The organism is Pannonibacter phragmitetus DSM 14782 (genome assembly GCF_000382365.1).
Classification (GTDB): Bacteria; Pseudomonadota; Alphaproteobacteria; order Rhizobiales; family Stappiaceae; genus Pannonibacter; species Pannonibacter phragmitetus.
Genome location: NZ_KB908215.1, coordinates 626,032 through 681,864, shown reverse-complemented (window position 1 = coordinate 681,864; position 55,833 = coordinate 626,032). Strand labels below are relative to the sequence as shown.

At 63.6% G+C, this 55,833-nt stretch carries 53 protein-coding genes (1 of these 53 only partly in view); 20 read left to right on the top strand and 33 right to left on the bottom strand.

The window, feature by feature from the left end:
* From H163_RS0103135 to H163_RS0103125, 3 genes are all read right to left on the bottom strand, one after another.
* Positions 1-517: the 5' portion of an arsenate reductase ArsC gene (locus tag H163_RS0103135; RefSeq protein WP_019963091.1), read on the bottom strand. It extends 11 nt beyond the left edge of the window; 517 of the gene's 528 nt are visible here — the first part of the coding sequence; it begins with the start codon at positions 515-517; its stop codon lies off the left edge, out of view.
* A gap of 10 nt (positions 518-527) precedes the next feature.
* A complete protein-coding gene (locus H163_RS0103130; RefSeq protein ID WP_019963090.1) occupies positions 528-911 on the bottom strand; it encodes an ArsR/SmtB family transcription factor in 384 nt (127 codons plus the stop codon).
* A 142-nt stretch (positions 912-1,053) separates the two neighbouring features.
* A complete protein-coding gene (locus H163_RS0103125; RefSeq protein WP_019963089.1) occupies positions 1,054-2,193 on the bottom strand; it encodes a site-specific DNA-methyltransferase in 1,140 nt (379 codons plus the stop codon).
* Positions 2,194-2,623: 430 nt separating this feature from the next.
* Here H163_RS0103125 and H163_RS0103120 point away from each other — a divergent pair, with 430 nt between their 5' ends.
* The 5 genes from H163_RS0103120 to H163_RS0103100 all read left to right on the top strand — a co-directional run bounded on the left by H163_RS0103120 (position 2,624) and on the right by H163_RS0103100 (position 9,512).
* A complete protein-coding gene (locus H163_RS0103120; RefSeq protein ID WP_051105304.1) occupies positions 2,624-4,138 on the top strand; it encodes an AMP nucleosidase in 1,515 nt (504 codons plus the stop codon).
* Between the two features lie 124 nt (positions 4,139-4,262).
* Positions 4,263-4,919, top strand: a complete 657-nt coding sequence (locus H163_RS0103115) for a ceramidase domain-containing protein (protein ID WP_019963087.1) — start codon at positions 4,263-4,265, stop codon at positions 4,917-4,919.
* Positions 4,920-4,998: 79 nt separating this feature from the next.
* Positions 4,999-7,293, top strand: a complete 2,295-nt coding sequence (locus H163_RS0103110; RefSeq protein WP_026355391.1) for an NADP-dependent malic enzyme — start codon at positions 4,999-5,001, stop codon at positions 7,291-7,293.
* 94 nt (positions 7,294-7,387) lie between these two features.
* Positions 7,388-7,714: a chorismate mutase gene (locus H163_RS22075; protein WP_019963085.1), complete on the top strand. Its 327-nt coding sequence runs from the start codon at positions 7,388-7,390 to the stop codon at positions 7,712-7,714.
* A 370-nt stretch (positions 7,715-8,084) separates the two neighbouring features.
* Complete coding sequence (locus H163_RS0103100) at positions 8,085-9,512, top strand: DEAD/DEAH box helicase (protein ID WP_019963084.1); 1,428 nt, start codon at positions 8,085-8,087, stop codon at positions 9,510-9,512.
* A 208-nt stretch (positions 9,513-9,720) separates the two neighbouring features.
* Here the strand turns inward: H163_RS0103100 and glyS are convergent, their stop codons facing one another.
* Complete coding sequence (gene glyS / locus H163_RS0103095) at positions 9,721-11,799, bottom strand: glycine--tRNA ligase subunit beta (RefSeq protein ID WP_019963083.1); 2,079 nt, start codon at positions 11,797-11,799, stop codon at positions 9,721-9,723.
* Positions 11,800-12,298: 499 nt separating this feature from the next.
* On the opposite strand from glyS, the gene H163_RS0103090 reads away from it, so the two are divergent.
* Complete coding sequence (locus H163_RS0103090; RefSeq protein ID WP_147290392.1) at positions 12,299-13,657, top strand: putative bifunctional diguanylate cyclase/phosphodiesterase; 1,359 nt, start codon at positions 12,299-12,301, stop codon at positions 13,655-13,657.
* Positions 13,658-13,731: 74 nt separating this feature from the next.
* Here H163_RS0103090 and H163_RS0103085 read toward each other — a convergent pair whose 3' ends face one another.
* The 5 genes from H163_RS0103085 to H163_RS0103065 all read right to left on the bottom strand — a co-directional run bounded on the left by H163_RS0103085 (position 13,732) and on the right by H163_RS0103065 (position 18,095).
* Positions 13,732-14,661 (bottom strand): glycine--tRNA ligase subunit alpha, encoded by a 930-nt coding sequence (locus H163_RS0103085; protein WP_174234542.1) that lies wholly within the window; start codon positions 14,659-14,661, stop codon positions 13,732-13,734.
* Between the two features lie 398 nt (positions 14,662-15,059).
* Positions 15,060-15,242, bottom strand: coding sequence for a hypothetical protein (locus H163_RS0103080; RefSeq protein WP_019963080.1), 183 nt, complete (start codon positions 15,240-15,242; stop codon positions 15,060-15,062).
* 96 nt (positions 15,243-15,338) lie between these two features.
* Positions 15,339-16,202 (bottom strand): S49 family peptidase, encoded by an 864-nt coding sequence (locus H163_RS0103075; RefSeq protein WP_019963079.1) that lies wholly within the window; start codon positions 16,200-16,202, stop codon positions 15,339-15,341.
* 51 nt (positions 16,203-16,253) lie between these two features.
* The gene (locus H163_RS22070) at positions 16,254-16,982 is read right to left on the bottom strand and encodes a PilZ domain-containing protein (RefSeq protein ID WP_081625944.1); all 729 of its coding nucleotides are present in this window, start codon (positions 16,980-16,982) and stop codon (positions 16,254-16,256) included.
* Between the two features lie 96 nt (positions 16,983-17,078).
* On the bottom strand, positions 17,079-18,095 hold the full coding sequence (locus H163_RS0103065; RefSeq protein ID WP_019963077.1) for a uracil-DNA glycosylase: 1,017 nt from the start codon (positions 18,093-18,095) through the stop codon (positions 17,079-17,081).
* A gap of 270 nt (positions 18,096-18,365) precedes the next feature.
* Between H163_RS0103065 and H163_RS0103060 the strand changes: the two genes are divergently transcribed.
* Together H163_RS0103060 and H163_RS0103055 are read left to right on the top strand one after the other, a co-directional pair.
* Positions 18,366-20,042 (top strand): electron transfer flavoprotein-ubiquinone oxidoreductase, encoded by a 1,677-nt coding sequence (locus H163_RS0103060; protein WP_019963076.1) that lies wholly within the window; start codon positions 18,366-18,368, stop codon positions 20,040-20,042.
* 658 nt (positions 20,043-20,700) lie between these two features.
* Complete coding sequence (locus H163_RS0103055) at positions 20,701-21,795, top strand: cell wall hydrolase (protein ID WP_208975294.1); 1,095 nt, start codon at positions 20,701-20,703, stop codon at positions 21,793-21,795.
* 44 nt (positions 21,796-21,839) lie between these two features.
* Here the strand turns inward: H163_RS0103055 and nadC are convergent, their stop codons facing one another.
* From nadC to nadA, 3 genes are all read right to left on the bottom strand, one after another.
* Positions 21,840-22,700, bottom strand: coding sequence for a carboxylating nicotinate-nucleotide diphosphorylase (gene nadC, locus H163_RS0103050; RefSeq protein ID WP_019963074.1), 861 nt, complete (start codon positions 22,698-22,700; stop codon positions 21,840-21,842).
* Positions 22,697-24,349, bottom strand: a complete 1,653-nt coding sequence (locus H163_RS0103045; protein WP_019963073.1) for an L-aspartate oxidase — start codon at positions 24,347-24,349, stop codon at positions 22,697-22,699. Before H163_RS0103045 ends, nadC begins: the two co-directional genes overlap by 4 nt.
* Before the next feature lie 143 nt (positions 24,350-24,492).
* Positions 24,493-25,578, bottom strand: a complete 1,086-nt coding sequence (nadA, locus tag H163_RS0103040) for a quinolinate synthase NadA (RefSeq protein WP_019963072.1) — start codon at positions 25,576-25,578, stop codon at positions 24,493-24,495.
* Positions 25,579-25,970: 392 nt separating this feature from the next.
* Between nadA and H163_RS0103035 the strand changes: the two genes are divergently transcribed.
* Complete coding sequence (locus H163_RS0103035) at positions 25,971-27,194, top strand: MFS transporter (RefSeq protein WP_019963071.1); 1,224 nt, start codon at positions 25,971-25,973, stop codon at positions 27,192-27,194.
* Positions 27,195-27,303: 109 nt separating this feature from the next.
* On the opposite strand, the gene H163_RS0103030 is transcribed toward H163_RS0103035, so the two are convergent.
* From H163_RS0103030 to ygfZ, 4 genes are all read right to left on the bottom strand, one after another.
* Entirely contained in the window at positions 27,304-28,284 is a 981-nt protein-coding gene (locus H163_RS0103030) for an NUDIX hydrolase (RefSeq protein WP_019963070.1), read from the bottom strand.
* Between the two features lie 14 nt (positions 28,285-28,298).
* The gene (locus tag H163_RS0103025) at positions 28,299-28,805 is read right to left on the bottom strand and encodes a tyrosine phosphatase family protein (RefSeq protein WP_019963069.1); all 507 of its coding nucleotides are present in this window, start codon (positions 28,803-28,805) and stop codon (positions 28,299-28,301) included.
* Between the two features lie 55 nt (positions 28,806-28,860).
* Positions 28,861-29,517: a YfbR-like 5'-deoxynucleotidase gene (locus H163_RS0103020; RefSeq protein ID WP_019963068.1), complete on the bottom strand. Its 657-nt coding sequence runs from the start codon at positions 29,515-29,517 to the stop codon at positions 28,861-28,863.
* Positions 29,518-29,597: 80 nt separating this feature from the next.
* Entirely contained in the window at positions 29,598-30,506 is a 909-nt protein-coding gene (gene ygfZ, locus H163_RS0103015; RefSeq protein WP_019963067.1) for a CAF17-like 4Fe-4S cluster assembly/insertion protein YgfZ, read from the bottom strand.
* 193 nt (positions 30,507-30,699) lie between these two features.
* Here ygfZ and H163_RS0103010 point away from each other — a divergent pair, with 193 nt between their 5' ends.
* From H163_RS0103010 to H163_RS0102980, 7 genes are all read left to right on the top strand, one after another.
* Complete coding sequence (locus H163_RS0103010; protein ID WP_019963066.1) at positions 30,700-32,040, top strand: dihydroorotase; 1,341 nt, start codon at positions 30,700-30,702, stop codon at positions 32,038-32,040.
* A gap of 258 nt (positions 32,041-32,298) precedes the next feature.
* A complete protein-coding gene (locus H163_RS0103005) occupies positions 32,299-33,648 on the top strand; it encodes a L,D-transpeptidase family protein (RefSeq protein WP_019963065.1) in 1,350 nt (449 codons plus the stop codon).
* 122 nt (positions 33,649-33,770) lie between these two features.
* Positions 33,771-34,274 (top strand): MarR family winged helix-turn-helix transcriptional regulator, encoded by a 504-nt coding sequence (locus H163_RS0103000; RefSeq protein ID WP_244296044.1) that lies wholly within the window; start codon positions 33,771-33,773, stop codon positions 34,272-34,274.
* Positions 34,271-35,056 (top strand): DNA alkylation repair protein, encoded by a 786-nt coding sequence (locus H163_RS0102995; protein WP_019963063.1) that lies wholly within the window; start codon positions 34,271-34,273, stop codon positions 35,054-35,056. Before H163_RS0103000 ends, H163_RS0102995 begins: the two co-directional genes overlap by 4 nt.
* 14 nt (positions 35,057-35,070) lie before the next feature.
* A complete protein-coding gene (locus H163_RS0102990; protein WP_019963062.1) occupies positions 35,071-35,418 on the top strand; it encodes a DUF6616 family protein in 348 nt (115 codons plus the stop codon).
* Between the two features lie 173 nt (positions 35,419-35,591).
* Positions 35,592-36,857, top strand: coding sequence for a BtaA family protein (locus H163_RS0102985; RefSeq protein WP_019963061.1), 1,266 nt, complete (start codon positions 35,592-35,594; stop codon positions 36,855-36,857).
* Positions 36,850-37,515: a class I SAM-dependent methyltransferase gene (locus H163_RS0102980; protein ID WP_019963060.1), complete on the top strand. Its 666-nt coding sequence runs from the start codon at positions 36,850-36,852 to the stop codon at positions 37,513-37,515. Before H163_RS0102985 ends, H163_RS0102980 begins: the two co-directional genes overlap by 8 nt.
* Before the next feature lie 55 nt (positions 37,516-37,570).
* On the opposite strand, the gene H163_RS0102975 is transcribed toward H163_RS0102980, so the two are convergent.
* Entirely contained in the window at positions 37,571-38,293 is a 723-nt protein-coding gene (locus tag H163_RS0102975; RefSeq protein ID WP_019963059.1) for a hypothetical protein, read from the bottom strand.
* 143 nt (positions 38,294-38,436) lie between these two features.
* Here H163_RS0102975 and H163_RS0102970 point away from each other — a divergent pair, with 143 nt between their 5' ends.
* A complete protein-coding gene (locus tag H163_RS0102970) occupies positions 38,437-39,072 on the top strand; it encodes a LysE family translocator (protein WP_019963058.1) in 636 nt (211 codons plus the stop codon).
* A gap of 94 nt (positions 39,073-39,166) precedes the next feature.
* Here the strand turns inward: H163_RS0102970 and H163_RS0102965 are convergent, their stop codons facing one another.
* From H163_RS0102965 to H163_RS0102950, 4 genes are all read right to left on the bottom strand, one after another.
* Positions 39,167-39,439 (bottom strand): hypothetical protein, encoded by a 273-nt coding sequence (locus tag H163_RS0102965; RefSeq protein ID WP_019963057.1) that lies wholly within the window; start codon positions 39,437-39,439, stop codon positions 39,167-39,169.
* Between the two features lie 169 nt (positions 39,440-39,608).
* The gene (locus tag H163_RS0102960; RefSeq protein WP_019963056.1) at positions 39,609-40,031 is read right to left on the bottom strand and encodes a TIGR02301 family protein; all 423 of its coding nucleotides are present in this window, start codon (positions 40,029-40,031) and stop codon (positions 39,609-39,611) included.
* 68 nt (positions 40,032-40,099) lie between these two features.
* Complete coding sequence (locus H163_RS0102955) at positions 40,100-40,525, bottom strand: NUDIX hydrolase (protein ID WP_019963055.1); 426 nt, start codon at positions 40,523-40,525, stop codon at positions 40,100-40,102.
* Positions 40,526-40,543: 18 nt separating this feature from the next.
* Positions 40,544-41,059, bottom strand: a complete 516-nt coding sequence (locus tag H163_RS0102950) for a hypothetical protein (protein ID WP_019963054.1) — start codon at positions 41,057-41,059, stop codon at positions 40,544-40,546.
* Positions 41,060-41,145: 86 nt separating this feature from the next.
* On the opposite strand from H163_RS0102950, the gene H163_RS0102945 reads away from it, so the two are divergent.
* The 3 genes from H163_RS0102945 to H163_RS0102935 all read left to right on the top strand — a co-directional run bounded on the left by H163_RS0102945 (position 41,146) and on the right by H163_RS0102935 (position 44,073).
* Entirely contained in the window at positions 41,146-41,913 is a 768-nt protein-coding gene (locus H163_RS0102945; protein ID WP_026355390.1) for an SOS response-associated peptidase, read from the top strand.
* A gap of 88 nt (positions 41,914-42,001) precedes the next feature.
* Positions 42,002-43,135: a hypothetical protein gene (locus tag H163_RS0102940; RefSeq protein ID WP_019963052.1), complete on the top strand. Its 1,134-nt coding sequence runs from the start codon at positions 42,002-42,004 to the stop codon at positions 43,133-43,135.
* 92 nt (positions 43,136-43,227) lie between these two features.
* Positions 43,228-44,073: a class I SAM-dependent methyltransferase gene (locus H163_RS0102935; protein ID WP_019963051.1), complete on the top strand. Its 846-nt coding sequence runs from the start codon at positions 43,228-43,230 to the stop codon at positions 44,071-44,073.
* A 41-nt stretch (positions 44,074-44,114) separates the two neighbouring features.
* Here H163_RS0102935 and H163_RS0102930 read toward each other — a convergent pair whose 3' ends face one another.
* From H163_RS0102930 to H163_RS0102875, 12 genes are all read right to left on the bottom strand, one after another.
* Positions 44,115-45,353 (bottom strand): class I SAM-dependent RNA methyltransferase, encoded by a 1,239-nt coding sequence (locus H163_RS0102930; RefSeq protein WP_019963050.1) that lies wholly within the window; start codon positions 45,351-45,353, stop codon positions 44,115-44,117.
* A gap of 170 nt (positions 45,354-45,523) precedes the next feature.
* Positions 45,524-46,267, bottom strand: coding sequence for a TlyA family RNA methyltransferase (locus H163_RS0102925; protein ID WP_019963049.1), 744 nt, complete (start codon positions 46,265-46,267; stop codon positions 45,524-45,526).
* Between the two features lie 33 nt (positions 46,268-46,300).
* A complete protein-coding gene (locus tag H163_RS24270; RefSeq protein ID WP_155975120.1) occupies positions 46,301-46,438 on the bottom strand; it encodes a hypothetical protein in 138 nt (45 codons plus the stop codon).
* Between the two features lie 49 nt (positions 46,439-46,487).
* A complete protein-coding gene (locus H163_RS0102915; protein WP_019963047.1) occupies positions 46,488-47,105 on the bottom strand; it encodes an SCO family protein in 618 nt (205 codons plus the stop codon).
* A gap of 8 nt (positions 47,106-47,113) precedes the next feature.
* The gene (locus H163_RS0102910; protein WP_019963046.1) at positions 47,114-47,614 is read right to left on the bottom strand and encodes a copper chaperone PCu(A)C; all 501 of its coding nucleotides are present in this window, start codon (positions 47,612-47,614) and stop codon (positions 47,114-47,116) included.
* 72 nt (positions 47,615-47,686) lie between these two features.
* A complete protein-coding gene (locus tag H163_RS0102905; protein WP_019963045.1) occupies positions 47,687-48,106 on the bottom strand; it encodes a hypothetical protein in 420 nt (139 codons plus the stop codon).
* Between the two features lie 60 nt (positions 48,107-48,166).
* A complete protein-coding gene (locus tag H163_RS0102900) occupies positions 48,167-49,528 on the bottom strand; it encodes an MFS transporter (protein WP_019963044.1) in 1,362 nt (453 codons plus the stop codon).
* Positions 49,529-49,605: 77 nt separating this feature from the next.
* The gene (gene dxs, locus H163_RS0102895; RefSeq protein WP_019963043.1) at positions 49,606-51,480 is read right to left on the bottom strand and encodes a 1-deoxy-D-xylulose-5-phosphate synthase; all 1,875 of its coding nucleotides are present in this window, start codon (positions 51,478-51,480) and stop codon (positions 49,606-49,608) included.
* A gap of 415 nt (positions 51,481-51,895) precedes the next feature.
* On the bottom strand, positions 51,896-53,086 hold the full coding sequence (locus H163_RS0102890; protein ID WP_026355387.1) for a helix-turn-helix transcriptional regulator: 1,191 nt from the start codon (positions 53,084-53,086) through the stop codon (positions 51,896-51,898).
* Between the two features lie 29 nt (positions 53,087-53,115).
* Entirely contained in the window at positions 53,116-53,385 is a 270-nt protein-coding gene (locus tag H163_RS0102885) for an exodeoxyribonuclease VII small subunit (RefSeq protein ID WP_019963041.1), read from the bottom strand.
* Positions 53,386-53,475: 90 nt separating this feature from the next.
* Positions 53,476-54,405, bottom strand: a complete 930-nt coding sequence (locus H163_RS0102880) for a histone deacetylase family protein (RefSeq protein ID WP_026355386.1) — start codon at positions 54,403-54,405, stop codon at positions 53,476-53,478.
* 411 nt (positions 54,406-54,816) lie between these two features.
* Positions 54,817-55,803 (bottom strand): L-threonylcarbamoyladenylate synthase, encoded by a 987-nt coding sequence (locus H163_RS0102875; protein ID WP_019963039.1) that lies wholly within the window; start codon positions 55,801-55,803, stop codon positions 54,817-54,819.
* Positions 55,804-55,833 lie beyond the last annotated feature (30 nt).

Sequence of the window (55,833 nt, the reverse complement as noted above, 5' to 3'; positions counted from 1 at the left end):
TTTCAGCAAGGGTGGTGGCACCTTCAAGGGTGCCGATGTCGGTAAGCTTCTTCTTCAGGGCCATGGCGTCGATGGAGGACAGCGGCAGATTGAGGAAGGCGCTGATGCGGTTCTTGAGATAGCGGGCGGCCTGGCTGAAAGCCTGCTCCTTCTCGAACGCTGCGCCTTCAAAGGCTGCAGGATCCTCGATGCCCCAATGGGCTGTCATCGGCTGGCCGGGCCACACGGGGCAGGCTTCGCCAGCGGCGTTGTCGCAGACTGTGAAGACGAAGTCGAACTGCGGTGCGCCGGGCACGGCGAATTCGTCCCAGCTCTTGGAACGGAACCCTTCTGCCGGATACCCGAGCGCTTCCAGTGTCTTGAGGGCCAGCGGATGAACCGCGCCCTTTGGCTGGCTGCCCGCAGAATAGGCGTGGAACCGGCCGCCGCCTGTCGCGTTCAGAATGCCTTCGGCGAGGATGGACCGGGCGGAATTTCCGGTGCAGAGGAACAGCACATTGTAGGTTTTCTCGGTCATGGCAGGCTCCTTATGGCATCCGGCTGCTGGCTGGTGTGGCACAGGCCGGAGAACAGGTATCCGTGTAGCTTCCGGTCAGCTCGGCGATCAGCGGCTCGCATAGGCTGGCCTTGCCGCCGCAGCAATCCTTCAGGAGGTAGAGCATCATCTGCCTGAGCTGCTCGGGATTCGCGTGGTAGACGATAGAGCGTCCTTGCCGCAGTCCTGTGACAAGCCCTGCTTGCGAAAGAACCGTCAGATGCGCGGAAAGCGTGTTCTGTGGCACGCCGAGGCGCTGGGCGAGGTCACCGGCGGCAATGCCATCAGGTTCTGCCTGCACGAGTGCGCGGAAGGCCTGAAGGCGGGTCGCCTGAGCAAGGGCTGCAAGGGCAGCGATGGTTTCTAGTTCATCCATATATCCAGAATTATGGATATATAAGGAGCGAGTCAATCCCCCTGCGCCGGGCTGGCGCACAAAAAAACACCCCCGGCCTCGGGGAGCCGGGGGTGTTCCGGGAATTCGCGGGGACGCGAATGTCCAGCCCTTCGCCTATGGATCAGGCGAAGAGGCGGGATCTGAGTTCCTTGCGCAGGTCATCCACCGGGTTGAAGCTGCCCCGGTCCTTCAGATGCCAGAAGGTCCAGCCATTGCAGCTTTCCGCGCCCTGAACGAGCGCACCCACCTTGTGGATGGAGCCGGAGTGCTGGCCGCTGACCAGCGAACCGTCAGCGCGCACAATGGCCAGATGCTTGCCCTTCGGGCAGATCAGCTCCGTGCCCGGTTCCAGCAGGCCGGCTTCCAGCAGCGAGCCGAAGGGAATGCGCGGCTCGGCGCGCTTGCCCTTCTGCATGTCGAGGGACACGCCCTCGGCCGGCACGATGGCATTGATGCGGGCAGTGGCTGCATCGATGTAGCTCTGCTCGCGCTCGATGCCGATGAAATTGCGGCCAAGGCGCTTGGCGACGGCGCCGGTGGTGCCGGTGCCGAAGAAGGGGTCAAGCACCACATCGCCCGGACGGGACGAAGCCGTCAGCACCCGGTAGAGCAGGGACTCCGGCTTCTGGGTCGGATGAACCTTCTGCCCGTCCTCATCCTTCAGCCGTTCCGCACCGGTGCACAGCGGCAGGTGCCAGTCAGAGCGCATCTGAAGGTCTTCGTTGAAGGTCTTCAGCGCATCGTAGTTGAATACCGGCTTGGAGGCCTTCGACTTCGACGCCCAGATGATCGTCTCATGGGCATTGGTGAAGCGCTTGCCCCGGAAGTTCGGCATCGGGTTGGACTTGATCCAGACGATGTCGTTCTGGATCCAGAAGCCCAGATCCTGCAGGATCGCGCCGACGCGGAAGATGTTGTGGTAGGAGCCGATGACATAGAGCGAGGCATCGTCCTTCATCACGCGGTGCACGGCCAGCAGCCATGCGCGGGTGAAGGCATCATAGGCCTCGAAGCTCTCGAACTGGTCCCAGTGATCGTCGCAGGCATCCACCTTCGACTGATCGGGACGGTGAAGATCACCGCCGAGCTGAAGATTGTAGGGCGGATCGGCAAACACCAGATCCACCGACTTCGAGGGCAGCTTGCTGAGGGCGGCAACGCAGTCGCCCTTCAGGATCGTGTTCAGCCAGGCCGGAGTGGCGGCATTGTCTTGGGTTTCAAGGGGTGTCACAGAGGACACCCCAGTACGCAGAACTTTCATTGCGACGCAGCACCTCACGCAATTTCGAGGCTCATGGTTACCGGATCTGGTAAATCGCGAGTTAAGGCGCGCTCTAATTTTTCTTTTTGATTTCAATGCTTTCTTTAGGTTTGTGAAACCCGGTCGGCAGGTTAACTTTTGGCCTTGGAAAAACTGGCGGAAATATCGTGCTTTTCCGCAAGGCAGGGCCGGGAAGCGCCCGTCCGCATTAACCATCATCCCGGGCAGCCGGGATGGTCAGAAAGTGGCGCTGGCACCCGATTGTGCGCTGCACGATTCACCATGTTGGTTTTTGTCATCGCCGTGCCATTGAGTTTGGCCAAAAATGCAAAATCATTCGCTGGGTGAAAAATATTTCAAAATTTGACTTCCAAGGCTTGACGAGAACGGGTCTCTGTTAGAGCCTGTCCGGTTAAGAACAATAAGGAGAATGCATTTGAAAGACCGGCCCTACCGAAATCCCCTCACGGATCCCCGCCCGTTCGTGCTGGCGCCCGCTGCGCCGCTGGAACCCTTCACCGATGCGGCCGCTGCCGTCGCCCGGTTGATGGACCTGTTCGAGCGCAACACCGCCTTCATCCGGGACGCGTTCCGCGATCTCGTGGCAGGGACGGCGCCCGAGGGCCGGGTGAGGGCCTATTATCCGCAGATCCGTCTGATCACGGAGAGCCATTCGCGCCTCGACAGCCGCATGCCGTTCGGTTTTGTTTCCGGCCCCGGCATCCATGCCACCACAATCACCCGGCCGGACCTGTTTCAGCAGTATCTGACGGAGCAGGTCTCGCTATTGATCCGCAATCATGGTGTGCCGGTGCATGTGGGGGACAGCACGACGCCGATCCCGCTGCACTTCGCCTTCTATGACGGTACTCACGTCGAAGGTGCTGGGGCCATGCCCGGTGACCGGCCACTGGCGGACATGTTCGATCTGCCGGACCTGACGCTGATGGATGACGCCATCGCCAACGGCACCTATGAGCCGGTGGACGGCATCATGCCGCTGGCGCCTTTCACCGGCCCGCGCATCGACTATTCGCTCCACCGCCTGCAGCACTACACCGCGACGGCGGCTGAGCATTTTCAGAACTACGTGCTTTTCACGAACTACCAGTTCTACATCGACGAATTCTGCCGCATGGCGGAAGTTGCAATTGCCGATCCGGAGAGCGGCTACACTGCCTTCGTCGAGCCCGGCAACCTGCTGACGCTGGCTGGCTCGAAGTCGCCCGCGTCGGGCACGGCGCCGGCCAAGCTGCCGCAGATGCCAGCCTATCACCTGAAGCGGGCGGACAATTCCGGCATCACCATGGTCAACATCGGCGTGGGCCCTTCCAACGCCAAGACCATCACCGACCACATCGCTGTGCTGCGGCCGCATGCCTGGCTGATGCTGGGCCACTGCGCGGGCCTGCGCAACAGCCAGACGCTGGGTGACTATGTGCTTGCCCACGGCTATGTCCGCGATGACCATGTGCTGGATCAGGACCTGCCGCTTTGGGTGCCGATCCCGCCTCTGGCCGAGGTGCAGGTGGCGCTGGAAAGCGCCGTTGCCGAGGTCACCGGTTTCTCCGGCTATGAACTGAAGAAGGTGATGCGCACCGGCACGGTCGCCTCCATCGACAACCGGAACTGGGAACTGTGGGACCAGCGCGGCCTCGTGCAGCGCTTCTCCCAGTCCCGCGCCATCGCGCTGGACATGGAGTCCGCCACCATCGCCGCCAACGGTTTCCGCTTCCGTGTGCCCTACGGCACGCTGCTCTGTGTCTCCGACAAGCCGCTTCATGGCGAGTTGAAGCTGCCGGGCATGGCGACGGATTTCTACAAGCGGCAGGTGGCGCAGCATCTGGAAATCGGCATGCGGGCCATGGAGCAGCTACGCTCCATGCCGCCGGAGCGCCTGCATTCGCGCAAGCTGCGCAGCTTTGCGGAGACGGCTTTCCAGTAAGGTCCGGATCTGACGGCAGGCTGGGGACGCCTGCCGTCTTTGCCTTGTAAAAAAGGGCATGTACTCTTGCCACTGTCCGTCCTGTGTCACATTTGACCTGATGCACAGGCATGGAGGCGAAGACATGAACTGGACGGAACCGCTGAACAATTACTGCGAGCGGCTGGACGCCGGTTTCTGGTCCGAGCCGGTCAATGCCATCACCAATGCCTCTTTCATTCTGGCGGCGCTGGTGGCCTTCCTGATGTGGCGCAAGCGGGCGCCGGGCGACTGGCTGGCTCTGGCGCTGATCCTGATCACACTGGCAACAGGCATCGGCTCCTTCCTGTTCCACACCTTCGCCAACCGCTGGTCGCTGCTGGCGGATGTCATTCCGATTGCCCTTTTCATCCATGTCTATCTCTTCGCGGCGCTGAACCGGTTTCTGGGGCTGCGCTGGTACTGGGCGGCAGGCATAACCGGCCTCTTTTTTGTGGCCTCGCCTTTCGCCGGGCGGCTTTTTGCCCCGCTGGTGGGGTCTTCCGCCGGCTATCTGCCAGCGCTTGCCGCCATCTTCATCGTTGCGGCTCTGGCCTGGCGTTCCAGCGCCCGGCTGGCGAAGGGACTTGCGGCGGCCGGTGTGGTGTTTGCTGCCTCGCTCACCTTCCGCACGCTCGACATGCCGGTGTGTGACAGCCTCGCGCTGGGCACCCATTTCATGTGGCATATCCTCAACGGACTGGTTCTATTCCTGCTTTTGCGGCTTCTTTTGCCTGCAACCGGTGGAGCAGGTGCGAAATAAGGTTGAACCGCGCGCGCGGATGGGCCATGCCTCCTTGAGGGAAAAGGCGGCCAAGACCGCTGTCGAGACGAGAGGCGACATGAGCGACAAGAAACCGGCTGGAAGCGATCTGACCGAATCCGCACTGTTCTTCCACAGCCACCCGCGCCCGGGAAAGCTTGAGATCAAGGCCACCAAGCCTCTCGGTAACCAGCGCGATCTGGCTCTGGCCTACTCCCCCGGCGTTGCCGCTCCCTGCCTTGAAATCGCCCGCGATCCGTCCACGGCTGCGCTCTACACCTCCCGCGCCAATCTTGTGGCCGTGATTTCCAACGGCACCGCCGTGCTGGGCCTCGGCAACATCGGCCCGCTCGCCTCCAAGCCCGTGATGGAAGGCAAGGCGGTTCTGTTCAAGAAATTCGCCGGTATCGACGTCTTCGACATCGAGGTGGACGAACTCGACGTCGACCGGTTCGTCGATGCGGTTGCTGTTCTGGAGCCGACTTTCGGCGGCATCAACCTTGAGGACATCAAGGCGCCGGAGTGCTTCCAGATCGAGGCCAAGCTGCGCGAGCGGATGAACATTCCGGTGTTCCATGACGACCAGCACGGCACGGCGATCATCGTCGGTGCAGCGGTCAAGAATGCGCTGGAACTGGCTGGCAAGCCGATCGATCAGGTGAAGATCGTCGCCTCTGGCGCCGGTGCCGCCGCGCTCGCCTGCCTCAATCTCATCGTCTCCCTTGGCGCAAAGCGCGAAAACATCTGGGTTTCGGACATCGAGGGCGTGGTCTATGAAGGCCGCGAAGCCCTGATGGACCCTTGGAAGGGCATCTTCGCCCAGAAGACGGACAAGCGCACGCTGGGCGAGATCATCGAGGGCGCCGACGTGTTCCTCGGCCTGTCTGCTGCCGGTGTGTTGAAGCCGGAGATGGTCGCCAGGATGGCGCCGAACCCGCTGATCCTGGCGCTCGCCAACCCCAATCCGGAAATCATGCCGGAAGCCGCGCTGGCCGTGCGCGACGACGTGATGATGTGCACCGGCCGTTCGGATTTCCCGAACCAGGTGAACAACGTCCTGTGCTTCCCCTACATTTTCCGCGGCGCGCTGGACGTGGGCGCGACGGCGATCAACGAAGAGATGAAGCATGCGGCGGTGAAGGCCATCGCGGATCTGGCCAAGGAAGAGCCGTCCGACGTTGCGGCCCGTGCCTATGGAGGGGCAACCGAGACCTTCGGGCCGAAGTTCCTGATCCCGTCGCCCTTCGATCAGCGCCTGATCCTGCGCATTGCACCGGCTGTGGCCCGCGCAGCGATGGAGACTGGCGTCGCCACCCGGCCGATTGAAGACTTCGACGCCTATCTCGACACGCTGAACCGCTTCGTCTTCCGCTCCGGCCTCGTGATGAAGCCGATCATTCAGGCAGCGACCCGTGAGCCGAAGCGCATCATCTATGCGGAAGGCGAGGATGAGCGCGTGCTGCGCGCGGCTCAGGTGCTGATCGAGGACAAGGTGGCCGTGCCGGTCCTCGTTGGCCGTCCGGACGTGCTGAAGGCCCGCTGCGAGCGCTTCGGCCTGAAGATCCGCCCCGGCGTCGACTTCGAATTCGTCAACCCGCAAGACGATCCGCGCTACCGCGACTATGTGGACGAATATTTCTCCTGCGTTGGCCGCAAGGGTGTGCCGCATGATGCGGCGCGAACCATCGTGCGCACCAACTCCACCGTCATCTCGGCGCTGGCCGTGCGGCGCGGGGAAGCTGATGCGGTGATCTGCGGCCTCGAAGGGCGCTTCATCCGGCATTTGCGCGACATCCGCCAGATCATCGGCCTCAAGGCCGGCGTGCGGGACCTCTCGGCCCTGTCGCTGCTGATCAACGACCGTGGTGCGATCTTCCTGACCGATACTTTCGTGACCGAAGACCCGGATGCGGAAGAGCTGGCCGAGATGGCACGGCTCGCAGCCGAGGAAATCCGCCGCTTCGGTATCGAGCCCAAGGTGGCTCTGCTGTCGGCCTCCAACTTCGGCTCGCGCGAACTGGCCTCAGCCGACAAGATGCGCAAGGCGCTGGACATCCTCTGGAAGGAATGCCCGGAGCTGGAAGTGGACGGCGACATGCACGGCGATTCGGCCCTGTCCGAGCTGCTGCGCCAGCGCGTCATGCCGGACAGCCGCCTGAAGGGCGAAGCGAACCTGCTGCTCTTCCCGAATCTGGATGCGGCCAATATCGCGCTTAACCTGCTGAAGGTGGCAACGGAGGCCCTGCATGTCGGCCCGATCCTGCTCGGCACGGCCAAGCCCGCGCATATCCTTACCGGCTCGGTGACCTCGCGCGGCGTGGTCAACATGTCGGCTCTGGCCTGCGTCGAGGCGCAGAAGAAGGCGGAAGCCTGAGCCATCCATCCCTTGCGCCTGCCGGAGCCAACCGCACCGGCAGGCGTGACGGCGTTCATCCTCTCCGGCTTGGACAGGCAAAGGGCCTTTTGGAATGAAACCTGCAAAGGACTGCGTCACCAAGGGTGACATCCGGACCGAGATCGACCGGATCGACCAGCTTCTTCTGAAGCTTTTCGCCGAGCGGCAGACCTATGTGCGCCAGATGGCGCAGATCAAGCAGCATCCGGACGAAGCCTTCGATGCAGAGCGGATCGAGACCATGATCGAGCGCCTGCGCGGGCGGGCGGAAGACCTCGGACTGGAAGCCGGTCAGGCCGAAGCCGTCTGGCGTGTGCTGATCGACTGGAATGTCGATTATGAACGCCGCACCATTGCCGCCCGGCTGGGGCTTGCGCCGCAGGGCGCCGTTTTATCTTGACTTTCCGGCTTCATGCGCCGATACAGGCGCCAAGATACGGTTTGGCCGCCGCGTGAGCGGCCTGCGTCCTCTCCACGCGCCTGCCCCTCACATGTTGTTGCGGGGCACCCGCAGATCCTGCGGTCTGGCAGATCCGGCCCTTCCCGAAAGGTGATCCGTGACGGAGACAGACAGGATGCGTGAGCCGTTCCGCGTCGCGCCAGAGGCTGCGATGCCTTTTCCCAGGTTCCCATTTCACGCGGGGTTCTGACGGTCCGGATTGCCATTTGGCCCGTGCCGTAACCGCCACGAAAGGCTGGTCCATCATGGGCCGGTCCACCTTGTGCGCGTGCCCTTTGATGCGGCAGGCGCGACAGTTGAAGGTTTTCATTTGACTCAGTTTGAAGCTCTCGGGCTTTCCCAGTCGATCCTCAAGGCCATCGCCGCTATCGGCTACGACCAGCCGACCCCGATCCAGCGCGAAGCCATCCCGCTCATTCTCGCCGGCAATGACCTGATGGGCCTGGCCCAGACCGGCACCGGCAAGACCGCCGCTTTCGGCCTGCCGCTGGTCGAGCGCATGCTCGCCAACCCCAAGCCGGCTCCGGCCCGCGCCACCCGTGCCCTGATTCTGGCGCCCACCCGCGAACTGGTGAACCAGATCGCGCAGAACCTCATTGGCTTCATCAAGTCGACGCCGCTGCAGGTTGCCACCATCATGGGCGGTGTTTCCATCGGCCCGCAGATCAAGCGCATGTCCCGTGGCTGCGACATTCTCGTCGCCACGCCGGGCCGTCTGCTCGATTTGATCGACCGCAACGCCCTGCGTCTTGACCAGGTGGAATATCTGGTGCTGGACGAAGCCGACCAGATGCTGGATCTCGGCTTCATCCACGCCCTGCGCAAGATCGCCAATCTGGTGCCGAAGAAGCGCCAGACCCTGCTGTTCTCGGCCACGATGCCGAAGCAGATCGAGGAACTGTCCCGCTCCTACCTGACCGATCCGGTCCGCGTGGAAGTGGCTCCGGCTGGCCGCACGGCAGACAAGGTGACCCAGTGCGTTCACTTCGTCTCGAACGGCGACAAGATCAGCCTGCTGATCAACTGCCTGTCCGAGCGCCCCGACGATCTGTCGCTGGTCTTCGCCCGCACCAAGCATGGTGCGGACAAGGTGGTGCGCCGTCTGGAAGCTGCCGGGTTCAAGGCCAATGCCATCCATGGCAACAAGAGCCAGAACCAGCGTGACCGCGCCATCAAGGAACTGAAGTCCGGCGAGACCCGCATTCTCGTGGCCACCGATGTGGCCGCACGCGGCATCGACATTCCGGGCGTCAGCCACGTCTACAATCTCGACCTGCCGGACGTGCCGGAAAGCTACGTGCACCGTATCGGCCGCACCGCCCGTGCAGGCGCCGATGGCGATGCCATCGCCTTCTGCGCACCGGACGAAATCGGCCTGCTGCGTGACATCGAGCGCCTGACCGGCATCCGCATCCCCGTCGCCAGCGGTGAAGCTCCGGCCGAGGGCCGTGCTGCTGCCAAGCGCCCGGCGCGCGGCGGCGGCCAGCAGGGCCGTGGCCAGGGCCAGGGACGCGAACAGGGCCGTGGTGAACAGGGGCGTGGCTACGGTGCCCGTTCCGAAGGCGGCCGTGGCCGTGGTGAAGGCGGCAAGAGCGGTTTCGGCAATGGTCATGGCAAGCCCAATGGCGGCCAGGTCCGCAAGCCCGGCAGTGGCCAGCGCCGCCCGCAGAACGGCGGCCCGGCCCAGATTGCCGCGCAGGTTCAGTCCCGCGGTGACCGCCGCGACGCCCGCCCGTAAGGGTGAGGCTGCTTCCGGTGTGAAAGTTTCAGGGCCCGGCGGGAAACCGCCGGGTCTTTTGTTTGTGCGCCTGCCATGATCAGGGAGGGGGGGGCGCTGCCTTCGGGCTCGCTCAGGCGGCGCGGTGTGAGTGGCCAGCATGTTCTCCAAACAAAAAGCCCGCAGCGGTGGCGTTCCGCTGCGGGCTTTTTGTTTCAGGTGGCTGAACTCAGCCGGCGACCTTGGAGAAGTCGGCGACGAGGCCGGCGATGTCGCGGATTTCGGCGAGGAGCTTCAGGCGGTTGGCACGCAGCTCCGCTTCATCGGCGTTGACGAGGATACCGGCAAAGAACCGGTCGACCGGAGCGCGCAGGGCGGCGAGGGCTTCCATCGCGGCGGCGAAGTCTTCGCCCGAAAGCGCCTCGCTGACCGCAGCGCGGGCCGTGTCGATGGCGCTGGCCAGCGCAATCTCGGCCTCCTCGCGGAAGTGGCTGGCGACCGGGCGGCCGGAAACGGCGGCGCCGTCCTTCTTCTCCTCGGCCTTGAGGATGTTGACCGCACGCTTGTAGCCCGCCAGCAGATTGGCGCCGTCCTCGGTGGCAAGGAATGCGCCCAAGGCCTCGACGCGGCGGACGACCATCAGCAGGTCATCCTGCCCGCCAAGGGCAAAGACCGCATCGATCAGATCATGCCGCGCGCCTTCTTCCTTCAGATGGACCTTCAGGCGGTCGGCGAAGAAGGAGAGAAGGTCTGCCGTGATGGCGGAGGCATCGGCGCCGCGCGCACCGATCTGCGGCGCAGCGATGCCGCCAAGCCGCAGCCGCAGCTTGTTTTCCAGAATGATGCGGATGACGCCAAGGGCCGCACGGCGCAGGGCGAAGGGGTCCTTGGAACCGGTCGGCTTTTCGTCGATGGCCCAGAAGCCGGTGAGCAGATCCAGCTTGTCGGCCAGCGCAACGGCGATGGCAACCGCATCGGCTGGCACACGGTCGGACGGGCCTTGCGGGCGGTAATGGTCCTCGATGGCCGTGGCAACGGCGGCGCTTTCGCCCTGGTGGGTGGCGTAGTAGCGGCCCATCAGGCCCTGCAACTCGGGGAACTCGCCAACCATGCCGGAGACGAGATCGGCTTTGGCGAGGCGCGCAGCGCGGCGGGCCTCGTCAGCATCAGCGCCGCATGAGGGGGCCAGTTCTGCGGCCAGCGCCTCAAGGCGCTTCACGCGCTCGCCCTGCGAGCCCAGCTTCTCGTGGAAGACGATGCTGTCCAGCTTCGGCAGGTTGTCTTCCAGCCGGGTCTTGAGGTCCGTTTCCCAGAAGAAGCGCGCATCGGACAGGCGGGCGCGGATCACCTTCTCGTTGCCGGCGATGATCGTCTTGCCGCCATCGGCCGCAATCAGGTTCGAGGTCAGCACGAAGCGGTTGGCAAGGCGCCCCGTTGCCGGATTGCGCAGCACGAAGCACTTCTGGTTGGCGCGGATGGTCAGGCGGATGCACTCGTCCGGGATCGACAGGAATGCCTCGTCGAAGGAGCCTGTCAGCACCACCGGCCATTCCACCAGTCCGGCGACTTCCTCCAGCAGGCCTTCGTCTTCCACCAGTTCCAGCCCAAGCGCCATAGCCTGATCGCGTGCATCATGCACGATCACGTCCTTGCGCCGGTCGGCATCGAGGATGACCTTCTGCTTTTCCAGCTTGGTCATGTAGTCGTCGAAGCGGCGGACGGTGAAAGTGTCGTTGCCATGGAAGCGGTGGCCGCGCGTCGTGTTGCCTGCGGTGATGCCGTCAATGTCGAAGGCGATCACTTCCGGCTCTTCCGTTTCCGGGCCGAAGGTGGCGACGATGGACTTCAGCGGGCGCACCCAGCGCAGGGTGCCGGAGCCCCAGCGCATGGATTTGGGCCAGGGGAAGTTGCGGATGATGCCGGGCATCACGTCCGCAATGATTTCCTCTGCCGGGCGGCCCGGCTTTTCGATGACGGCGATGTAGAATTCGCCCTTCTTCGGGTCGCTCTGGATCGTGGCTTCCTCGATGGAGGAGAGGCCTGCGCCGCGCAGGAAACCTTCCAGCGCCTGAGCCGGGGAGCCGACGCGCGGGCCCTTGCGCTCTTCGCGGGTGGCCTTAGAGGCAACAGGCAGGCCGGCGATATGCAGGGCAAGGCGGCGGGGCGTGGCAAAGGCCTTTGCGCCCTCATAGGTCAGACCGGCTTCCACCAGCGCATTGGTGACCAGCGACTTGAGGTCATCTGCAGCACGGCGCTGCATGCGGGCAGGGATTTCCTCGCTGAACAGTTCAAGCAGGAGATCGGGCATGGGTCTGAACCTTCGATAGAAAACATCGGGGCAGGGCGCGGGCTTGCGCTTGCACACTGCAGCGCGTGTGCCTACCAAGCCCGGCCAAAAATGTCACCCCCAACCTTGTAGAGGAGCCCGGGAAATGGCGCTTTTTCAGCCTTAGCTGCATATGTCATCCTGCCAGCTTGCCGGATATATTTACAGGTTTAAGAGAACTGTTTCATGCTTTCTCAATGGGCTTCAAGAGATAATTGGCAAGGTGTAGATTGGAGCTGGCCCGGACGTGGCAAAAATATCAGTAAGAAATAGAATAGAGAATTTTATATTTTTGATTGTCAGAAATAAATTCTGCTTACCTGTAATTGTGTCTGCTGTTCTGTTTGCGGTGTCCTTAATTTCCGCTGCGGCCGTTGCAAATGAGCAGGAGGGCTGGCCCGATGCCATCGTGATCGTCCTGTCTGCTCTTTTCAGCGCTGTTGCCGGAGCGTGGGCCGGAGCAGCGCTCAAGAAACACGAGTTGTCCAACGCCCTCGAGGAAGCAGACGCCGCGCTGACGGAAGCGCAGGCTCAGGCTCAGCATGATCCGCTGACCGGCCTGCCGAACCGGCGTCATATCGAGATGGTGTTTCCATCCATGGTGCACATGATGGAGCCGGATGAGTTCCGCGCCGTGATCATGTTGGATATCGACGGCTTCAAGCCGGTGAACGACGTCTATGGCCACAGCTTCGGCGATCTTCTGCTCAAGGAGTTCGCCGGCCGCCTGACAGATGCGGTCGGCGAGGGCGGGCTTGTCGCCCGGCTGGGCGGCGATGAGTTTGCCATCGTCACCGGCGTGCTGGCCCACAAGGATGCGGCAGCCGGCATTGCGCGGCGGGTGCTGAACCGGGTGCAGGAGCCGTTTCTGATCGGTGCCCGGCAGGTCACGGTAGGCTCGGGCATCGGCATCGCCGTTTTTCCGGACAATGGCTATTCCATCGTCGAGCTGCTGCGCCGGGCTGATGTGGCGCTCTACCGGGCCAAGACATCCGGCCGCTCCGCGTTCCGTTTTTTCGAAACGCAGATGGATGCTGCCATTCTTCACCGGACGCTGCTGGAGCAGCGCTTGCGCGGTGCCATTGCCAGCAACCAGATCAGCCCCCACTTCCAGCCGATCTGGAACCTGCGCAGCGAGAAGATTGCGGGCTTTGAAGCTTTGGCCCGCTGGACGGACCGGGACTTCGGCAAGGTGCCGCCGTCACATTTCATTCCCATCGCGGAAGACTGCGGCCTGATGCCGGAGCTGACGGACCATCTCCTGACCAAGTCCTGCGAGGCGGCGCTGCAATGGCCGGGGGATGTCTACCTCTCCTTCAATCTCTCCCCGGTGCAATTGCATGACCGGATGCTGCCCTTGCGCATCCTGACCATTCTGGGCAACACCAGCTTTGCGCCGGAACGGCTCGAGATCGAGATTACGGAGAATGCCCTCATCAAGGACCCCAAGACGGCGCGGGAGATCCTTGGCCAGCTTTCGGATGCGGGCATCCGCATCGCACTGGATGACTTCGGCACCGGACATTCCAGTCTCAGGTATCTCAGGGACTTCCGTGTCGACCGTATCAAGATCGACCGGTCTTTCATTGCGGGCATGGCAGAAGGCGGCGAGAACGCGGCCATCGTCCGTGCCATTCTTGGCCTTGCGGCGGGCCTTGGGATCGAGGCCATCGCGGAAGGAATCGAGATGCAGGAACAGCGGGCGCAGCTGCGCCATGAAGGCTGCAACTACGGGCAAGGCTTTCTGTTTTCTCAGGCAGTCAGCGCGGAAGATGCTCATGCGCTGATCTGTGCCAACATTGCCCGCCAGCAGAGCCTGGACACGTCGCAGCCAGCCTGAGGAACGAAAAAGGGCACCCGCCGTACGGATGCCCCATTCCAGTCAGTCCTGAAACTCTGCTTGTCTGGCCTGTTTCAGCCGGAATAGCCGACGCCGCCCGCTGCCGTCTGCAGGAAGGCGCCGCCACAGGCCTTGGCCAGCTCGCGCACCCGCAGAATGTAGCTCTGGCGCTCGGTGACAGAAATCACGCCGCGCGCATCCAGCAGGTTGAAGGCGTGGCTGGCCTTGATGCACTGGTCATAGGCGGGAAGCACCATCTGATGCACTTCGGCGCCTGCAGCCTTGCGGGCGGCCTCACCGGCAGCCAGCAGCCGGCGGCATTCCTCTTCCGCGTCACGGAAGTGGCGGAACAGCATTTCCGTATCGGCATGCTCGAAATTGTGCCGGGAATATTCCTGCTCGGCCTGCAGGAACACATCGCCATAGGTGATCTTGTCCGCACCTTCCCGGCCGTTGTAGTTCAGGTCATAGACGTTATCGACGCCCTGAATATACATGGCCAGGCGCTCCAGACCGTAGGTCAGCTCACCGGAAACGGGTGAGCACTCGAAACCGGCCACCTGCTGGAAATAGGTGAACTGCGACACTTCCATGCCGTCGCACCAGCACTCCCAGCCAAGGCCCCAGGCGCCCAGCGTCGGGCTTTCCCAGTCGTCTTCCACAAAGCGCACGTCATGCACCGACGGGTCGAGGCCGATGGCATAGAGGCTGTTGAGATACAGCTCCTGCAGGTTCTCCGGCGAGGGCTTCAGGATCACCTGAAACTGGTAATAGTGCTGCAGGCGGTTGGGGTTTTCGCCATAACGGCCATCCGAGGGGCGGCGGGAGGGCTGCACATAGGCTGCCTTCCACGGGCGCGGCCCGAGCGAGCGCAGCGTCGTCGCGGGATGGAACGTGCCGGCGCCCACTTCCATGTCATAAGGCTGCAGCACGACGCAGCCCTGATCCGCCCAGTAGCGCTGCAGGGTCAGGATCAGCGCCTGAAAGGAATTTTCAGGGCGCATGTGGTCCGGAAGGGTTTCATTCGGCATCTGGCATTTCCCGGTCGTTCGAGACGGAGAGGGCACGGCGCAGCTGGCCGCTGCCCTGATTGGCCGGAGAGGTGCCACGGAGGCGGGGCAAGGTCAAGCCGCCCCGCACGCAGGCGCGTGATTTGGGTGCGAGTCTGCCGGAGGCAAAGCCCCGCCTATGGCCGCAGCGACCCTCTCCCCCCTTGAGGGGGAGATGTCTGCGCCAGCAGACAGAGGGGGGTAGCAGCGCTTCGGAAACGCAGGAGCTGCCCCACGAACGGACAGTCAGCTACCCCCCTCTGCCCCCTGCCGGGGGCATCTCCCCCTCAAGGGGGGAGAGGAACTGGTGCCTGGCTGACAGTCCGGAATGAATGCTGATAGCCGCCGGAGGATCAGTCCTGCGGCCGGTAACGTCCGGTGCGGGGGTCGAGCTTCAGCGTCACCGGAATGGGCGTGCCCGGCGCGGGACGACCCTTCGACAGGCGCTGGTCCACCTTGGCCATCTCACGGCGCATGGCGCGGGCAAGAAGGAGACCGGCGGTTCCGGCAAGGGCGAGGATGGCGAGAGGATGCATGCGGAATATCTCCAGATGATGTGCAATCCTCCCGCCTGATCGTGGCGGAGACAAGGCACAAAGTGCCTCAACTTGCGGCGTTCCGGTCAAAAAATGTCACAGACCGTAACGGGCCCAAAGGCTGCGGCTCTCCAGGGCGCCCAGCACGTCCTCCGTCAGGGCGCCTGCGCCCAGCGTGGCCCCGAGACCGCCGCCGACGCCGCCTGAGGGCCTGCGGCCAAACAGCCCGCGCGGCTGACCGATGAGAACGGGCTCAGCCTTGTCTCCGAAGCGCTGCTTCAGCACGGAGACGATGTCGCCCTCCCTGTCGGCGAGGCCAAGGCTGCAGGCGGTCCTTCCGGTCCAGAACAGGCCGCTGAACAGATCCGGATCCTGCGAGAGAAGTTCCCCGCGCCGGGCCTTGACCATGGTGATGAACACGTCATGGATTTCGGCCTGCAGCGACTTCAGATGCGCCACGTCTTCCGGATTTTCAGGGCTGAAGGCATCCAGCGACACCTTGCGGGTGCCGGCTGTATAGACGCGCCGTTCCACGCCGATCTTGCTGATGAGTTCGGTGAAGCCAAAGCCAGCGGAGACGACGCCGATGGAGCCGACCACGGACGAGGGATCAACGATGATTTCATCGCCCGCGATGGCGATCATGTAGCCGCCGGATGCCGCCACATCCTCCACGAACACCAGCACCTGCTTGCCATGCTCTTCGGCAAGGGCGCGGATGCGGGTGTAGATGAGGCGGGACTGCACGGGCGATCCACCGGGCGAATTGATGATCAGCGCCACCGCAGGCGCCTTTTTCATGGAAAAGGCCCGTTCGAGCGGCTTGGCCACCGAGGCAAGGGTGAGGCCGCTTCGCAAGGGGCCGCCGCCGCCAATCACGCCCTGCAGGCGCACAACGGGAATGGCGGTGCCGCCGCGTCCGAGGAGCTTCTGAAGTCTGTTCTTGAGTGCTGTCAGCATGAAATCCCGTTCCGGCTTGGATTGGCAGGCCCGTCCTGGCTGCCTTTCCTCTTAGATAGTGCCGCGCGCGAGAAAATCAGCCTTTGTCTTGGCCGCCAGCTGGTTGACGGCTTCCCAGTTGAGGCGCAGGCCTGCGGCCTCATCGTCACACCACATCACCTCCGCAACGATGGCCCGGGGCATGCCCAGCACGCGCAGATGGATGGTCTTGCCCAGATGTTTGACACCTGGCGCCTGCACACGGCAGCCGGAGCGCGCTGCATCCACAATTCGTCCCGTGACGCGGCGCGTGCGTTCAGGGTCCGTCAGCACCACCTGAATGGAGACGGCGCGGCGCGCTTCCGCACGCTGGCTGGCGGCCTCATTCTGGACGCCCGCAAAGACGATTGTTGCGTCATCACCGTTGATGGAGGTCACGGTTGCCGCGCGCAGGCTCTTCTCGTCTCCGAACCGCAGGGCAATGTTCTTCTGAAGCAGCTTGATGTCGGGCGATGTCAGCACGCATCCCCATTGGGTGAGATTGGCAACCGTCACCGGAATGCAGGTCAGGCGCTCCACATCAATGGCTAGAATGGCCGGAGCGCTGGTCTCCGGCGCTGCCGGAGGGCGCGCGCGGCGCGGTGATGCATAGCCGGATTGAGCGGGAGCCGGTTCCTGCGCCTTCTCCGGCGCCGGTTGCGGGGGCCGCTTCGCCGGCACGGGTGTGCGTGCTTCAGCTGCCTCCGGTGCGGGCACCTGAGCCGGTTTTGTCCGTCTTGTTACGAATGCTGTATCCGTCATCGCAGCCGATGCCCCGCCCACTGCAATAAAGCTAGACGGAACAACTTTAAGAATGCGTATATTCACCAGTGCGCCTCACCGGCAAACTGCGTCAGTTCAAGCAGAAAGTGCCTGTTTCAACGCAAGAAAGTCACGCCAGGCCAGCCGCTTTTCCAGCGGGCTGCGCAGGAGATAGGCCGGGTGATAGGTCGCGATGGCGCGGATATTGCGGCTGCCCGCATCATAATCCATCCAGTGTCCGCGCATGCGGCGGATTCCATCCGTGTTGCCTGTCAGTGCCTTTGCGGAGGCTGCCCCGAGGAAGACTAGAAAATCCGGATTGGCCAGTTCGATCTGCCGGGCGATGAAGGGGCGGCAGATTTCGGTCTCCTGTGGCGTTGGCGTGCGGTTGCCCGGCGGGCGCCAGGGCACGACATTGGCGATATAGACGGACGATCTGTCGAGCCCGATTGCGCCCAGCATCCGGTCCAGCAATTGGCCGGAGCGGCCAACGAAGGGCACGCCGGACAGATCCTCGTCCCGGCCCGGCGCTTCGCCCACCAGCATCACCCGGGCGGACGGATTGCCATCGGCAAAGACCAGCGACTTTGCGGTGAGGCGCAGATTGCAGCCGTTGAAGGCAGCAAGGCACGCCTTGAGGTCTTCCAGCGTTGCGGCAGAGCGCGCCGCCTCGCGGGCAGACTTCACCGCCTGCTCGCCGGGGATGACGGCCGGATCGCCTGACAGGACAACCGGTGCCTGCGTCTGCGGCTCCGGCGCTGCAGCGCGCGAAAGGGACGGCAGATTGAGCGGCGGCGGTGCCGCCTGACCGGCGATGCGTGACTGAACCGGTCCCTGGCCATAGTCCTGTGGGCTGTAGCCACTGCTGCGCGGCTCCGGCATGCCGTGGCCGGCATCATGGCTGCGGGCTTGCGGAGCCTGCATGCCCTGCGGCCCCAGCCCTGCGCGTGACTGCCGCGCCATGGCGGCCTGCTCGGCTTCCAGTGCGGACTGGGCGAAGCGGTCGATGACCTCATCTTCCACCCAGCCGTCCACACCCGCACCCTGGAGGAAATCCAGAAGCGCCTCGATGTGCCGGGCCGTCAGGCCAGATGCTGAGGAAGACGTGATCATGCCGCCAATGTAACGGCAGATGGCGCAAAGACAACACGCCTTACCCCGCTCTCCCGTGATATCCGTTCCATTCCTGCGGCAAGCTGGCGGGTTGACTTACGCTTACGTTAACGTAAAGTCGCAACCAGCCAAAACGGAGGAATTGCAGGTCTACTTGAGCTGCTCTAAAGAGGGACGCGACGCTTAGACAGTCAAGCGGGCAGGGTGGGGCCGCCTGCTGCAATTGCGCCAGTCTGTTCGCAGCCTGGCGTGCTTGAGAGGGAGAGTGCGATGACGGAAGAGCTTGAGCTGCCCGAGCGCGAAAGCATGGATTTTGACGTGGTGATTGTCGGTGCTGGCCCCGCAGGCCTTTCCGCCGCCATTCGCCTCAAGCAGATTGCCAACGAGAAGGGCGAAGAGCTGTCCGTCGTGGTCCTGGAAAAGGGCTCGGAAGTGGGCGCTCATATCCTGTCGGGCGCGGTCATTGATCCGATCGCCCTGGACCGCCTGCTGCCGGACTGGCGCAGCGAGGATACGCCCATCAAGACAGCGGTAACGGCGGACCATTTCCTTGTGCTTGGGCCTGCCGGCTCCATGCGCCTGCCGAATGTTTTGATGCCGAAGCTGATGAACAACCATGGCAATTACATTGTTTCCCTGGCCAACGTCTGCCGCTGGCTGGCCACCAAGGCCGAAGAACTGGGCGTGGAGGTCTACCCCGGCTTTGCCGCCGCCGAAGTGCTCTATGACGGCGAGGGCAAGGTTGTCGGCGTTGCCACCGGTGACATGGGCATTGGCCGTGATGGCAAGCCCAACCACAGCTACACCCGCGGCATGGAGCTGCGCGGCAAATACGTGCTGATTGCCGAAGGCGTGCGCGGTTCGCTGGCCAAGCAGCTCATCTCCCGCTTCGCGCTGGACAAGGATGCGGATGTGCCGAAATTCGGCATCGGCATCAAGGAACTGTGGCAGATCGATCCGGCAAAGCACCAGCTGGGTCTGGTGCAGCATTCCTTCGGCTGGCCGCTGGACAACCGCACGGGCGGCGGATCCTTCCTCTATCATCTGGAGGACAATCAGGTCGCCGTCGGTTTCGTGGTGCATTTGAACTACCAGAACCCGCACCTGTCGCCCTTTGACGAGTTCCAGCGCTTCAAGACCCATCCGGCGATCCGTGACACCTTCGAGGGCGGCAAGCGGCTTGCCTATGGTGCACGCGCCATCACCGAGGGTGGCTACCAGTCGGTGCCGAAGCTGTCTTTCCCCGGTGGCCTGCTGATCGGCTGCTCCGCCGGTTTCGTCAACGTGCCGCGCATCAAGGGCTCGCACAACGCCATGCTCTCGGGCATGATCGCTGCCGAGCATGTGATGGAGGCTCTGGGGCGCGGTGAGGCAAATGCCGAACTGACGGCCTTTGACACCGCCTGGCGCGAAAGCGAGATCGGCAAGGACCTGAAGAAGGTACGCAACGTCAAGCCGCTGTGGTCGCGTTTCGGCGCGGTTGTGGGCGTCATGCTCGGCGGCCTCGACATGTGGACGAACGAGCTGTTCGGCTTCTCCTTCTTCGGCACCATGAAGCATGGCAAGACCGACGCGCAGAGCCTGAAGCCGGCCGCCGAATGCAAGCCGATCGCCTATCCCAAGCCCGATGGGGTCGTCTCCTTCGACAAGCTGTCCTCGGTGTTCCTGTCCAACACCAATCATGAGGAGGATCAGCCGATCCATCTGAAGGTGAAGGACATGGCGCTTCAGAAGTCGTCGGAGCACGACGTCTACGGCGGCCCGTCGAACCGCTATTGCCCGGCTGGTGTCTATGAATGGGTCGAGGAAGGCGAGGGTGCGCCCCGCTTCCAGATCAACGCGCAGAACTGCGTCCACTGCAAGACCTGTGACATCAAGGACCCGAACGGCAACATCACCTGGACGGTGCCGGAAGGCTCCGGCGGCCCGAACTATCCGAACATGTAAGACCTCTTCAGCCCCCGGCGAGCCCAGCTTTCCGGGGGCTGTTTTTGGTGGGGGGAGGAGCACACAGGAACACTCCCTCGCCGTCCCGTAGATTCTGCGCCGTCCCGGACGAAGCGAAGCGGAGATCCGGGAACCACTCGCTTCCAGAGCGATGAGATGTGTTGACGCCGGAACGGCTTGCATCGGGCGAGAGCCTGCCGCCAGGCCGTGGGCAATCGCCCTTCTCTGCAAACGAATAGTCCCCGGCTCGCGCTACGCTTGGCCGGGGTGCCTCTGTGCCGGTCATAGCGCCGGTACATGGGCGTATGGCGGCAGGTGGGGCGTGGCTGTGCAAATCGTTCAACGCCTTAACCATAGCCAGCGTGCCGAAGAAAAATTAACGCAGGGGCAGACTGGAAATTTCGCGGCATTAACTCCTTCTCAAGGTTAACAGGACAAACTCAAGATCAAATCTTGATGGGATGTCCCCTGTTGCGTTCGCGGCCCTGTAAAGGCGCGGAAGGTTGGAGTTGCGTTGCGTATGTTTGGCCCGGTTTATCTCTGCGGCAAGCCTATCCGACCGCGCCGGCGCTTCAAGCTCCGTCACGCGCTGGCAGTCGCCCCCCTCGCTTTCATCGGCCTCACGGCGTCCACCGGTCAGCAGGATATCAGTGCGCTGATGTCTGCCGGAGGCAAGCCTTCCTGGATGCAGGCGCTGGAAACCGTTGATTTCAGCTCTCAGCTTCCCCCCACGCTGACCTTGGCACAGGCAACACCCTTGCCGTCCTCAGAGCCGGCGCAGGAAGGTGCCACTGTTTCGGCACCGCAGGGCATGCAGAATACCGCGATCAAGGGACTGGAGCCTCTGGTGCGAGAGACGCTGCCCACGGAAGTGCCGGACGAGATCCGGATCAACCGTACCGGCAAGGGCGACCGTTTCATGTCCATGGCACCGGACCGGGAAATGCTGGAGCAGGCCTCTGGCTCGGTCTATTCCATGGCCAGCCTCATCGGAAACGGCGGCCAGGCCGACATGCCGCGCGTTGCCTTCGTCAAGCCTGAGCCGCTGACGGCAGATCAGCGCAATCAGTTCGCCAGCGCCGCAAAGCAGCCGAAGGGCGGACGCCGCAAGGGCACGGAAGAGGCGGGCGATCCGATGGATCTGCAGCGCATGATGATGGCGCGTAACGCGGCAGCTGCAGGCTTCTCCCTTGTGTCTGCCTATGCGCCCGAGGCGGCCGACACGTCCCGCGATCCATTTACGGCTTTGTTCGGCCCGCAGTATGAAGTGGACCTGCCGCCACCGGAAGATCCGCAGAATCCGCATTGGTGGGCGCAGAAGCCGCTGCCGCTGTCCGTGGCAGAGCCGAAGGAACAGCGTTGCATGGCAGAGGCGCTGTACTTTGAAGCACGCGGCGAATCTGAGGACGGGCAGATCGCCGTTGGTCAGGTGGTTCTGAACCGGGTGAAGAACCCGGCCTATCCCAACTCCATCTGCGAAGTGGTCTACCAGAACCGGACAAAGCGCAACCAGTGCCAGTTCTCCTTCGCCTGCGACGGTATCCCTGACCGGATCACCTCGCCGGATGCCTGGGCTACGGCACAGCGCCTCGCCAAGCAGGTGATTTCAGGCCAGCAGTATCTGAAGATGGTGGATGCCTCGACGCATTATCACGCCACCTACGTGAAGCCGCGCTGGGCCGGTCAAATGAACAAGCGCGGGCAGATCGGCCTGCACATCTTCTACAAGACCAAGGCCGGCGGCTGGAACTGAGGTTGATCAGGAAAGACTGAGAGGCGGCTATGCCGCCCCTCAGCTCATTCGATGCCGATATCGAGCCCCAGATCGAGAACAGGGGCGGAGTGGGTGATCCAGCCGGAGGAGATGAGGTCAACGCCAGCCTCGGCTACGGCTCGCACGGTGGTCTCGTCGATGCCGCCGGAAGCTTCCAGCAGCACCTTGCCGCCGGCAATGGAAACGGCCTCGCGCAGGCGGTCCGGGCCCATGTTGTCCAGCATGATCACATCAGGTTTGGCGTCCAGTGCTTCGCGCAGCTGGTCCAGCGTGTCCACTTCCACCTCGATCTTCACCAGATGCCCGGCAAAGGCCTTGGCCGAGTGGATCGCCTTTGCCACACCGCCTGCAACGGCGATGTGATTATCCTTGATCAGGATCGCATCATCGAGGCCGAAGCGGTGGTTGGAGCCGCCGCCACAGCGCACGGCGTATTTTTCAAAGGCGCGCAGGCCGGGCGCCGTCTTGCGGGTGCAGACGATCTTCGCCTTCGTATGCGCAATGGCATCGGCAAAGCGGGCAGTCGCCGTGGCTATGCCGGAGAGGCGGCCCAGATAATTCAGTGCCACGCGCTCCGCCGCCAGCAGCGCCCGTGCAGGGCCGTCGATGCGGGCGACGATTGCGCCCGGCGTCAGTCTTGCGCCGTCACGGGTCAGCACGTCTACCTTCAGTTTTGGCGACGTGAGGGCGAAGGCGGTTATGGCAAGGTCAATGCCTGCCAGAACGCCGTTCTTGCGCGCAGCGATGACGGCGCTTGCCGGTACATCCGGGCCGATGGTGGCCTGCGAGGTGATGTCCCCGGCACGGCCCCAGTCTTCCAGCAGGGCAGCGTGCACGGCGTCTTCCACCATCAGATGCGGCAGTTCGGGCAGGAAGGAGGTCATGCGCCTTCTCCGGCCATGTTGGCGAGGTCAAAGGCAGACAGCGGGTCCTTCACCGCTTCGCTGGCGCCTGCTGCGGCCGCGTTGACCTGATCCAGCGTCAGATAGCTGCGCTTGGCCTGTGCCGCATCGGCCTGCGGGAAATCGGAACGGTAATGCGCGCCGCGGCTTTCCTTGCGCAGGTAAGCGGCTGCGGCCACGATCTTGCCCGCAAGCATCATGTTGCGGATGGAGGTGCGCTGCACCCGCGCCTCAGCCGCGGCAATGCGGGCAAGGGCGGTCTGAAGCCCGTCCGCGTCCCGCTCCACTCCGACCAGATCATTCATGGTCTGGCGCAGGATGGAGATGGCCGTGCGCTCATCATGGTTGCGCTGGCTGGGCAGGCCCGGCTCGTCGTCCAGCTCTTCCCAATAGGCGGTGCGCGGGGTCGGCATCAGGCCCTGAATGTCTTCGGCGATGCGTGCGGCAAAGACGACCGCTTCCAGCAGCGAGTTGGAGGCCAGCCGGTTGGCGCCATGGGCACCGGTGGAGGCGACTTCGCCAGCGGCCCACAGGCCGTCCAGCGAGGTGCGGCCGTTCGCATCCGTCAGCACGCCGCCCATGTGATAATGCTCTGCCGGGGCAATCGGGATCGGCTGCGTCACCGGGTCGATGCCGGCAGCCATGCAGGTGGCGTAAACGGTCGGGAAATGTTCGGCAAAGCCTGCGCCGATTGCCTCCCGGCAATCAAGGAACACACCACGCCCGGCGGCCCGCTCGCGGAAGACGGCGCGGGCGACGATGTCACGCGGAGCAAGCTCGGCCAGCGGGTGCACGTTCTGCATGAAACGCTCACCGGCGGCATTCACGAGGATCGCTCCCTCGCCGCGCAGGGCTTCGGTGGCGAGCGGTGCCGGATCACGGCCAAGGTCCAGCGCTGTCGGATGGAACTGCACGAATTCTGCATCCGCCAGCACGGCACCGGCGCGGGCGGCCATGCCGAGGCCGTGGCCATTGGCCTCACCCGGATTGGTGGTGACCGAATAGAGGTGGCCGATGCCGCCGGACGCCAGAACAACGGCGGGGGCCTGAAAGGCGAGGCGCTCCAGCCCGCCGCGGCGGCGGGCCATCACGCCCGTGACATAGCGGCCTTCGGTGATCAGGCTCTCGCCGAGGTATCCTTCGATGACACGGATGGACGGCGTGTTGCGCACGGCTGCGACCAGCGCATCCATGATGGCACGCCCGGCCATGTCGCCGCGCACGCGCACTACGCGGCTCTGGGAATGGGCGGCCTCGCGGGAGACCTGCAGGCGTCCTTCCAGATCCTTGTCGAACGGCACGCCATAGCTCAGCAGGTCATGCACCCGGCGCGGCGCTTCCGCCGTCATCATGGCAACGATTTTGTCCTGGCAGATGCCGCCGCCCACGGCCAGGGTATCTGCGAGATGGCTTTCGGATGTGTCCCCGTCGGAAACGGCAGCGGCAATGCCGCCCTGCGCCCAGGCCGAGGAAGCCCCTTCACCAATCGGTGCATTGCTGATGATGGTGACGGGACGCGGGCTGAGTTTCAGCGCGCAGAACAGGCCCGCCAGACCGCCTCCGAGGATCACCACATCGTCCACGCCGCGCGCAGACAGGGAGGGGGCCAGGAATTCGCTACGTATTGCCATCGCAGGGGCTTTCCAAACGGCGCCGGAAGGCAGCTCCGCCTCCGGCCGCAAGGCCGAACCCGGACAGATGGGGGGAGGAAAGGTCCGGGCCGGTCAGAAAACAGGACAGGCCGGCGCGCCAGGGTGACGCGCCGGCTTGCCGGTCAGCTCTTCAGGTTGATCATACGTTCCACCGCCCGGCGCGCAAGGCCGGCAACTGCGGGATCAACCGTGACTTCTTCCTTCATCTCGATCAGGGCATCGAGGATCTTGGACAGGGTGATGCGCTTCATGTGCGGGCACAGGTTGCAGGGGCGGATATAGTCCACGCCCGGCGTTTCGCTCGCCACATTGTCCGCCATGGAGCACTCGGTGATCATCATCACCTTGGCGGGCTTCTTTTCCTTCACCCAGTCGATCATGTGCTTGGTGGAGCCGGCAAAGTCGGCTTCATCCACCACTTCCGGCGGGCATTCCGGATGGGCGATGATCTTCACATCCGGATCGATCTTGCGGTAGTCGCGCAGCTCCTGCGCAGTGAAGCGCTCATGCACCTCGCAGGCGCCATCCCAGATCAGCACTTCCACGTTGGTCTTGCGGGCGACGTTGGCAGCCAGATATTTGTCCGGGATCAGGAACACCCGGTCCACGCCAAGGCTTTCCACCACCTGCACGGCGTTGGAAGAGGTGCAGCAGATGTCGCACTCGGCCTTCACGGCGGCAGAGGTGTTCACATAGGTGATGATCGGCACACCGGGATTGCGTTCACGCAGGCCGCGCACATCCTCTGCAGTGATGGACTCGGCCAGCGAGCAGCCGGCGCGGCTGTCGGGGATCAGCACCGTCTTCGACGGATTGAGGATCTTGGAAGTCTCAGCCATGAAATGCACGCCGCACTGGACGATCACGTCCGCGCTGGTGCGCGTTGCCTCGATGGCCAGCTGCAGGCTGTCGCCCACCACATCCGCCACGCCATGATAGATGTCCGGCGTCATGTAGTTATGCGCCAGAATGACGGCGTTGCGCTCCTTCTTGAGCTTGTTGATCGCATGGATCGTCGGCGCAAGGGCGGGCCATTCGATGGCGGGGATGATGTGCTTGACCTTTTCGTAGATGGGCGCCGTCTCGTGCGCCACCTCTTCCGTGTAGGCCAGATCCGGACGGTTCACCGCACCATGACGGTCAATCGCCAGTTCCGCTGCAGGCCTGACCTCGCAGGCGGAACGTGAGGAAATCAGCGTGGTAGCCATAGGGCCGTACTCCCTTTGGAGCTCAGATCTATTATGCTCAGTTTGAGCATATTGCCGGTAAAAGAAAACGGGACTTACCGCCCCTTGCCTGCCATCGTCTTTTGCTCTTCCTGAGCTTATATAGTCCTGCCCGCAGACCAAATCCACACTTTCTGCAGAAAAGTGTCATATTTTTGAAAAGATGATATTTTCCAGAGGCTTGTTTGTGTGCTGGCAATGGGTTGCGGATTGGAGGCGAGGCCGTTCCAAAACAAAGCCCCGTTCAAACGGCCCATAAGAAGCTCTCATCCCTGCATCACAAACATTCACTTGAGCAAAACTACTCCAGGGTCATAGTAGCGGGCGAGGGGCTTATCACACGGCCCGGAGTGTGTGAATCGGAGAAACCGGGCATGTCTGCAGCGTCAACGCCTGCAAGGGCCAATATTCCGCTGATCATCATCTGCGGCTGTGCCATTGCGCTTCTGTCCTTCGGGCCGCGCTCGACCATGGGCATGTTCTTTCAGCCGATGACGGAAGCGCGCGACTGGTCGCGGGAGATCTTCTCGCTGGCCATTGCCATCCAGAACCTGATGTGGGGCATCGGCCAGCCGGTGGCAGGCATGTTTGCCGACCGGTTCGGCACCTGGAAGACGATTGCGCTCGGCGCAGTGTTCTATGGCTCGGGCCTGTGGCTGATGGCGGATGCCACCTCGCCGGTGGCGCTGCACATGACCGGCGGCGTGCTGATCGGCCTTGGCATTGCCTTCTCCAGTTTCTCCATGGTGCTCGCCGCCTTTGCCCGCACGGTGACGCCGGAAAAGCGCTCCCTCGCCTTTGGTGTCGGCACGGCCTCCGGTTCGCTGGGCCAGTTCCTGTTTGCGCCGCTGGGTGCGGGGCTGATTGCCGAAATCGGCTGGCACAACACGCTGCTGGCCTTTTCCGGCCTGATGGCGCTTCTCCCGCTGCTCGCCATCGCCCTGCGCGGCAAGCCGGATGCAGCCGCCTATGCCGGCACCAGCGCCGACCAGAACCTCGGTCAGGCCATCGCCGAGGCCTTCAAGACGCGCGGCTATCTGCTGCTGACGCTGGGCTTCTTCGTCTGCGGCTTCCATGTGGCATTCATCACCGTACATTTGCCGCCTTACATCTCTGACCTCGGACTTGAGGCGCGCTGGGGCGGCTATGCCATCGCCCTCATCGGCCTGTGCAATGTCGTGGGATCGCTGGCATCGGGCTATATCGGCACGCGCCATTCCAAGCCGCATTTCCTGTCGCTGATCTATTTTGCCCGCGCGGTGGCCATCACCCTGTTCCTCATGGCCCCGGCCTCACCGGCCTCGGTGCTGATCTTCTCGGCAGCCATGGGCTTTCTCTGGCTGTCCACCGTGCCGCCCACGTCCGGCCTAGTGGCGGTCATGTTCGGCCCGCGCTACATGGCAACGCTCTTCGGCTTCGTCTTCCTGTCGCACCAGCTCGGCTCGTTCCTCGGCGTCTGGCTGGGCGGCAAGCTTTATGACGAACTGGGCTCCTATGACGCGGTCTGGTGGCTCGGCATCGCCCTCGGCCTTCTCGCCGCCATCGTCCACTGGCCCATCCGCGAGCAACCCGTCGCCCGCCTCGCGGCGGCGGAGTGAGTGATCTGCACCTCAACCTCTCCATCGTCATCCCGGACGCGCCTGCGCGATCCGGGATCGGAGAGCCGGGGTGCAAATTGGCTGGTTTTACAAGTAGATAAGCCTCGGCTCACCGCCCGCCAACCCTGAGCCCTGGCGCAGGGCGTTCCTTCAGGATTTCGCGGCGGAAGCGGAAGAGGGCGGCGGGGCGGCCGCCGGTGGCGGTGGAGGTGGCGCCGGTGGGCTCCACCAGTTCGGCGTTTTCCACGAGGCGGCGGAAGTTCTGCTTGTGCAGGTGCCGCCCGAAGATCGCTTCCACCGTCTGCTGCAATTCGGTGAGGGTGAAGGTGTCGGGCATCAGCTCGAAGATCACCGGGCGGTATTTCAGCTTGCCGCGCAGGCGCGAGAGGGCGGTGGCCAGCACCCGGCGGTGATCGAAACGCATGGGGCGGCCGAATTTCGGCAGATCCGGGCAGGCCAGCGCCTCGGGCCGCCCGTCACGCAGGGCCTCCTGCACAAGACCGGCACCATAGATCAGCTCATAGCGGTCAAGCGCGCGCTCTTCGTCCCAGCTGCCTTCATCCTCACCAAAGGCAAGGCGGATGCGCTCGGCCCGGCCAAGGCCGCTATGCGGCGCCTCCGGCGGCATGCGGCCGGAGGCGGCGTGCAGCGCGGGCAGAAGATCGCGGTCGAGCATCGCAGGCCGCCCGTCGCGCCAGTCTTCCCAAGGGAAATAGTCATACCAGGACCGCCAGGACGAATGATGCTGCGACAGCACATCCTCGCTGTCCGCGCTCTTGCGGGTAAGGGCGAGATAGCCGACGGACACCACATGCGGGCCACTGTCGCCGGTGGTCATGTGGCGGCCCCGGTCGCCGAAGGTGTAAAGCTGCTCCACATAGCCGATGGTGAGGGCAGTCTGTTCCTCCACCCAGGTGCGCAACCCGCTTTCAAAGGTGCGGTGATGCAGCGGATCGAAGGGGCCGAAGGGCAGGCCCTCGGCCTCGTCCTCTCCGCCGCCGGCAAAGGTGACGACCTGCGGCACGCCCTCGCGCACGGCCACGATCACGGCATTCAGGCCGATCTCGATGGTTGCCGTGGTCTGGTTCATCCGCGCCCGCTCCTTCAGGCCAGAGGCATTTCGAAGGGCGTGCCCTCAAAGGCATCTGCCCCGCGGCCGATGGCACGGATCGCCTCGATCATGCGCCCGTCGCGGGCAAGCATGCGGTCGGCAATCGCCACCAGCCTTGCATTGGGTGTGGCGGAGGGGGCACGGGCACGCAGAACCGAGGCAAGCTCCGCCTCATCGGCATCCGGCGTCAGCGCACAGGCGGTGATGAAGGCGCCCGCCGTGGACCGGCTGATCCCCGCCCAGCAATGGATGACCAGCGGGGCGGATTTGTCCCAGTCCTGCACGAAGTCCAGAAGCGAGCTCACATGCGCTTCGCCGGGGGGCACAAGGCCTTCCACCGGGTCCACGATGTCGTTGAAGCCAAGGAACAGGTGATTGGCCGCCGCAATGGACTGGGGCCGTTCCACCGGCGTGCCGGCATTGATCAGGCTGACCATGCGGGTGGCGCCCGTCCGCTCCACCGTTTCCTTGAGGCGGGAAAGAGAAGACACGTAAAGCATCAATCGGTCATCCTGAAACTGTGTCTTTGGAGAGTAACCTTTTTACACCCCTGCGTCACCGCCCGCGCGCGGCCTTCTGCGGCATGTTTGCGGCAAGGGCGGCTATGGCCTCGAAGCGTTCGGTGAAGGCAATCTGGGCAGTGGCGGCGGGCATTGGCTCCAGCCCGAGGCGCGGTGCATCCGCCGGGCCGGTCCCGAAGCCCTTGGGCCGCCCAAAGATCTTGCCTGCCTCCTCATCGCCGAATCCCGCCAGTTCCACCGCCTCGAAATAAGCGCAGATGATATCCGCCTTCTTCGCCAGTTTCTTGACAGCCTCCGGCAGCTTGCCCGGCAGGCCGAAACGCCTGTGGATGGCTTCCTGGAGGCGGCCTTCCACCAGCTTGTAGTCGCCGCCCATCACGGACTTGAACGGGGAGATCATGTCGCCGATCACATATTCCGGCGCATCGTGCAGCAGCACCGCAAGGCGCCACTGCGGCGTCAGGTCCGGCTTCAGCTGCAGGGCGATGTCTTCCACCACAAGGCTGTGCTGGGCGACGGAAAAGGCATGGTCGCCGTGCGTCTGGCCGTTCCAGCGGGCGACGCGGGCAAGGCCATGGGCAATGTCGGACAGCTCCACATCCAGCGGCGAGGGGTCCAGCAGATCGAGCCTGCGGCCGGAAAGCATGCGCTGCCAGGCGCGGGGCGGAAGTTCGGGGCGGTCGGCAGCCATGGATGCTCCGTCAGTCTGGGGCCGGTCAGTCTGTGGCCCGTCAGTCTTGGGCCGGTGCGGCGAAAGGGTTGAAGGGCTGGTCAGGCGCCTTCAGCACCTGCGCCGCTGCCGCTTTCGGGCCAGGTGAAACGCGCCCAGCCGGGCAGCGTGACATCAAGCGCCGTTCCGGCAGCGGTCAGCTGGACGCCCTTGTCGAGGGCTGCCTTCACCTTGTCAAGCCGCAGCAGCGCCAGTCCCCGGCCATGAGAGGATGAGCCAAGCGTGCCCACCTCCTGCTCCCCGGCCAGTACCGGGCTGCCCATGGCGGGCAGGGCCTCTGCCGTTTCCACCCTGACGAAGCGCTTGCGGGCCGTGGACCGGTGCTCCATGCGCGAGACGATCTCCTGCCCCACGTAGCAGCCCTTGCGGAAGGAGACCCCGTTCAGCTGGTCCATGTCCGCGTCATGCGGGAAGATCTCGCCATAGGCAAAGTCCATCTCCGCCTCCGGCACGCCAAGGCCGATGCGGTGGGCATGCCAGTCTGCGGGCTCTGCCGCCTGCAGGCCAAGGCCTTCCAGAACGTTCGCCATCCCCTTCGGCCCGGCAACCCGCAGCCCCAGTTCAGCAAGGCGGGGGTCGGTTGCGGCCAGTACGTCCGGCGCCAGTGGCATAGCGGGCAGGGCATCGCCGAAGACCACCGCCACCTCATGGGTGGCGGAGCAATCCTCCAGCGTCACCTTGGCGCGAAGCCGGTAGAAACCGAGCCGTTTCACAAGCGCTGCTATTTGCGAGGCCGGCGTGTCGAGCAGGAAGCCGTCCGCATCCTTCAGCACCAGAAAATCGAACAGGATCTTGCCCTGCGGTGTCAGCAAGGCGGCAAAGGCGGCTTCGCCCGCGGTCAGGCCTTCCACGTCGCGGGTCAGCAGATTCTGCAGGAAATGCGTGGCTTCCGGCCCGCTCACCCGCACCAGGCCACGGTCAGGCAAAAGGGCAAAACGGGCAGCGGACATGAAGGCCTCCAGTGAAACTGCGTATATCTCTCCCCTTGAGATAGCCCCGCGTCCGCCCGGCGGCAAGGCGCGGTGTTGCAGGGCAGGCTCTTTCCCGAAAAGCCTGTGGACCCGTGCGCCCTGCCAATCGTATAAGCGCGCCAGAAAAAGCCGTGCGCCAAGGCCCGCACCGAAGATGGAAGAGGAGTCATCAATGTCTGCTGCCCATGATCTCATTCTCACCGGCGCTACGGTCGTCAATCAGGACGGAACGGCAATTCGTGATGTTGCGGTGCGCGGCGGGCGCATTTCCGCTATTGGCGATCTGCGGGGCGCAAAGGCGGCAGAGGTCATCGACTGCAAGGGCTTGACCATTCTCCCGGGCGTCATCGACACGCAGGTGCATTTCCGCGAGCCGGGCCTCACTCACAAGGAAGACCTTGAAACCGGCTCCCGCGCGGCCGTCATGGGCGGTGTGACAGCGGTGTTTGAGATGCCGAACACCAGCCCCAACACCACCACGGCCGAAACGCTGGCGGCAAAGGTCGCGGCCGGCCATCACCGCATGCACTGCGACTTTGCCTTCTTCGTCGGCGGGACGGCGGAAAACATCGAGGAAATCCCGATGCTGGAAAAGCTGCCGGGGGCAGCCGGCATCAAGGTGTTCATCGGTTCGTCCACCGGCAACCTGCTGGTGGAGGATGATGAGAACCTGGCGAAGATCCTGAAGAAGATCACCCGCCGCGCCTCGTTCCACTGTGAGGACGAAATGCGCCTGCGCGACCGGATGAACTTGCGCGTGCCGGGTGATCCCCGGTCGCACCCGGTCTGGCGCGATGAAACGGCAGCACTCCTTGCCACCCAGCGTCTCGTGACGCTGGCCCGCCGCCTCGGCAAGCGGGTGCATGTGCTGCATATTTCCACCGGCGACGAGATGGAATATCTGGCGGACCACCGCGATGTGGCCAGCACGGAAGTGACGCCGCATCACCTGACGCTGTTTGCCCCGGACTGCTACGAGCGGCTGGGTACCTATACCCAGATGAACCCGCCGGTGCGTGATCTGTCGCATCAGAAGCGCCTGTGGTGGGGCGTCAATCAGGGCGTTGCCGATATTCTCGGATCCGACCACGCGCCGCACACCCGCGAGGAAAAGGACCACGCCTATCCGGGTTCCCATTCCGGCATGACGGGCGTGCAGACGCTGGTGCCGACGATGCTGGACCACGTCAATGCCGGGCGTCTGACGCTGGAGCGTTTCGCCGACATGACCAGCGCCGGCCCCGCACGCCTGTTCAACATGGCACGCAAGGGCCGCATTGCGGTGGGCTATGACGCCGATTTCACCATCGTCGACATGAAGCGCAAGGAAACCATCCGCAACGAGTGGATTGCCTCCCGCGTTGGCTGGACGCCTTACGACGGCGTGGAAGTCACCGGCTGGCCCGTCGGCACCTTCGTGCGCGGCCACAAGGTGATGTGGCAGGGCGAACTGACCACCCCCTCGCAGGGCGAAACCGTCCACTTCCAGGACGCCCTCCAGCCGCAGGGCTGAGGGAAGTAGCCCGAGCTGTCAGGCTGGCAGGGCGGGGCGGCGGTCTGGCCTTTCCGGCGCGGCGTTTCAGCCCCCTCCCCCTGCCTCCCTCAAATCCGGCGAAAATGTGACGGGCGCCACAGCGGGTTCAGGGTTAAACTTCTATGACCGGAACCGGTCAAATTCGCATACTTCGGTAACCCTGTTCCCTAACCCTAAGTACACGGAGCGGGGCTAAGGTGAGTGCGGGCTGACGGGTATGGCGTAGATGAGGCTCGCATGGTGATGGACACGGCAACTGGGTTTGATCGCGGAGTTGAGCATGGCAGCATCTGGCGCGTCGCGCTGATGACGGGCTGTGCTCTTGCCATGATGCATTTCGCAGTTCCGCAGGCGAGAGCGGAAGGCGCGGCCGGGCTGAAGCAGATCGCGGGGCTGGCGAAGCCTGCCAATGCCTCCATGACTGCCAGCGCGTCAGAACCGGTGCAGGGGGCCGCAGAGATCAGCGATCCCGAGCATCCGATGCAGATCGTCGTGTCCTTGCGCGAGCAGAACCTCAAGGTCTATCGCGGGCTTGAGCTTGTCACCTCCACGCCGGTCTCCTCCGGCAAGACCGGGCACAGCACGCCGACGGGCGTATTCTCCATTCTCGAAAAGCGCCGCAAGCACTTTTCCAACATCTATGACAACGCGCCGATGCCCTTCATGCAGCGGCTGACCTGGTCCGGCATCGCCCTGCATGAAGGCAAGCTGCCCGGCTATCCAGCCTCGCACGGCTGTGTGCGCATGCCCATGAGCTTTGCGCAGGACCTCTTCACCATGACCCGGCACGGCATGCATGTGGTGATCACCGATGGTGAATCCTTGCCCGCCGCGATCACCCATTCTGCCCTGCCGCAGCCCTATCAGCCGGGCACGGCGGTGGCGAGCCTTGATGAGAGCATCCTGCCGGAAGGGCAGGGGCTGCGCGGCTCCATCATGACGGACAGCGGCACGGGATCGATCGTCACCGGCTCCATCGAGCCTCAGACCCCGGTGCAGGCCGCAGTGCCGGAGAATTTCGGCACGCCGCTGCGCATGATCATTCTGCCCCGGCCCTCGGGGCGTGAGATCCACGACCTGCAGGCCATGCTGAACCGGCTCGGCTTTGACGCCGGCCCGGTCGATGGCGTCATGGGCCGCAAGACGCGGGACGCAATCCGTCTGTTCCAGGAAGGCTACGAGCTGCCCGTCACCGGCAACTACAGCCACAGTCTGTTGAAGCGTGTTTACCGCGAGGCGGGCGAGGATCTGCCTCTGAACGCGGAACTGCGCATCCGCACGAAGTTCAAGGACATCTATCAGGCAGGCGTCACCCTCAAGGATCCGAAGGCGCCCATCGGCACCGTCATCTTCACGGCGCTTGGCTTTGAGCCCGGCGCCAGCGAAACCGGCTGGATGGCCGTGGCGGCGGAAGAGGCCGAAGGCATGACGCCGGCGCGCATCCTCGACCGGATCGACATGCCCGCCACTGTGCGCAAGGAGGTTGGCGCCATGCTGACGCCGGGCTCCTCGCTCATCGTCACCGACCGGTCCTTCCTGCGCAACACTGGCCTTGGCACCGACTTCGTGGTGACGACAACGAACTGACCTGACGAGCAAAAGACGGCGGAGCCGGGGCTACACCTACGCCGTGGATATCAAAAAGCTTGAAATTAGTTTGGCGCCATACTATATGGCGACTTATGAGTGAGAAGCTTGAGAAAAAATACATGGCGCTGCTGGACGAAGCCGAACGGCGGGCCATCGCGCCGACGGATAACATCCGCGCATGTTTCGGGCTGCTGGCATTGGCTGGCGCGATTGATCGCGATTGTGCTGTACGGCTCGCGCGCCATCGCCTGTCCGAAGGCAAGTTCGTCCTGCTGTTCCTTCTGTATGACAAGCCCGGCGGGCTGTCGCCGCACGAATTGGCCGACCGCGCGGGGGTGACGCGAGCAACAGTCACTGGACTTCTCGATGGTCTCGAACGTGACGGGTTCATTGTCCGGCGTGGAGGCCTTGATGACCGCCGCAAGATTGCCGTCACATTGACCGGGACCGGTGAGGCCGCTGCGTGTGACCTGTTCAACGAGCATACCGAATGGGTCGCGTCCCTTTTCCGGGGCTTTACGGTAGACGAGCGCGAAACACTGAACGGTCTGCTCCAGCGCATCTCGCGCAACCTGGATGGCGGCGGCGAGCTAACCGGCCAGGATATGGATGCGCGCGCATGAGCGGCGCAAAGACCACCGGCCGTGGCGTCAAGGACATTGTCCCAGACCGCCTTGCCAGTCTCAACGCGGGAACGGCCGAAGCCGCGACGCTTGCCGAATGTCTGGCGGTCGATTTTACCGCGCTGATGCACAATGTCCTGCCGGAAATCAGTACGGACGCCTTGGCCAAAATGGAGAGCGGCGCGGCAACCGGGATATCCAAACGAATGTCGCTTGCGGCGCAGTTGATCCACGAGGAACTCGGTAGCGCCGCTCTCGACCGGCTTGGCCGGCATCCGTCGGACACTGTGCGCGGCTGGGCTTGCTTCATGATCGGTGCAGCCGATGGCATGCCGCTCCGTGAGCGGCTTGAAGCGATCCGGCCCTATGCAGATGACCGGCATTTCGGTGTACGGGAATGGTCATGGTTGGCGGTTCGGCCACATCTTGCCGTCGCTCTCGAAGCCGCCATCGCCATTCTCGCTAAATGGACTGCTGATCCTTCCGGCCATATTCGCCGCTTTGCGTCAGAAGCCACCCGTCCGCGCGGTGTGTGGTGCGCACATATCCCAGCCCTCAAGGCGCAGCCAGAGCTCGGACTTGCGATTCTCGAACCGCTATGCGCGGACCCGTCCAGCTATGTGCAGAACTCGGTTGGTAACTGGCTGAACGATGCCGGCAAGGATCGGCCGGACTGGGTGCAGACGCTCTGTGCCGGATGGTCTGCCGAAAGCCCGGTACCCGCGACAGCGCGTATCTGCAAGCGTGCATTGAGATCAATCAACCCTGCTGCCAAACATTGAAATGGATGCAAAGAATGTCCCACTATCTCGCTGAACTCTACACGCCGAAACCTGCCTGGCTGGATTTGTCTGGCGCTGAGCGCCAAGAGTTCTTTGCGGTGATCGGCTCGGCGATACCTGCCTTGGTTTCCCTCGGAGTGGAAGCCCTTGCGCTCGGCAAGGTCGATCAGAGCAAACTGCATTGCGCACCCCAAACATTCTTTGCGGTCTGGCGCTGCCCCGATGACGCGGCGCTCGGTGTGCTTGTCTCCGGCATCGCGCAATCGGGCTGGCACGACTATTTCGAGACCGTCAATGCCGGCGGCGAAGCAACCGATCTGGCCGGTCATCTCGCGCAGCTCAGCGAAGTGGGGCAGTCATAGCCAGAAAAATGCGATTGCCGCCGACAGATGGGCTATTGCCGGTGACAATCGGGGGAGCCGCAGAATGGCTGTCCTCTCCGTCATGTGTCTGTCGCGTGTCTGCAGTATCGCTCCCCCTCAGGTTCTTATCCGGCGGAAGAATCGCCGGTGGGCAGTCCCTGAGGGAGCGAACAATGCCGGTGAGCACGCTTGAAGCATCGAAAGCAAGACTGAGTAAGGCCGTCCACCGGTCCAGCGCCACGTCCCGCGAGGGCTTTCTGGAGCGCATGTTCACCTTTGCCTTCAAGGGGCTGGTCTATCCGCAGATCTGGGAAGATCCGGATGTGGATCTGGAAGCGCTGCAGCTCAAGCCGCATTCACGCATGATCACCATCGCCTCGGGCGGCTGCAACGTCATGTCCTATCTGACGGCTGATCCGGCGGCGATCACGGCGGTGGATCTCAACCGCGCCCATGTGGCGCTGGGGCGCTTGAAGCTCGCTGCCGCGCAGCACCTGCCGAACCATGACAGCTTCTACCGCTTCTTCGGCGAGGCCGACGAGAAGGCCAATATCGCCGCTTACGAGCGCTTCCTGCGTGACAAGCTGGATGAGGAAACCCGCAGCTACTGGGAAGGGCGTGGCATCAGCGGCTTTGGCCGCCGCCGCATCACCCTGTTCTCGCGTGATCTCTATCATCACGGCCTGCTGGGCTATTTCATCGGCGTGGGCCATTTCGTTGCCCGGCTTTATGGCATCGACCCGAAGCATTTCGTCCGCGCCCGCACGCTGGATGAACAGCGCAGCTACTTTGAAACGGCGCTGGCGCCCCTGTTCGACAAGCGGCTGGTGCGCTGGGCAACGTCGAAGAAGATGTCGCTCTATGGCCTTGGCATTCCGCCCGCCCAGTATGAGGCGCTGGTCTCCGCCAGCCCGACGGGCGACATGTCCGACGTGCTGAAGCAGCGGCTGCAGAAGCTCGCCTGTGATTTCTCGCTCTCGGACAACTATTTCGCCTGGCAGGCCTTCAACCGGGGCTACGCGCCGCAGGGCGGACAGGAGAGCACGGGCGCTTCCGGCCCGCTGCCGCCCTATCTGAAGCGCGAGCATTTCGATGCCATCCGCGAGCGGGCTTCCCGCGTCGAGGTGGTCAACCGCAGCTTCACCGAACATCTGGAAGGCGAAGTTCCAGCCACACTCGATGCCTATGTCCTGCTGGATGCGCAGGACTGGATGACTGACGAGCAGCTGAACGCTCTGTGGACCCAGATCACCCGCACCGCCCGCCCCGGCGCCCGCGTCATCTTCCGCACCGCCGCAGAGCCGACGCTGCTGCCGGGCCGCGTGCACGATGCCATTCTGGACCGCTGGACCTATGAAGCGGACAAGAGCCTTGAGCTGGGCCGCCGCGACCGTTCCTCCATCTATGGCGGGTTCCATCTCTATGTCTTCAATGGATGAAACCCGCAGCCAGAGCGGCGCTTCCGCTGCGCTGATGGACAGCGTGTACCGCAACCAGCGGCACATCTATGACCTGACGCGCAAATATTACCTTCTGGGCCGCGACCGGCTGATCGCCCGGCTGGCGCCGCCTGCGGATGGCTGCGTGCTGGAGCTGGGCTGCGGCACGGGCCGTAACCTGATCGAGGCGGCGCGGCTCTATACCGGAGCCCGCTTCTACGGCCTCGATATTTCGCGCGAGATGCTGGCAACGGCAGAAGCCAACATCCGCCGCGCCGGGCTGGAGGGGCGTATCACGCTTGCCTGCGCTGATGCTTCGGCTTTTGACGCAGAAGCCCTGTTTGGCCGGGACAGCTTCGACCGGGTGTTCATGTCCTACACCCTGTCGATGATCCCGCCCTGGCGCGAGGCGATGGCAGCCGGCTTTGCGGCGCTGGCACCGGGCGGGCAGCTGTCGGTGGTGGATTTCGGCCAGCAGGAGCGCCTGCCAAGTCTCTTCCGCCGCCTGCTGCATGCCTGGCTGGCGAAATTCCACGTCACGCCACGGGCAGATCTGTCCGGCGCCGTGGAGGCTCTTGCCGGACTGCACAAGGCTCGCTGCGAGGCCGGTTCGCTCTATCGCGGTTACGCGGTCTGGGCGGAAGTCACCCGAGTTTGAACCGCTGGGAGGGCTTCGCCAACTCCCGGTCCTTCGAACTCACCGGGAGTTGGCTTCATTCGCCCGCGACGAAATAATGCAGCGTGCCGTCCGGGCCAATGCCGACACGGTAGAACAGCCAGGCGCCGTAAGCATCCATTTCCGCGAAATCGGCAGCTGTGACGACACGGTACATCTCCACCTTCTGGGCTGGTGTCAGCTTGTCGAAGGGGTAACGGGCAAAGTAGGGCCAGATGTACATTTCCTGCGGAGTTCCGGCATCCACATGCACCCAGCCCGCTTCCATCACGTCGAGAAGGATCGCGAGGATTTCCTGACCCTGTCCATCCCCGGAGCTGTTCTTGAGGTATTCGATCGGGTCTCCGATTTCCGCCAGAGACAGGGTCGGCATCATCTCGTTGCCTTCCAGAACCATGCGCATGCGCTCGACGTCGCCGCTGCGGGCCGCTTCCAGCAACTGGTCACGCATCCGGGCGACGGGCGCAGGCAGCCCCTCGGGTCCGTAATGCACCTCAGGGACGGGGAGCAGGTTCTGGGGAGAGGCTTCAGAAGACTGGCCTTCCTCCGGGCTTTCGGCACCTTCGGCAGGATCAGCCTCTTCCGCGCTGGTCTCTGCAGGGGAGCCGGGCAGGAGGTCCTCCGGCGGAATGGCCGGGTTGCCGGACGTGTTCTGGTCCGGCGGAGTGACCAGGATCGTCTCGGTTCTCACCGTCGCTGCGTCCGCAGCCGGAAGCAGCAGGAGAGCAAAACAGAGGGTGGCAATACAGTTGCGCAGCATGGTCAGACTCAGCCGGGAGAATTTTCAACGACTATACGCAGCCGCTGCGGAAAGGCCATTCAAAAGAGCCTGCGTGCTTGGCATCCGGTCCTGCTTTCGTTAAACCGCTGGCACATGTGCCATTTTTGCCAGAGTTTTCCTGCATGACGCCATCGCTTTCATATGCCCTGCTTGGACTGGCTATTGGCGTGATGACCAGCGCTCCCGTTGGGCCCGTGAACATCATGGCGCTGCGACGGGCCCTGCACAGGGGCTTCCGGTCGGGCTTTCTGGTCGGTATGGGGGCGGTTGCAGCAGACACGCTGTTCGCCGGTGCCGCTCTTTTCGGCATTTCAGTTGTGGCCGAATTCGTGGAGCTGCACGAGGCAGCCATCAAACTGGTGGGGGCGAGCGTTCTGGTCGTGTTCGGCATTGCCGTGCTGCGCAGCCATCCGCACATGGACACGCAAAAGAGCAAGTTCGACCACACCCTGCTGCGCGACGCCTTGGCTGCCTTTGCCATGACAATCACCAACCCGGGTGCGGTCCTGGGCTTTCTGGCGATTTTCGGAAGCCTGGGCGACTGGGCCCCGCAGCCGGACAGGCATCTGGATGCGCTGACCATGATCTGCGGTGTGGCGGCGGGGGCTTGCCTGTGGTGGGCCGTTGTGGCCGGTGGGGCAAGCGCATTGCGTGACCGCTTCACAGACCGCTGGCTTGAACTGGTGAACAGGGCCGCCGGTGCAGTGCTGATTCTTTTCGCAGCCGGAATCCTTGTCAGCCTGCTCGGCGTTTTCTGACTGCCCGGTATTGAAAGAGTCTGATCAGGGGATCAGAAGAAAGATCACCGGGGGAGCGCAGGGGCAGTGTCTCGCGCTCCGCCGTGTTCCAGCATCACTGAAGGACGCGATTGACCGAATAGTCGCCGCGCAGAATGCGCTCCGGCAGACCTTCTGCCAGCTTGGCAACGGCATCTTCGCCATACGTGGTGACAAGATCAGCAAGGGCAGTAAACATGGCTGCGTGAGCAACAGCATCCGTATCAACGCCGCAGGCAATCGCCTCGGACCATGCATCCTGAATGAAACCAAGCGCAGCACGGCGAATATCGTCGTCTTCAAGGTATTGGACGTCCGCAGACATCTCGCTGAATTCGTCGTTGGTCATGCTGTCCCTTAGGTCTTTGCCGCTTTCGCTTCGGATGAGTCGGTGCCGTTCCCCGAATCTGCGAAGACCTTACCATGGGAAGACTACGCGGGAAGCGAGTGTGAAGGCCTTCTTAACGTCCACCCACAAATTATACGTGGAGGGTTAAGCCTTTGGTAACGGAGTGCCGCTAGCGCGCATAACGGGCCGCAACGTCGCGGCTCAGCTTCTCGCCTTCCTGAACATAGCTGTTCATGGCAGCTCGGGCTGCCGGCGTACAGCTTTGATACACCGAAGAAAAACCGCGATAGCCGAGGTTGAAGCGCTCGATGTGGCGGCGCTTGCGCACTTCCCCCTGCATTTCGGCTGCCAGCAGCTCTTCCATCCGCTCCCGCCAGCTTGGTGCATCATCGCGTCCGCACAGGGGACGCAGGAAATGCAGGGCGCCGAGGATTTCCGAGAGGCGGAGCAACTGCCGCTCATAAGGGGCTTCGGATAGCGGATCCTGAGCGCGAACCGGCAAAGCCGTGATCATCAGGACAGCCGCAGCAAGGCCGGCAAGTGCTTTTGTGATTGTGCGGCGCCGGGCGCTGGTGTGTGTGCTGGAGTCCATCGGGTCCCTGCCTGTCCGGCAGGATAATGGGCTGCAAGGCCCGGCGGTGCAAGGCCGCGGTTGCCCCGTCAACAGGCCATCAGTTGCCGGATGCGTTCGGCAGTGCCGGGAGTCATTTCAAGGAGATCAATCGCGCAGAGGGGCTTGAAGCAGGCCTCTGCGGCATCATCGCCCGCGACGGGTTCGCCTGAGACATGGGCGCCCATGAAGATGGTCAGATGAAACCGGGCGCGAATCGCGCCGTTCTCGTCCCGGCTGTCGATGGTAAGCGTTCCGGCCGGCTCCCCCAGCTCTGCGGTGACGCCGGTCTCCTCCAGAAGCTCGCGCTGTGCCGCCTGCAGAAGTGTCTCACCGGCCTCCAGCTTGCCGCCCGGCAGGCTCCAGTATCCCGCATAGGGCGCCTTGCCCCGCCGGATGAGCAGAACGTCCCCATTCCTGTGGCAGAGGATGCTGACACCGGGAACAAGTGGATGAGGAGGGAGTGTCCCGGACATGGTTCAAGCAAACCGTCTTCAGGCAAACAGGGCGTCGATTTCCGCCTGCGCTTCCGAGCCTTCGTGGGCAGGAACATCCCGTGTGCTGATATGGCCATGAATGACACCGCTGGCCATGGCGATCAGCGGCTTGATCTCGTTTGTGGCCTTCTCCGCCAGCTCGAACGCAATCTCGGATGGCGAACCAGCGCTGCGAATCATGTCCTGCGCATTCAGCACAGCCGAATTGATTCCTGAAACGAGCGTTTCCAGATGCGCGCGCAGACGCACCGGGGCGGCATGATAAGCAAGGATGGCCAGCTGGCGCTCGGAGAAGGTGGAGTTCTCGAAGTGAGTTTCGTAGTCCGCCGGGCTCCAGGCGAGCACGTCCTCGGCGCATTCCGGCATGGCCGGGAGCATTTCGAGCAGCATCACCACTTCGTTGAAGTGGTTCAGATAGTCGGTTGCAAGGCCAGTCGCCGGGTTGATATTGGCTTTGACAAGCCGCTCGGCGGACAGATCGCCGGTGCCCAGCACTGGATCCTCCTGCGTCATGCCATCCCCCCGGTTGAACTCTACTTCTCCCGAACCTAACCTGCCTTTGTTGCCAAAGAACTAATCAGATCACTGCAAGGATTTTCATGTGCGGACGCTTTACGTTGACGTCACCCCCGGAAGCGGTCGCCCAACTCTTCGGTTACCGGGACCGGCCGGATTTTCCGCCGCGCTACAACATTGCCCCCACCCAACCGGTTGCCACCGTCCGGCATGAGCATGGCCAGCGGCGGTTTGCTCTGGTGCGTTGGGGGCTGATTCCCGGCTGGGTGAAAGATCCGGCCAGCTTCACCCTCCTGGTCAATGCAAGGGCAGAGACGGCAGCGGAAAAGCCATCGTTCCGTGCGGCCATGCGCCATCACCGCTGCCTCGTGCCGATGGATGGCTTTTATGAATGGCGGCGGACGGGCGGGCAGAAGCAGCCCTTCTTCATCCGGCCTGCCGGCGGCGGCTTGATGGCGGTGGCCGGGCTGTGGGACACATGGTCCGATCCGTCGGGCGGCGAGATCGATACGGGTGCCTTGCTAACCGTGCCAGCCAACCGGGCCATGCAAGCCGTGCACGACCGTATGCCGGCCATCCTTTTCGAACAGGATTTTGCAGCCTGGCTGGATACGGGGCAGGTGAGGGCGGAAGAAGCGCGCCGCCTTCTGCGGCCGGTGGCGGATGATTATCTGGAGTTCATTCCGGTCTCGTCCCGTGTCAACAGTGCCGCGCAGGATGATCCGGGGCTGACCGAGCGTGCTGCCGAGGTGACATCCGGGGCAGACTCGGAAAAAGAACCGAAAATCCGTCCTCCCCGCAGAAAGGCGCAAGAAGGCGGCGGCAACTCCGGTCAGCTTGATCTTTTCTAGGAAAATTGCTGTTTTCTTTGGCGTGCTATACGAAAATGTAAATGCCTTTGCGTTAAGTTCTTGGATGACGAAAGACGGAAGGGGCAGTATGCGGGCCGCGTTGAATGATCATCTGGCCGAAGTGCCGGAGCCGAAGGCTGCCCGCCTGGTGCGCCCGATGCGCCAGGATGATCTTCCGGTGGTCGCTGGGCTCTTCGGCCGCGTGTTCCGGCCCTCCGGGGTCAGGGATGCTGCCGCCCTGGAAGCCTATCTTGCCGAATTGCTTTTTGGCAGCCCTTCCTACAGCGAAGCGCACGGCAGTCTCGTGCATGACCATCCCTGTACCGGCATCAAGGCGGCGGTGCTGGCTATTCCCATGGCCTTCAGTGTGGAGGGGCGGCCTGTCACGGCGCGGCTTTTGTGCTCCTTCATGTCGGAAGGGCGGGAGGGGCAGTCGGGCGCCGCGCGGATTGCGCGTTCCTTGAGAGCCAGCACACAGGATCTCCTTTTGTCCGACAGTGCCTCACCGCTCAGCGCCAGCCATTGGATTGCCGGTGGCGGTCATGTGCTGACGACGCAGAGCCTGGCATGGCGGCGGGTGATGCGGCCCGCCTCGGCAGCCCGGCTGATCGCGGGCCAGAGTGTGCCGCGTCTGCGTCCCTTGCTGGCGTTGCTGCCTTGTGGTGCGGTTGACGCTCTTGCCCGGCGGCTGAAGCCTGCGCTTATCCCGGAAGTGCGGACCGGGCTCGGTGTGGAAGAAACAGATGCTGCCGGTTTCCTGCAGGCCGCAAGACCGCTGCTTGCCCGCTTCCCGGTTCATCCCCTGTGGCCGGATGAAGAGTTCGCCTGGCTGACCGGCCTTGCCGCCCGGAACCTTGCGCTCGGCACCTTGCGCTTTGCCCTGGCCAAAGATGGCAAGGGCAGCTTTGCGGCTCTGGCCTGGTACAGCGACGGGAGCAAGGCAACGGTTCTGCATCTGTTGACGGAAGATGGCCGGGAGCTTGACGCCGCTGCCGCCATGCTTGCCGCCTTTGAGGCTGAGGGTCTGATAATGGCCGAGGGCATGGCAAAACCCAGCCTGATGCGTGCGCTTCTTTCCCAGCGCTGGATCAGCTTTTCCCCGCGCGGCCTGTTCTGCATTGGCAGCCGGTTTGCCGGTGTCAATGACGCCGCGCGCCGCGGGGATCTTTATGCGGGTGGCTTTGCCTCCGAAAGCTGGAGCCGGCTGTTGACGGATCTTTGATCCGTCCTCCAGCACGGTGATTGCGCCTGTCCTTTTCGGGTGGAGAGCGGTAAGAGGCGATCAGAATTACCGCACGCAGGAAAGGGCTGACCATGGCCGAAGAGGAAGAGACCGCATCCTTTGACGAGGAAGCGCTGGCCGAGGTCTATAACAGGGGCCTTGATCTGGAAAAGGCCGGAGATCTGGATGGTGCGGAAGCCGCCTACCGGGAGGCCTTGACCATCGATCCGGAAGACCACTGCGGCGCCAGCGTGCGCCTTGCGGCCATGGGCCGCGATGCCGCACCCGATGCCATGCCGGAGGCTTATGTGGCGACGCTCTTCGACCAGCATGCAGATGTGTTCGAGGCCATTCTCGTCGATCAGCTCGGCTACTGCGTGCCGCTTCTGCTGCGCGAGCAGCTGCGCACCCATGCGCCCGGTCCTTTCCAGGCGGGGTTGGACCTGGGCTGCGGTACCGGTCTGACCGGTGAGGCGCTGGGCGATATCTGCAAGGCGATGACGGGTGTTGACCTGTCCGAAAAGATCGTCGAGATCGCCTTCGACCGGGAGGTCTACACCGACCTTTACGTTGGCGAGGCGGTCGCCTTTCTGGAAGAGTTCGAGGACGATGACGGCCAGCGTCCGGTCTATGACCTGATCGCGGCGACAGACGTTTTCCCCTATCTCGGCAAGGTTGAGCGGATCGTGGAAGCTGCCGCAGACCGGTTGAATCCCGGCGGTGTCTTCGGCTTCTCCACCGAGACCCTGCCGGACGACGCGCTGGGCGGTAAGAACTATCTTGTCGGCCCGAAGCGGCGCTATGCACATTCGGAAGGCTATCTGCGGCGGGTGCTGGAAGCCTCCGGCTTCTCCATTCTGGCCATGGACCCGATCACCGTGCGCCTTGAAGAAGGCGAACCGGTCCCCGGCCATCTGGTGCTCGCCCGCCGGGCGTGACGCGGTAACGGCAGGGCGCATGTTCGTTCAGCTGGAGAGGGCTACGCCCGCTCCAGTGCCGCCACCACTTCCACATGCGGGGAGTAGAGGAACTGGTCCACCGGCGTCACGCGGGTGACCTTGAAGCCGCCGTCGATCAGGATGCGCAGATCGCGGGCGAGGGTGGCCGGATTGCAGGAGACCGCGGCAATGCGCTTCACCTTGGAAAGGGCCAGCTGCTCGGCTTGAGCTTGGGCTCCAGTGCGCGGCGGATCAAAGGTGACGGCATCAAAGCCTGCCAGCTCTGCCGCCATCAGCGGGCGGCGGAACAGGTCACGCCGCTCGAAGGTGATCTGCCTGAGCCCCGACGGCTGGCGCGAGGCCCGGTCAAGTGCAGCCACGGCTGCGGCCTCGCCTTCCACAGCATGCACGGACATGGTTTCGGCCATGCGGAAGGTGAAGGTGCCAATGCCCGCGAAAAGGTCAGCAGCCTTCTTCGACTTGCCAAGGGCAGCAAGAACCAGAGTGGCCAGATGGGCTTCGGCTTCGGCAGTAGCCTGGGTGAAGCCGCCCGGCGCCGGAACGGCTGCCACCTTGCCCATCGGCAGGGCCGGGGCGCGGGCTTCCAGAATGATCTCGCCATCGACGGAAAGACGGGCAAGGCCCAAGTCTGCCGTCAGGCCGGAGAGCTGCACCAGCTTCTTCTCGATGCCGGGCGCCACATTGGCCAGCGCGACATCAAGACCCGCCTGTGTTGCCAGAACGGTCAGCCGCAGCTCGCCCTTGCGCGGCATCAGCACTTCGGCAAGGCGCTTGAGGCCCGGCACGGCAGCTACGATCTTCGGATCAAGAACGGGGCATTCGGTGATGTCCACCAGCCGGTTGCTGGCGCGCTCGTGATAGCCGAGCAGCAGCTTGTGGCCAGCGCGCACGGCTGTCAGCACGGCACGGCGCCGGGAGCCCGGCGCACTGGGGATGACCTCATCCACCGGCACCTCGATGCCCCTGTCTTCCAGCGCGCGGACCACCTGATCCCGCTTGAAGGCGAGATAGTCAGGCTCGGCCATATGCTGCAGCGAGCAGCCGCCGCAGGCCTCGAAATGGCGGCAGGTGGGCTCCACGCGAGCCGGGCTGCGGGTGAGGATTTCGAGGATGGAGGCCCGGTCCCCTTGCGCCTTCACGCGCAGCACGTCGCCCGGCAGGCCGCCGGGAACGAAAAGGGGGCCTCTCGGGCCAGAAGCCAGCCCGTCGCCCAGGTGGCCGAGGGCGGTGATGGTGATGTCGATTGTCGCGTCCGTCATCGCCGTGCGATACCCCGCCCCGCCCTCAACCGCAAGCGCGGAATTGCGGGGTTTATGCAATAGGCTCGCCTTCCTTATACCAAGGCTTTGAGATGCTGACGCATCACGCCTTGAAATTGCCCAGACGCCGCACGGGCTTGCCCCCAATGAGTCAAGCTCAGTGAGGGGGCTCAGCCGTCCTTGCGGCCATAGAGCAGAAACTCGCGGTTGCCGTCGCCGCCGGTGACGGGGGAGGGGATGAGGCCGTGAGACTTCCAGCCGGGCAGGGCATCGAGCCAGAGGCGCAGGTCTTCGGCGCAAGGCTCCACCAGATCCGGCTGCACCAGACCGCCCTTGCCGATGCCCTGACGGCCCACCTCGAACTGCGGCTTGACCAGGAGAATGGTTTCGGCACCGGGGGGCGCAAGCTCCAGCGCCGGAGGCAGGGCGAGTTTCAGGGAAATGAAACTGACGTCCGAGACGATCAGCTGCGGCGCCTCGCCCTCAAGGTCCGCCAGCGTCAGGTCACGGGCGTTGAGCCCGTCGCGGCGGTTGACCTTCGGGTTGGAAGCAATGCGCTCATGCAGCTGGCCGTGGCCCACATCAATGGCGTGGACACGGGCCGCACCACGCTCCAGCAGCACCTGCGTGAAGCCGCCGGTGGAGGCGCCGGCATCCAGACAGGTCTTGCCGGCAGGATCAACGGGAAAGGCGTCCAGCGCTGCCAGAAGTTTCAATGCGGCGCGCGAGACGTAGTTCTGTGCCGGATCGGCCAGCGTGATCTTCTGGGCGGGGGAAACCAGCTGCCCGGGCTTGGTGATGACCACGCCATCGACACTGACCGTGCCGCGCAGAATGGCATCGCGCGCACGGGCGCGGCTGGGGGCAAGGCCGAGGTCGGCAAGGCACTGGTCAAGGCGCTGGCGGCTGGACATGCGGACGGGGTTCCGGAGGGGTGATACCGGTGTTCAGAGGCAGCCGGCGAGGCCGGCCGCCAGAACATCGAAATAGAGCTGTTCGCCATAGCGCAGCCAGCCGAAACCGGCCAGCGCAATCAGCGCTCCGCCCGTCAGTCCGCCTGCCGCGATCCAGCGTCCGGATACCACGTCCAAGTCTCCCGTTGTCCTGGCTCCCGCCTCTGCAGGGGCTTGGCTGTCAGGCGCCGTTGCGGGCGATCAGGTTCTTCAGCTTCTGCAGCGCAGTTGCCGGATCTTCCTCATAGGCGATGGTGCCGACGAAGCGGTTGCTGCCATCCATGAGGTAGATCATCGCCGAATGATCCATCGTATAGCCGCCGCCGTCCAGCGGAACTTTCTTGGCATAGACGCGATAGGCCTTGATCACCTCGTCGATCTGCTCGCGCGAGCCGGTCAGCGGCGTGATGCGCGGGTCGAAGGCCGCCACATAGTCGCCGATCACCTGCGGGGTGTCGCGCTCCGGGTCAACCGACACGAAAGCATAGTTCATCTTGTCCGCATCAGGCCCAAGCTGCTCTATCCAGCCCTGCAGGTCCGACAGGGTGGTGGGGCAGACATCCGGACAGAAGGTGAAGCCGAAGAAGATGGCCAGCGGCTTGCCGGCAAAGTCCTTGTCGGTCACCGTGGTGCCGTCGCCGCGCACGAGCGTGAAGGGGCCGCCGATGCTGGCAACGGAGGCAACCTGCGCCCCGCCGCTGCCGTTCTGCATCTGCGAGACGGTGACATATCCTGCGCCGATGGCGAGGGCGGCAACTGCCGCCCAAGCGCCGTAGCGGATGAATTTCAGAGAAGACATGTTCCCTCTCAGTGGCTGTGGGCTGCCCCGTTGTGGCTGCCGTGGTCATTGCCCTTGGCGCCCATCTTTTCGACTTTCAGCGTCACGTCGATGGGGCCTGCCTTTTCAAAGGTCAGGGTCAGCGGGATGCTTTCGCCTTCAGTGAAGGGCTGCTTCAGCTCCATGAGCATGATGTGCAGGCCGCCCGGCTTCAGCTCGGTGTCCTGACCGGCCGGCAGGGCGATGCCGCCTTCGACTTCCCGCATCTTCATGATGCTGTCGATAACCGCCATTTCATGCAGCTCGACGCGGCCAGCGGCCGGGGAACTTGCGGAAATCAGCTTGTCATCGGCAGCCCCGCCATTGTGCACCTTCAGGAAGCCGCCGGCTGCCGGAGCATTCGGCGGAGTAGCGCGGGTCCAGGGGTGGTTGATGACGAGATCGCCGAGCTTGAACTCATGCGCCATGGCGGAGGAAGCGAGCAGGGCGAGTGCAGCGGCAGCGCCGGCGAGGGTCTTCAGAATGGTCATGTGTCTTCCAGTCAAAGAGGGCGGCAGCATCAGGCATGCCGCAGATCATCAGGGGTGAATGCGTGCGGGATGTCAGACCGCAGGCGGTGCCCTGATGGCCTTGCCGGTCAGCAAGGCTTCGGTGACGGGAAGGGACTGGTTTTGCAGCAGCGGCAGAAGTGCCGCTTCCGGAATGCGCAGGCTTGAATCGCTTAAGGGCGCGGCAAACAGCGGGCCGGTGATGGCAATGTGGCAGCCCGTGGCACAGACGCAGGCTGCCGGATCATGCGGCGCCCTGGGTGCTTCAGCTGGTTTATCGCCGGGCAGGGAGGCCTCAACGCTCTGGCTCATGCCGAGACAGATGCTGCCGAAGTCCACATCCCCGGCCAGCGTTGCCGCATGAACAGGGGACGCCAGCAGGAAGAGCCTGAAGACAAGGGCAATCACCGCCATCAGCGCGAATGGCGTGCGTTCCGTGCGCAGGATTGCAAACAGGCTCGAGGGCGTCTTCATGGGCGCACTATGACTATTTCCTGTGCACCGTGCGAGCGCAAATTTGCCGCACCTTGCAAGTTAGCGCTGTGTATCGGTCCTGTCCTGCTCCTGTCCGGCGCCGGGAACATTCTCCTCCGTGACACCGGGCTCCGCCGGATCGAAGGCCTGTGTGTCATAGGCCGGGAATTCTTCCGGCGGAATGATGAGCGGGTCGGCCGTGTCCAGCGGGTCGGGGGCGATGACCGAGCCGACCTGCGCGGTCGCGGCATATTCGAAGCCGGTCTTGTCGGCGCGCGCAGGGGTCTTGCGGGCCAGCAGACGGCCGGAAACGAACAGGATCGTCACCACCTGCACCAGGGCCACCTGAGCATAGAGCCCTTCCGAGCCCATGACATACATCAGCAGCGAGGCTGACATGGGGCCCAGGATCGAGCCGATGCCATAGGCGAGCAGCAGGCCGGAAGAGGTCTCCACATATTCCGCCGGGTCGGCATGATCATAGGCATGGGCGACGGCGACGGAATAGGCGGGCTGCAGGAAGGCGCCGACGCTCATGGTCATCAAGGTGGCGATGAGCGGGCTTGAGGGCTTGAAGACAACAATCAGGCAGGCCATCGTCAATGTCGCCATGGCAAGGCCGACGAGCACGAAACGCCGGTCGATACGGTCCGACAGGCGGCCAAAGGGCCACTGGGCAAGCACGCCGCCGCCGATGAAGGCTGCGGCATAGAACGCGGCCTGATCATTGCTGAGGCCGATCTGCGAGCCATAGAGCGGCGTCAGCGTCCACATGGCGCTGCCGGCGACACCGACAAGGAAGCAGCCGACAAGGGCGGCGGGCGAGGTGATGTAAAGCTTCACCGGGCGGAAGCGCACCAGCGTGATCGGCGCAGGCTGATTGGCGTTGGTCAGCGACACGGGGATGACCGCGAGGCTGACCATGACGGAGGCCACGGCAAAGGGCAGGAAGCTGGTGATGCCGGTGGCGGTGATCGACACCTGACCGGCCATCATCGCTGCATAGAGCACGACGATATAGACCGACATGATGGTGCCGCGGTTGCGGTTGTCGGCGGCCTCGTTCAGCCAGCTTTCGACGATCATGTAGAAGCCGGCGAGACAGAAGCCCGAGATGGCGCGGATGAGGCTCCACGAGATAGGGTCCATCAGCACCGGGTGCAGGATGACGGCAGCCGACATCAGCGAAACCAGCGCCGCGAAGGCCCGGATATGACCGGCGCGCATGATCACGTAGGGCGAGCCAAGGCAGCCGAGCACCATGCCGACAAAGTAGAACGACGACATGAAGCCGATTTCGAGATCGGAGAAAGACGCCTGCTGCGCGGCAAGCGGCAGCAGCGTTCCCTGCAGGCCGTGGCCGACGAGCAGCAGCGCCACCGAGGCAAGCAGGGCGGAGATGGAGGCCAGAGCCTTGATCATGATGTCATCCTCAACGCACGCAAGGCAGAAGTCTACCCGGTGGTTGTGAAAATTTTCGTGCGGTGATGCGGCAGCCGTCAGGCGCGTAAGGCGAGTCCGGCAGCGTCCTTGCCCAGCACCTCGAAGACCTTGCGCATGATGCCCTCGGCGGTGAGGCCTGCGTCACGGTACATCACGTCGGGCTTGTCATGGTCCTGATAGCGGTCCGGCAGGGTCATGGTGCGCACCTTGAGGCCCCGGTCCAGCGCGCCAAGCTCGGCCAGCGCGCTCAGCACATGGCTGCCGAAGCCGCCGACGGAGCCTTCCTCGACGGTGATCAGCACCTCATGCTCGCGGGTGAGCCGCGTCAGCAGGTCCAGGTCCAGCGGCTTGGCGAAGCGGGCGTCGGCCACGGTCGTCGAAAGACCGGCCGCATCCAGCTCATGAGCAGCCGTCATGCACTCCGCCAGGCGGGTGCCGAAGGACAGAAGCGCCACCTTGGTGCCTTCCTTGCGGATGATGCCCTTGCCGACCGGCAGCACCTGCCCGCGTTCCGGCAATTCGATGCCAAGGCCTTCACCGCGCGGATAGCGGAAGGAGATGGGGCCTTCGTCATATGCTGCAGCGGTTGCCACCATATGCTTCAGCTCGGCCTCGTCGGCGGCTGCCATCACCACGAAGCCGGGCAGGCAGGCGAGGAAGGCGGTGTCGAAGGCACCCGCATGCGTGGGGCCATCGGCGCCCACCAGCCCCGCACGGTCGATGGGGAAGCGCACGGGCAGGCCCTGAATGGCCACGTCATGCACCACCTGATCGTAGCCGCGCTGCAGGAAGGTGGAATAGATGGCGACGAAAGGCTTGTAGCCCTCACTGGCAAGGCCCGCACCAAACGTGACGGCATGCTGTTCGGCAATGCCGACGTCGAAGACGCGGGTGGGGAACACCTGCTGCATCAGGTCAAGGCCGGTGCCGTCGGGCATGGCTGCGGTGACGCCGACGATCTTCTCGTCACGCTCTGCTTCTTCCACCAGCGCACGGGCAAAGACGCTGGTATAGCTCGGCGCGTTGGCCTTGGGCTTGTCCTGCTTGCCAGTGATCACATCGAAGCGCGCGACGCCGTGATACTTGTCCTTGGCGCCTTCTGCCGGGGCGTAGCCCTTGCCCTTCTGGGTGACCACGTGAATGAGCACCGGCCCCTGATGGGTGTCGCGCACATTCTTCAGGACGGGCAGCAGATGGTCCATGTTGTGGCCATCGACCGGGCCGACGTAATAGAAGCCCAGTTCCTCGAACAGGGTGCCGCCGGTCCAGAAGCCCCGGGCATATTCCTCGGCCCGTGCCGCCTTTTCCTGAAGCGGGCGCGGCAGGGTGTGTGCAATCTTCTTGGCCGCATCGCGCAGCGACTTGTAGGCCGGGCCCGAAACGAGCCGCGCCAGATAGGCTGACATGGCACCCACCGGCGGGGCGATGGACATGTCGTTGTCGTTGAGGATGACGATCAGCCGCGAGTTGAGCGCCCCGGCATTGTTCATGGCCTCATAGGCCATGCCGGCCGAGATCGACCCGTCGCCGATGACGGCGATGACATTGTTGCTGCGCCCGTCCAGATCCCGCGCCACGGACATGCCAAGGCCGGCTGAGATGGATGTGGAGGAATGGGCCGCACCGAAGGGGTCGAACTCGCTCTCGGTCCGCTTGGTGAAGCCCGAAAGGCCGCCCGGCTGGCGCAGGGTGCGGATGCGGCCGCGCCGTCCGGTCAGGATCTTGTGCGGGTAGCACTGGTGACCCACGTCCCAGATCAGCCGGTCATCTGGCGTGTTGAAGACATAGTGCAGCGCCACCGTCAGCTCGACGACGCCAAGGCCTGCGCCAAGGTGCCCGCCGGTCTGGGAGACTGCATCAATTGTTTCCGTGCGCAGTTCTTCGGCCAGCTGGCGCAGGTCGCTCTCGGGCAGGGCGCGCAGGGCGTCCATGCCGGTGATCCCGTCAAGCAAAGGGGTATGCGGCTTAGAAGACACGCTTTGGGTCACTCCATGACACGGCAATGATGCGGCGCAAACAAGGTTCGAGCCTTACACCAACCATCTGGGCGGCGCAAACCGTTCGGCAAGGTGTCTTGGCTCCAGGAGCGGTAATAGTGAAGCAATCAGCGATTTATGGGCGAAGAAAACATATCAGAAGTCGCTCGTTGTCACCCGAAAGGGTGATGCAGCAAGGTTTGAAATGTCCTAAGGGTTACGCGTGGTCGATGGGGCCACGTGCACAGTGATAACTTGGACCGTGTTTCGGCACGGTCCTTTTTTTGTGGCTATGGTTGACCTTACGTCAATTTACGGCAGGTCAACTGGTTTAGACTGGTTCGGCAGCTTCGGCAGTTTTACTGAGGGGTCAGTAGTATAAGCTTGCCAGCCTGTAGACTGTCTGCGCCAGTTCCAGCTGGGAGCGGGTGCCCGTTTTCTCGTAGATACGGCGCAAATGCGTCTTGGCCGTGTTGCGGGTGACCGACAGTGAGTCCAGCGTATCGGTCAGCGACCCGCTTGCGACCAGAAACTGCACCAGCCGGGCCTCGCTCCGGGACAGCCCGTAAACCGCCTGCAGAGCCGCACTGATCTCGGCAGGAATGCCGCGCGGCAGGTGTATGCGTATCACCAGTTGTGGTGGCCCTTCCTGAACCTCCTGGCCGCTGAGTTTCAGCACGATGCGGCAAGGTGTTCCGCTTTCGGTGATCAGAACAAGTTCCTGCTGATTGTTCGTGTCTGATTGCCGTTTGTCAGGCCGGATCGCGCCAAGCAGAAGCCCCGGAGCCATCTTGTCGGCCATTGGCTCGAAAAGCTCTTCCAGTTCCCGTGACAGAATGTTGAGCCGCCCGTTGCGGACTTCGAGAATCTGGTTCAGCCCGAGTTCTTCCAGAGCTGGCCCCCGGCTCGCGATGATGCGGCGCATCGGGTCCATCAGCATGGACAAGTGGCAGCCCGAGCCTGCCATCAACGCCGCCTGTCCTGCGTCCAGACGCGCCTGCCTGACGCGGGATGCGCATTCAAGGGCGATGTTGAGCCGCTTTGACAGCAGGTCAACGTAGTGGAACTCCTGAACGTCAAAAGAGGGCTGCGATTGGGAGCGGCAGGCGACGAGCAACGCCTTGTATCCGTCCTTTTCGTAGACGCGGGTCATCAGCGCCTTGGTGTAACGCAGGCTGTCCCTTGCAGGCGAGGGCTCCAGCTCGTGCTGCAGCGACGGGCAGATGATCTTGCGCTTGCAATGGTAGGTCAGCAGACCGGCATCATGCAGCATGTAGGCTATGACAGATTTGCCGCTCTCCACCTGACTGCGGGCCAGGTGAATGAGCATCGGCTCGGCGGCAGAACGGTCACAGAAGCGGGCATCGTGACGGCCATCCGGGCCGAACGTCATGAGAAGCAGTTGCGCCTCAAGATGCTGTTCCAGGGCAGCGCACACGGCGCCCCACCCGGCAGGTTCAAGCACCGCCTCAAACACGGCATCGAGCATCTGGTTGAAGGCAGAGGCTGCATCCTCAGGGCCGCCGCCGCCGAAAATTCTCTTGCCTCCGTTTGCATCCATGATCACTCGAGCCTCACATGACGGGCCGTTCAGGCCTCGGGGTCAAGCGGCACGGTCTTTGCGGCGCGGCCGTCAGCGCCAAGCTGGATCTTCTCCACCTTTTCTTCCGCAGCTTTCAGAAGCTGGTCGCAGCGTGCGCGCAGCCTGTCTCCACGCTCGTACATTTCGATGCTCTTTTCCAGCGGCACATTGCCCTGCTCCAGAGCCCGGACAATGCTTTCCAGCTGACTCAGTGCCTCTTCAAAGGACAGGGCGGCCAGAGCCGCAGCTTCGTCGTGGGAAAGCGTTCCGTTCGCCATGGTGTCATCCTCGCCGGTTGGTCAGGCTGGCGACCCTTGCCGGAACGCTGCCGGGCGTCAAGCCTGACAATCCTGTTTTGCCGAAGTTTCCTACCCTGTCATCAGCGTCATGACATGGGCGGCGGTGGAGCGGGCCAGTCCCTCAAGGTCGTAGCCGCCTTCCAGCAGGGAGACCACACGTCCGCCGGCATGCTGGTCCGCCACATCCATCAGCACTCGGGTGATCCAGCCGAAATCGGCTTCCACCAGATTGAGCCCGCCGAGCGGATCGCGGGCATGGGCATCGAAACCGGCGGAAATGATGATCAGTTCCGGCTTGAAGGCCTCCAGCCGCGGCAGGATGCCGGCTTCCACAGCTTCACGGAAGATGGTGCCGTCATCGCCTGCGGACAAAGGCACGTTGACGATCGTATCCGCTTCGCCGCGCTCGCTGGCGGCACCGGAGCCGGGGTAAAGCGGCATCTGGTGGGTGGAGCAATACATGACGGACGGATCGGCCCAGAAAATGTCCTGCGTGCCGTTGCCGTGATGCACGTCGAAATCGACGATGGCGACGCGGCCAATGCCGTGGACGGCCTGCGCGTGGCGCGCGGCAATCGCGGCGTTGTTGAACAGGCAGAAGCCCATGGCCCGCTCATGTTCCGCGTGGTGGCCGGGCGGGCGCGATGCCACGAAGGCATTGCTGACCTTGCGGGTCACCACTTCATCGACCGCCTGACAGGCCGCGCCTGCACCGCGCAGGGCCGCTTCCCAGCTGCCGGGGGAAAGCGTCGTGTCTGCGTCGAGCCGCACCAGCCCTTCTTCCGGCGCCGCCTTGTAGAGCCGGTCCACATGCGCCATGGGATGGGCACGGGCGATGGCCTCCACCGTGCCCATTGCTGCCGTTTCCCGCTCCAGTGCCTGAAACCGCTCGTGCTCCAACACCCTGTCGATGGCCCGCAACCGGTCCGGCCGCTCCGGATGGCCGATGGGCGTCAGGTGATCGAGAAAGCAGGGATGGGAAATCAGAAGGGTGGACAAGGAACTGCGCTCCTCCGCAAGAACAGGGGTGCCAGTGAGCGGCATTTCATCCCGGCCTGTCAATCCGTGAGGTCACGCTTGCGTTGATTGCTGAGGAGAAGGGAACTTGAGGGGGAGGCAGACAAAAGAAAGGACTTGGCCGTGGGGTCAAGTCCTTCTGAAGGTGCGAGCATCGCTATGCTCGGGGGAGGTCCGCTGCATCTCCTGTCCTCAAGACTATTGGTAGCTGATTCTGTGCCGCCTCACGCAGGTGATTACAGTAAAAAATGCCGGACAGGCTGTGCATAAGCCAGCTCATCAACGGCGTTCAGCCGGTTTGATATTGGCGAAATATTCAGGCAGGTAAAATGCTTACGCGGATCAGCCTAGAAAATTTCAGCAGGATGACGTCCTGGTTTGACCGTCGTGCCCTTACCTTGGGGCAGCAGCGCGCCGCAGCCTGTCGTTGATCGCTTCGCCCAGTCCTTCGCCGGGGATCGCCTGCACCGCGATGACAGCGGCACCGCTTGCATCCAGCTGGCGCAGGGCGGAGAAGAGATTGGCGGCTGCTTCCACCAGATCGCCGGTGGGGGAGAGGTTGAGGCAGGCCTGTGCCTGATCTGCACCGGGCAGACCTTCGGGGCCAAACAGCAGCGCGGCTTCACCGGCGGCGATGCTTTTCGCCTCAAGCCGCACGGCGGCGGCGGGGGCGTAATGGGAGGTCAGCATGCCGGGGGCCTGCGGCGCGTGATCATCGGCGGCGGCGCGGATCAGGCGGCAGCCCAGCACCGCTTCGATTTCTTCCGCCGGAACACCGCCGGGACGCAGCAGCGCCGGAGTCTCGCCGGTCAGGCTGACGATGGTGGATTCGATGCCGATGGGGCAGGGGCCTGCGTCGATCACATGGGCAACCTTGTCCCCCAGATCCGCAATCACCGCATCCGCATCTGTTGTTGAAATGCGGCCCGAGAGATTGGCGCTGGGGGCAGCCAGCGGACGGCCGAGCCGGCTGGCCAGCCAGCGCATGACGGGCGCGGCAGGCACGCGCAGCGCGACGCTGTCGAGGCCGGCGGTCGTCAGGCTGGCGATGGGGGATGCTGGATTGCGCGGCACCACCATGGTCAGCGGCCCCGGCCAGAAGGCTGCGGCCAGCGCTTTCGCCCGCTCATCGAACAGGCCGTGGCGCTCCGCTGCTTCGAGGCTCTCCACATGCGAGATGAGCGGATTGAAGCTCGGCCGCCCCTTGGCTTCATAAATGCTGGCACAGGCGCGCCCGTTCGTGGCGTCGGCGGCAAGGCCGTAGACCGTTTCCGTCGGCACGGCCACCAGCTTGCCCCCGGCCAGCGCCTCCACCACCGGCTGAAGCAGGCCGGACATCATCCAGTCGGTGGACTTCAAATCGATGGGCCAGCGCTGCATTCTGGGGCTCCGGAAGCCGGGGCGGCTGCG

Coding starts and splice junctions, on each gene's coding strand:
- H163_RS0102995 (WP_019963063.1), top strand. CDS start 34,271: ATGAGCGGCGCAAAGACCACCGGCCGTGGCGTCAAGGACATTGTCCCA.
- H163_RS0102930 (WP_019963050.1), bottom strand. CDS start 45,353: ATGACGGACGCGACAATCGACATCACCATCACCGCCCTCGGCCACCTG.
- H163_RS0102975 (WP_019963059.1), bottom strand. CDS start 38,293: ATGCTGCGCAACTGTATTGCCACCCTCTGTTTTGCTCTCCTGCTGCTT.
- H163_RS0102960 (WP_019963056.1), bottom strand. CDS start 40,031: ATGGACTCCAGCACACACACCAGCGCCCGGCGCCGCACAATCACAAAA.
- H163_RS0102980 (WP_019963060.1), top strand. CDS start 36,850: ATGGATGAAACCCGCAGCCAGAGCGGCGCTTCCGCTGCGCTGATGGAC.
- H163_RS0102925 (WP_019963049.1), bottom strand. CDS start 46,267: ATGTCCAGCCGCCAGCGCCTTGACCAGTGCCTTGCCGACCTCGGCCTT.
- nadA (WP_019963072.1), bottom strand. CDS start 25,578: ATGGCTACCACGCTGATTTCCTCACGTTCCGCCTGCGAGGTCAGGCCT.
- H163_RS0102885 (WP_019963041.1), bottom strand. CDS start 53,385: ATGGCGAACGGAACGCTTTCCCACGACGAAGCTGCGGCTCTGGCCGCC.
- H163_RS0103030 (WP_019963070.1), bottom strand. CDS start 28,284: ATGAACCAGACCACGGCAACCATCGAGATCGGCCTGAATGCCGTGATC.
- ygfZ (WP_019963067.1), bottom strand. CDS start 30,506: ATGTCCGCTGCCCGTTTTGCCCTTTTGCCTGACCGTGGCCTGGTGCGG.
- H163_RS0102950 (WP_019963054.1), bottom strand. CDS start 41,059: ATGACGCAGGAGGATCCAGTGCTGGGCACCGGCGATCTGTCCGCCGAG.
- H163_RS0103055 (WP_208975294.1), top strand. CDS start 20,701: ATGTCTGCCGGAGGCAAGCCTTCCTGGATGCAGGCGCTGGAAACCGTT.
- H163_RS0103035 (WP_019963071.1), top strand. CDS start 25,971: ATGTCTGCAGCGTCAACGCCTGCAAGGGCCAATATTCCGCTGATCATC.
- H163_RS0103025 (WP_019963069.1), bottom strand. CDS start 28,805: ATGCTTTACGTGTCTTCTCTTTCCCGCCTCAAGGAAACGGTGGAGCGG.
- H163_RS22075 (WP_019963085.1), top strand. CDS start 7,388: ATGAAACCTGCAAAGGACTGCGTCACCAAGGGTGACATCCGGACCGAG.
- H163_RS0103010 (WP_019963066.1), top strand. CDS start 30,700: ATGTCTGCTGCCCATGATCTCATTCTCACCGGCGCTACGGTCGTCAAT.
- H163_RS0103080 (WP_019963080.1), bottom strand. CDS start 15,242: ATGCATCCTCTCGCCATCCTCGCCCTTGCCGGAACCGCCGGTCTCCTT.
- H163_RS0103045 (WP_019963073.1), bottom strand. CDS start 24,349: ATGGCAATACGTAGCGAATTCCTGGCCCCCTCCCTGTCTGCGCGCGGC.
- H163_RS0102970 (WP_019963058.1), top strand. CDS start 38,437: ATGACGCCATCGCTTTCATATGCCCTGCTTGGACTGGCTATTGGCGTG.
- H163_RS0102910 (WP_019963046.1), bottom strand. CDS start 47,614: ATGACCATTCTGAAGACCCTCGCCGGCGCTGCCGCTGCACTCGCCCTG.
- H163_RS0102935 (WP_019963051.1), top strand. CDS start 43,228: ATGGCCGAAGAGGAAGAGACCGCATCCTTTGACGAGGAAGCGCTGGCC.
- H163_RS0103125 (WP_019963089.1), bottom strand. CDS start 2,193: ATGAAAGTTCTGCGTACTGGGGTGTCCTCTGTGACACCCCTTGAAACC.
- H163_RS0102990 (WP_019963062.1), top strand. CDS start 35,071: ATGTCCCACTATCTCGCTGAACTCTACACGCCGAAACCTGCCTGGCTG.
- H163_RS0102875 (WP_019963039.1), bottom strand. CDS start 55,803: ATGCAGCGCTGGCCCATCGATTTGAAGTCCACCGACTGGATGATGTCC.
- H163_RS0103110 (WP_026355391.1), top strand. CDS start 4,999: ATGAGCGACAAGAAACCGGCTGGAAGCGATCTGACCGAATCCGCACTG.
- H163_RS0103115 (WP_019963087.1), top strand. CDS start 4,263: ATGAACTGGACGGAACCGCTGAACAATTACTGCGAGCGGCTGGACGCC.
- H163_RS0102965 (WP_019963057.1), bottom strand. CDS start 39,439: ATGACCAACGACGAATTCAGCGAGATGTCTGCGGACGTCCAATACCTT.
- H163_RS0103130 (WP_019963090.1), bottom strand. CDS start 911: ATGGATGAACTAGAAACCATCGCTGCCCTTGCAGCCCTTGCTCAGGCG.
- H163_RS0102985 (WP_019963061.1), top strand. CDS start 35,592: ATGCCGGTGAGCACGCTTGAAGCATCGAAAGCAAGACTGAGTAAGGCC.
- H163_RS0103000 (WP_244296044.1), top strand. CDS start 33,771: ATGGCGCTGCTGGACGAAGCCGAACGGCGGGCCATCGCGCCGACGGAT.
- H163_RS0102915 (WP_019963047.1), bottom strand. CDS start 47,105: ATGTCTTCTCTGAAATTCATCCGCTACGGCGCTTGGGCGGCAGTTGCC.
- H163_RS0102940 (WP_019963052.1), top strand. CDS start 42,002: ATGCGGGCCGCGTTGAATGATCATCTGGCCGAAGTGCCGGAGCCGAAG.
- H163_RS22070 (WP_081625944.1), bottom strand. CDS start 16,982: ATGACGGATACAGCATTCGTAACAAGACGGACAAAACCGGCTCAGGTG.
- nadC (WP_019963074.1), bottom strand. CDS start 22,700: ATGACCTCCTTCCTGCCCGAACTGCCGCATCTGATGGTGGAAGACGCC.
- glyS (WP_019963083.1), bottom strand. CDS start 11,799: ATGCCCGATCTCCTGCTTGAACTGTTCAGCGAGGAAATCCCTGCCCGC.
- H163_RS0102900 (WP_019963044.1), bottom strand. CDS start 49,528: ATGATCAAGGCTCTGGCCTCCATCTCCGCCCTGCTTGCCTCGGTGGCG.
- H163_RS0102890 (WP_026355387.1), bottom strand. CDS start 53,086: ATGGATGCAAACGGAGGCAAGAGAATTTTCGGCGGCGGCGGCCCTGAG.
- H163_RS0103005 (WP_019963065.1), top strand. CDS start 32,299: ATGGTGATGGACACGGCAACTGGGTTTGATCGCGGAGTTGAGCATGGC.
- H163_RS0103020 (WP_019963068.1), bottom strand. CDS start 29,517: ATGGCTGCCGACCGCCCCGAACTTCCGCCCCGCGCCTGGCAGCGCATG.
- H163_RS0102945 (WP_026355390.1), top strand. CDS start 41,146: ATGTGCGGACGCTTTACGTTGACGTCACCCCCGGAAGCGGTCGCCCAA.
- H163_RS0103065 (WP_019963077.1), bottom strand. CDS start 18,095: ATGATCACGTCTTCCTCAGCATCTGGCCTGACGGCCCGGCACATCGAG.
- H163_RS0103085 (WP_174234542.1), bottom strand. CDS start 14,661: ATGCGCCCTGAAAATTCCTTTCAGGCGCTGATCCTGACCCTGCAGCGC.
- H163_RS0103075 (WP_019963079.1), bottom strand. CDS start 16,202: ATGCTGACAGCACTCAAGAACAGACTTCAGAAGCTCCTCGGACGCGGC.
- H163_RS0102955 (WP_019963055.1), bottom strand. CDS start 40,525: ATGTCCGGGACACTCCCTCCTCATCCACTTGTTCCCGGTGTCAGCATC.
- H163_RS0102905 (WP_019963045.1), bottom strand. CDS start 48,106: ATGAAGACGCCCTCGAGCCTGTTTGCAATCCTGCGCACGGAACGCACG.
- dxs (WP_019963043.1), bottom strand. CDS start 51,480: ATGGACGCCCTGCGCGCCCTGCCCGAGAGCGACCTGCGCCAGCTGGCC.
- H163_RS0103060 (WP_019963076.1), top strand. CDS start 18,366: ATGACGGAAGAGCTTGAGCTGCCCGAGCGCGAAAGCATGGATTTTGAC.
- H163_RS0103120 (WP_051105304.1), top strand. CDS start 2,624: ATGCATTTGAAAGACCGGCCCTACCGAAATCCCCTCACGGATCCCCGC.